Source organism: Undibacterium sp. Dicai25W (assembly GCF_049340505.1).
Classification (GTDB): Bacteria; Pseudomonadota; Gammaproteobacteria; order Burkholderiales; family Burkholderiaceae_D; genus Undibacterium; species Undibacterium jejuense.
Genome location: NZ_JBMPOQ010000011.1, coordinates 1 through 57671 on the forward strand (window position 1 = coordinate 1; position 57671 = coordinate 57671).

Genomic DNA, 57671 nt, shown 5'->3' on the forward strand with positions numbered 1-57671 from the left:
GCGGTTTAAATGGGAACGGGGTTTCGACTGGAAACTCTATCGGTGTGCAATGGAGCGTCCCAATTTTCTCCGGTTTTGCGGTCAATAGCAGGGTTTTTAAAAAGCAGCAGATAAACAGATCTGGTTTGTAAATTGGAAATGTGTTGTTGAAACGGAATTTTGTTGTATCTATAGTGGAACAGGGGACGGTATTCAGAGGCAATAATTTTTTGTTATGGCAATACATATTTATCCACGGCACTATAATGGAGTGAGTGGTTTTATCCTTAAATAAAAATATCGAAAATATCGAAATTGTTCAAGAAAGTGATAAAGAAAATTGTGGATAGCAATCTTCTCAGGTCACAGTGACAGATACATTTTTGAGTGCCAAAATTTTTAAGTGATTTGAGAAAACGAGATGAGATAGCTTGAGAAAATAATAGCTTTGGCTATGCAATTTAGTATTACGTTTTGCCACAGTTTTTAATCAACATCCATTGCAAGAAAATTTCGCTCACCAGAAATGTTGGATTAAATAATGCATTTTTTGAGTTTTACTCATGGCTTGAAATTTCGGCTCATCGCCGTTGGCTTGCTATTCATTTTTTTTGGGAGTGTTATCCGCTACAACATCGCTGCGCATATGATTCGTAACAATATGTTGGAAGTGGTTTCTGCTCAACAAAGTTCGTTAGCAACTTATGTGGCGTTGGATATCAACGAAAAAGTTCTTCAGCGTCAGCAATTGTTGGAGAAAACAGCGAATGAATTTCCTTTGCCATTGTTGACTCAGACGGCTAAATTGGAAGCATGGCTGCAACAACGACAAGAATATTCTCCGCTGTTTTCACAAGGGATGGTGGTGGTCCCTAAAGATGGGAAAGGCGTTATCGTTGATTATCCGCATATTAATGGCAGACATCAACTCGACTTCAATGAAAGAGACTGGTTTATCGCAGCGCGCGATGGTGCTGATTTTTACATAGGTAAACCTGGAATCAGCCGAGCAACGCATCAGGGAGTGGTTAATATGAGCGTGCCGATCAAAGACGACGGTGGTCATATTCTCGCTGTTTTGATGGGGAGTACTGAGCTAAGTATGCCGAGCTTTCTTGACTTGTTGGAAAAAATTCATCTCGGAAAAACCGGTGATTTCATTTTGTTTTCTCCGCGAGATCAGCTCTTTATATCCGCTTCAAGACCCGCCTTACGTTTGCAGCGTGCGCCGGAAATTGGCCGTGATTCTTTTCATGACAAGGTTATGCTGGGTTGGCGCGGGTCCGGTGTTAATACTGATTCTGCTGGCGTAGAAATGTTAGTCGTAGCAACCGATATCCCAGCCGCGCAGTGGATACTCTTGGCAGAGATACCAACCGATGAAGCCCTGAGCCCGGTTAGTTTGATCTGGGGTACGTTTGTTCGAAATAGCGTAGTTTCGGCATCGATTCTGATTTTAATTTTGGTCATGTTTCTGGAGTATGCATTCAGACCTTTGCGATCTTCAGCTAAGCTTATGCGCGAAATGGCACAAGGCGATAAAACGTTGAGTCGAATCGTCGTAAAGAGAAAAGATGAAGTTGGCTTGATGCTGGAGAGTTTCAACTTATTAGTTGATAAGCTTATCGCAACTGAAGTGCAAATGAATTATCTTGCCCATCATGACGCTTTGACAGGCCTGCCGAATCGTCGTTCCTTTATGATTAGCATGCGCCAAAGCATGGCTTTAGCAGGACGTCAGGCAAATAAATTAGCTTTGTTTTTTGTTGATTTGGATGGCTTTAAACTAGTGAACGACAGGTACGGTCACGCAGTCGGTGATCAATTGCTCAAACAGGTCGCTGATCGTCTCAGGGATGGCGTCCGGCAATCAGATCTGGTTGGTCGGCTAGGGGGAGATGAATTTGTTGTGCTCGTAACTGAGTGCAATGATAGATCCACTGCTGCATTAATCGCCAGCAAATTGGTCGCTAATTTATCAGAAGTATTTTATATCGGTGATTTGGTGTTAACTGTTGGAGCGAGCATTGGTATCGCCATGTTTCCGGATCACTCTCAAGAATTAGAAACTCTCATGACCTTGGCAGACAAGGCAATGTACAGAGCCAAAAAAGACGGAAGAAATTGTTATAAGTTTGCGCTTGAAATTGCAGAAAGCACACATGTTCCCTAAAACGCTGAGTGAAACAAACTCAGTTAGCCTCATTGTCAGTTGAGTTGAACTTTTTGTAATATTGCGACATAAACGCTATGTGTATGTCTATTAAATGTCGTTCCCTGCTATGTACTTTAAGTTTTTGCCTATCTGGGAAAGAGAGGGATCTCTTTTTGGCTTAATGTTATCGCATGTTTTTTTTTGTTACAGATGTTGACATGGTGAAGGGTATTGCTAAGATGAAGGAGTATTGCATTTGGTAAATATATTCGCATATTTTTTAAGCAGTGAAGTCACCTTTGCTAAAATAGTTCGCTACCCATATTTTTTGTTTTAATTGTTTTTTTATAAAAACGGCTAATTTGCAAATAAAAATATTTTTAATATGAATGACCTGTTGTAAGAGTTTGTTTGTAATTTAAAACTCCTTGAGTTAGGGTGTTGAAATGCGGCACTTTATTAAGCCAATCTAAGAGAAAACAACAAAACCAAAGATAGGTCACTCAAAAAGAGACTAAATTGATTGGAATTTGTTAATAAAGTTTAAACCAGCTTGAAAAGCGTCCAGCGATGTGGACAAAATGCGTCACGCCTGAAGAGGCGTGTACGCGCGTCCGGTATTCTTCTTCCTTTTTATATTCTGTCTTTAGTGGAAAATGTAAATGCAAACTGATTTTTTTAAGCCCCTCAAACGCGGTTCTCTAGTGCAACGTGGCTTTACTCTTATTGAAGTAATGATCGTTGTGGCGATCATAGGAATCTTATCAGCGATTGCTTTGCCGGCCTACAACGACTATGTGCTGCGAGGGCAGATTACTGAGGCGACAACTACTTTGGCGTCTATCAGAGCTAGTATGGAGCAGTTCTACCAAGATAACCGAACCTATGACGATACAGGAACAACCCTTGTCTCGCCTTGCAATACGAAGTCGTTAGCGGCGATTCCTATGAAATATTTTACGCTGACATGCACAGGTGTTACCCAAAATACATACACTATTACCGCGACAGGTAATAGTAAGGGGCAACCGGATAGCAAATTTACCTACAGTATTACTAGCGCAAATGTACAAAGCTCCACCGTTGGCGTGCGATGGGGTAGTGCCACTGGTGCTACCTGCTGGATAACGAAAAAAGGTTCTACATGTTAAGGTTGTCTGCAAATCGTGGATTTAGCCTTATTGAGCTCATTACTACTTTAACGATACTATCGATTTTGATTTACCTTGCGCAAACAGGGTTTTCTGGATGGATCGCTAATAATAAAGCACGTAGTGTTGCGGAAGCCCTACAAAACGGCGTACGTGTTGCTCAAGCTGAGGCTGTTAAGAGAAACCGGCAGGTCGCATTCGTGTTGACTAACACAGAGCCTGCTGCGGGTGTTAAAGCAGCCAGTCCAGCATCTTACTGGTATATACAGGCACTACCAATTGTTTCCACAGAAACTGTTGATACACCATATGTCCAAGGTGGATCTTTCGGTGACGTTGCACGTGGAGTTGCAATCACGGGTACTTCAGTCATTTGCTTTAACTCAATGGGACGATTGGTTGCAAACTCGACAACTAATGCCACTTTTGGCGCAAATTGTACTGCTGCATCGTCTAACTTTACCGTTACAGCGCCAAATGCAGACCGAAAATATCAAGTTCTAGTTTCTATGGGAGGTCAAGTCCGAATGTGTGATCAGAACAAAACCCTCTCGAAAACAACTCCCGATGGTTGCTAAAATGAACTTTAAATTACAACAACCTCGCAATCAGTCTGGTGTTTTATTAATCGAAGTGCTGGTGTCTCTTTTGATATTTTCGGTTGGGATTCTTGGTTTGATTGCTATGCAAGCGAAAGCTACCAACTCTTCGTATTACTCAGAAGACAGAGGGCGGGCGTCGATCTTAGCTAGTGAGATTGTTGCAAGCATGTGGAATCAAAAAACCTTGTCTTTACCGCAAGCCACGATAGATGCGTGGAATGCGAGGGTGAAAAATAGCACTGTTTCAGGATTGCCATCAGCTAATGGAACGGTCGCCCCTGATGCCAATGGCGTGGTAACAGTAACAATTACCTGGCAAGAGCCTTCGTTACCGACGCAAAGCCAGTACATAACTCAAATCGCCATGCCATGAATATTAAATTGGATTATCGTAAGTCGGAATGTGGATTATCTTTGATCGAGCTGATGGTCACCATTGTTGTAGTATTGTTAATGTCACTTGCAATTTCTGGTGTGCTATCTACCAGCGAAGGAAAAAAGCGAACACTGACATCAGTAAATGATATCAATCAGGCCGGCAATTATGCGATGTATCAGCTGGAAAAAACGATACGTGCAGCAGGTTCAGGATTATCTGCGAATTTTTCGCCAACCTATGGTTGTAAATTGTTTTCTTCTTCGAACGGTAACCAGATACTGCCATTTACTGGCGCCAGTATGGCCGCTCCGTTCACCACATTGAACACAAATTTAAAAGGAATTTACACGCTTGCTCCTTTGATCATTGCTAAGGACTTGACCACGCCGAATTTCAGCGGCAATACTTCGGATGTGCTGATAACGATGTCCGGTTCAGCTGGTTTTGGAGAGGTTCCTACGCCATTTTCTAACGTTGCCAAGGCAAATCAGCTCAATTTGATTAATTCTCTTGCTTTCTATAAAAATGATTTGACGTTGATTGTTGAACCAAATCAACCTTGTATGATTCAACAAGTTGCCAGTGGATATGCGAACGGTCCGGGTATTGCTACTGTCGATTTAGGTGGTACCTATTCTGCTAATCCGATAGGCACGGCCAATTTGACCACTTATACGAATGCTGCCTTCGCGATAAATATCGGTAATTCGCCAGCGAACATGCCAAGTTTTCAATTGATTGGCGTTGGTGATAATAATGTTTTGTTTCAATATGACTTGCTTCAAGGCGGTACATTTAACACTGCAATACCGATTGCCGATGGTATTTTTGAAATGCATGCACTGTATTTTGTGGATACTAACGGCGACGGAATACCAGATACATTCATAAAACCAGATGCGGCGAATTATGATTACATTACGCTTCAAAATGGTAGCGCCGCGTCCATAGCTATTTTAAAGAACATTAAGGCAATACGTCTTGGATTGATTACCAGAACTGCTTTAAGTGAAAAAGTAACAGTACCAACGGTAACCCCAGGACCCTTAACTTTATTTTCTGATCTTGGCGCCACGTTAACTTACACCCGAAAGCTTTTGCCGGCAGAGCAAAATTTTCGATATCGTACGATCGAATTGACAATTCCGTTGCGCAACTCTTTATTGTTGAATTAGATTATGGCCTCAGTTCATACTTCTCCCATCCAGCGAAGAACTTTCGGCGTAGGTTTTAGACCGAAACGTCAACGTGGGATAATTTTATTTGTCACATTAGTTGCTCTGGTCATATTGTTGATTTCAGCAGTCGCTATGGTGCGTTCGTTTGATACTTCGTTGCTTCTTTCAGGTAATTTAGCATTTAAACGTGATTTGATTAATCAAGGTGAGCGCGGCGTTGCTGCGGCAATAACGAATTTGAAAGCACAAGCATATGACAGCTTGTACGTTGATCTGCCAGCGATTAATTATTCCGCGACGTTGCTGAGCTCTGATCCGACCGGGGTGCCATCCATGCTCACGAATGACGCTTTATGGAAGACGGCTGGAATGGCATTCGCGGACGTCCAAGATACCACTTCTTCGGTTTCTATTCGTTTTGTGATAGATAGAATGTGCATCCAGAATGGCTTTCCGACTCCGACAAACTGTATTGACGGAGCGGCAAAAAAGGGCGGCACAGCGAATGTAAGTAAAGGTACTCCGACGATGAGTGTTGTGTACAGGATCAGCGTCCGAATTACAGGTCCTAGAAATACGCAAAGTTATATGCAATCGACAGTCACGATGTGATTTGTCGTCGAAGTTAAGATGAAGAATTAAAGGAAATGAAAATGTTGACGCCCGCCACTTGGAAGCAATTTCAAAGTATTTCTGCCAGCATCATAGTTGCTGGAGCTATCATTTTTTCTATGGATGCGCCAGCTCAAACTGCGCTTGCAGATCAGCCCTTGTTGACCGGTGTTGCGGTTCCTGGCAATTTGCTACTTTCTTTGTCGGTGGAATATCCGACGGCGTTAAGCTGGGCCTATCCACCTAGTGGCACTCTAGGCAGCCCTTACACCTCGGCAGGGACGTTTATCGGCTATTTTGATCCGGCAAAATGTTATATTTATGTCGCAACTCCGGTCGATGATACGACTGGCATGGGGTATTTTCAGCCATACAGTATGGCAGTTAATCATTCTTGCTCTAGCAGTGCTAGTTCTCCATTGTGGAGCGGTAACTGGCTGAATTGGGTGTCGATGCAAACCATTGATACTTTCCGTTGGGCATTGACAGGGGGTTACCGTTCTTACGACAGTCCAAGCATCACTATTTTAGAACGGGCATGGGCATCAGGTCAGGGGGGGAGCGGTGAAGCGGTAAATAAAAGTATCATTAATGCAAGTGATATTGCTGCGGCTACTCCTTTTTCAGGTTGGACAAACGTATCTTCACGCTCGTGGGGGGCGGGCAACCAAATTTTGGTTTCCGGCACTACTAACCCAGACTCAGTGACAGCCGTTAATGCAAATGGTGGTAATCAAACTCCATTACGCTTATCTGGAACGACACCATACACCGGACAAAATTCATATAATAAGAGTGCAGTTTCAACGGCGGTCTATGCGTTGGATTTGCGTGTCAAGGTTTGCGATAAGACAGTTTCATTGGAATCGAATTGCGTACAATATGCGTCCGGATTTAAGCCCGAAGGTTTATTGCAGAAGTACTCTCAAAAGATACGCTTTGGTGTGTTCGGTTATTTGAATGATCCAAGTATTAATCGTGACGGTGGTGTGTTGCGCGCGAATATGAAATTTATCGCTCCCACGGTTCCTCCATTGCCTGGTGCGACTGATAAAACTGGTAAATTGTTTGCGGCACAAGTCGCTCAGACCAATACTAATGCAGAGTGGGATAGTAAGACCGGAGTGATGATTAATAATCCGAATCCTGCTGATGCGACTAACTCAGGTGTATCTAATAGTGGTGTTATCAACTATCTCAATAAGTTCGGACAGTCTGCACAATATTACAAAACATATGACCCTGTGAGTGAGCTTTATTATGCCGGGATTCGCTATTATAAAAATTTAGGTAATTGGTCGACATATACTGATAATGCAAACACAGCAATGATTGACGGGTTTCCGGTTATCACTGCCTGGCAGGATCCTATTCTTTATTCATGTCAAAAGAATTTTATCTTGGGTATTGGTGATAACAATACCCATGCGGATGCCAATTTGCCAGGAAGTAAAATAGGTAATGTGAACTATGAAAAGGCATCAAGACCGACTGATACTACAGTCGACGTGAAGGTGGCGACTGACATGGTAGGTACTTTGGAAGGCATTAGCAATTTGGGATCAACTTTAACCGGCAACTACACCAGCTATTTTATGGCGGGACTTGCTTACGACTCCCACACAAAAGATATGCGACCCAATGATTGGTTAAATACGGATGGAACTACGCCTAAATATTACCCGCAAACCATTTCTACATACTGGGTCGACGTTTGGGAGAATCAAGTTTATGCTAATAATAATAAATATTATCTGGCGACCAAATACGGTGGTTTTTCGGTTCCTAAAGATTTTCAACCATACGCATCAACCAATACAACAAATACTTTGACGATAGGTAGTAAAACCACCGCAATGACAAATGCGATGTGGCATACCAATTCGGACAAGTTCGGAACGAATCCGCGCCCAGATAATTTGTTTAGTGGCGCTCAGGCAGATGTGATGGTAGCGGGACTCAATAGTGCGTTTGCTAGTATTATTAGTAATATTACTGGCTCGGGTACCACTTTCTCTACTACCTCAGGTCGAGTTGGCTCGTCCAACAATCTCAGTTACGCCACGCAATATAATTCTGGTAACTGGACTGGTGACGTCCTTGCAAGTACGATAACCTACGATAGTGCTGGCACGCCAACATTTACTCAGATTTGGAGCGCGCAATCCATATTGGCAACGCAAGCAAACAGAAATATTGTTACCTGCTGTACAAGTAAAGGCGCTGCTTTTCCGTTTCAAAAGGCGAGTTTTAATACTAATAATCCAACTAATTACGCAACTTTTGCAAATGTGAGCGGTGTTGATCCTGCATCGCAGTCTGCCGACAAATATTTGGCTTATTTACGCGGTGTACGTACAGGAGAAATTGGGCAGGTCGATTCGTCACAAGTGGCAGGGGTGTATAGGACACGTGCTGCGGTGTTAGGCGATATTGTGAATGCTAAACTGTTACCAGTTGGCCCCCCTGGTGAACAGTATGCTGAAAGTTATAACGCGGGATATAGTGCATTTAAGGCCTTATACGCAAACCGCAAAACAATCGTTTACGCGGGTTCAAACGACGGCATGATGCATGCCTTTGATGGTACTGCGACAACTGCACCAAAAGATACCGGTGGTCAGGAACTATTTGCTTATGTACCAAGTTTCGTCTACGGTACAGCTAGCACTGCGCCTGTCAGTGGTCTGGCATCATTAGGTAACCCTACTTTCACTCATCATTATTTTGTTGATGGGCCACAGCAGGTATTTGATATAGACCTTACCAATACTTATCAAAGTACAGGGACGAAGCCAAACTGGAAGTCAGTGCTGATAGGTGGTCTCGGTAAAGGTGGAAAAGGTTATTATGCGATTGATGTCACCGATCCAAGTACTTGGACTAGCGAGTCTACTGTGGCGGGCAAAGTTTTATGGGAGTTTACGGACTCACGTATGGGATACTCTTATGGCCCACCCGCTGTTGTTAAAACGGCAAAATATGGCTGGGTTATTGTGTTCACGTCCGGGTATAACAACAGTGACGGCAAAGGTTATTTTTTCTTTGTGAATCCGGCTACCGGAGCATTGCTTGAGGCGGTAGCGACCGGAGTAGGTTCAGTCACCCAACCTGCTGGTCTTGCTTACGTATCTGCCTATGTTGGAAGTTTTCTTGATTACACGGCCGATGCCATTTATGCTGGCGATTTGTTGGGTAACATTTGGCGCATTGATGTAACATCAAATTCAAGTGCAAATTACCCCGCGCCGCTTAAGTTTGCTACGCTGACTGACTCGAACACTCTGGCACAACCGGTTACAACGCGACCACTGATCGAAATTGATCCTAATACAAATAAGCGTTATGTTCTTATCGGTACCGGCGCGCTTTTAGGCACTCAGGATCTTTCAAGCACCCAAAAGCAGACGTTTTATGCTATTCCAGATGGTACTGATACAACTTTCTCTACATCAGCGTCGCTACCTACTGGCATCAGTTTCCCTATTACTAGAAGTAATATGGCGCAAAATACGAATCTGATTTCCGGCATAGGGTCTAATCCAAGTAATCCAATGGGATGGTATTTTGATTTGACGACTAATACACTAGGTGTGGCTGCACGCATTGTCGTTACTCCGAGTAGTTCGGCGGGATTGGTTGCTTTCGCAACTGTTACGCCCAATGGTGACCCTTGTAATCCATCGTCGAGCGGGCTAACGTATGCTGTGGCTATGGGAACTGGTAAAACAGCATTGAAGGACGCGACTGGCGCAACAATAACATCCATATCAACTGGGGCTGTATCAGATCTACAGTTCCTGAATATTGGTAACCATTTACGATTGCTTATCGGCGGAACGACTGGCGTCACCCCTGTGCCAACAGATTTTAGTAATTCGACATCAATAAAACGCGTGAACTGGCGCGAGCTACCTACAGCCGATTAACGCAATAATTGATGGTTTGTAAATACCTTTTGGTCCATTGGGGCAATGCTACGGAGTTAGCATTGCCTCAACGGAAAAACTACTTTCGATTCCTTTGTTTTTGTATTTCTTTGGGGCTACACTGGGTTGTGTTGTATTTTTCAGATGTTAGCGTCCCGTCTCGGGCAAGCTTGCAAACCAAAAGTCAAGCGTCGCCTGTGGTTATGTATATTAATTTTGATCGGCCATTAAGTACATCCACCGACAAGATCCATATTCCGACATCCGAGGCAAAACAACCTGCGGAAGTTGCGAAATTAACCGTAGATCAGAGTATTTCTCTCGCAGCACGACAACGTCCTGAAAAAAAAATGCCTGAGGTCAGTGATCAACGACCGTCTACCTATTTGCCGTCGATCGATATGGATATTGCTGCGATACCTGTGTCTGCCCCAGATTTCGACGCTGTGCCGCAAATTCAACAACTGTTGATACCAATACGATTGAGAATTTACGTTGATTCAAAAGGCACTGTAAAAGATATTCGCGTGTTACAGGTTGGTAGCGCGAATTCTGAGGTCCTGGATCAATTGCAAGCGGCATTTTATAAAACTAAATTTATTCCGGGTCGTCGCAAGGGCGTGGATATGCCTTCGTATATGGATTTGGAAATTAATTTCTCCGAGTTAGATTTAGTCGTGCCTCTACCAAAAAACGAATAAAATGAATAAACGCATTTTCTTTCGTAAAAAGGGCGTAAGCATATAGATGCTGTCGCCCTTTTTTTGAGTCAATCAGGTCAGCCTAAGCAAAAAGCTCGCCTACTGTTTGGTTTTTTGTGAGATATCTGGTGTTGAATACATCTGAATAACTTTCTCTACTCCGGCGCTACAGACATCACAAAACTTATCGCTTCGATCAAACATGATGCATTGCATTGCTGGACGGTAGTAGCCATTTGATTCGTAATTCGCACCTTCAAACGCGCCAGTGACGTGTTCAAATTTAGCCTCTGAAAACAACTTTTTACTAAAGGCGAGATCCTCTTTGAATAAGGTACTCATTTCTGATTCTGGGCGATTTTTCGCGCGCAGTTCAGCACGAATCTTTTGATACGTTTTGGCATGCTCATCGTAAGCTTGCTTAGGCCATGTTGTAGGTATTGGCGTATCTGTTGCGACTTTATCTTTCCACTTTAGGTTAGCTGGATCGAGCAATGCTGTCGCATTTGGTTCCCAAGGTTCGATTTTGGTGGCACTTGGTTTATAGGCAACAGGCGAGGTATAGTACTCGTCTGCGAGGCCTGCAAAATGATGTCCGAATTCATGCACAAATAAATAATTAGACCAATCATTCTTGGCTGCCGCGGTGCTGAATTGACCAAAAATACCGCCGCCGCCATAGGTTTCGTTATTGACTAAAATTTCAATGAATTCGTAGGGCGCGTATTGCGCTATATCACGTAAGGCACGATTATCAGTGGTAAGCACATAGCGTTCACTGCCAAAGATGTCATAGCGGGTACCCAAAGCTGATGCATGGTGAATACCGGTTGATGGGCGTGATACGCCAGATTCCTGCGTAGGAACAGCCATGGCCCAGACGTTGAAATCTTTCGCATGCTCTTTGAAAGGCGACACCTCAAACAAATGCTTACTCAATCTGGTCGCATCAGCTTTGAATTTTGACATTTGTGCTGAGGTATAACCATCACCCAAAATCAATAAATCGACCTTATCTACCGATGCACCTGAAACATGAATTGGAATAGGTTTTGCTGGAGCAGGGCCTTGTTTGCGAATCACATCTTGCGCGTCCGTATCTACGTCAACGCTCCAGGAAGGTACAAAGGCGTTGTTTGCGTCGCGTTTAAAAAGACTGACTTTGACCGGATGTTCTGGTTTGGGAAAACGCACAGACTCTTGAAAGCCGCGGCTGATTTTACTGGCTTCATCAGTGCTGCGCCACTCACCAAATACCGTAGAAAAACCACGTGAATATAGTAATTTCCCTGTGGTCAGATCGGTAACTTCAACTTTATTGTTGCCGAGATTGGAATTATCGATGGCCTGGTTCATATTTCCCGGCCACGGCAATGGTTCTACCAAGACTCGTTCCAGCGCATATTGCTCTGCGGCGGCATTGCCACTATGCATATAGTCAACACGTATTGTTGCTGGCTGGGCTGCGTAGGCGAGTTGTGATAAACCCAGTAGTGCAGCGCCAAAAAAGGCGTAAGGTGAGTAGGTCATTAGGGCTCCGGATGATAGATATTGTTTTACCAAAATACAATTGTAAACCCGGAACCTTGCTTGGTGCACTACCAAAACGAATAACTCATCTTAAGAAATGATTTAGAGATGAAAAATGATCTTACGTGTACATTGCTAACTCGCCCGAGTAACAACGCTGGCCCGGGTGAGGCTTGAGTGTGCCTCGGCCACTGCTTGCAGTCGATCACGTAGATAGTCGCTCAATTGTGGTTGCTGACTAAAAGCGACGTTGAAACGAATATGTCTGTCAGGCGTGTCATTGGCCGAGAACGCCGCGCCGCGCATGAGCAAAATTTTGTTGCGATAGGCATCTTGCACCAGTAGGTCGATATCGAGTCCCTCTGGCATCGTTCCCCACAGGAAAATACCTGCTTCGCCCGGCTGTTCGAATAGCACACCCGCCTCGCTCAATTGCCGCGTGCTAGTGTTACGAGCTGCCATGATCTTTCGTTGCAAACGGTCCAGATGTTTACGTAAATTTCCGGCCTTGAGTACTTCTAGCAGAACATATTCATTGAGGGCTGGCATGGTCATGACAGAATGAATTTTGGTTCTCATGAGCACTTTTAATAAATTTGGAGTGGCTGCGAGGTATCCCATGCGTAAGGCCGGGCTGAGTGCTTTGCAAAAGCTAGAATAATAAATCACACCATTTAAACCGGACAATGAAGCCAGACGCGTGGCATGTCCTTGTTGAAAATGGCCGTGAACATCGTCTTCTGCGATCAAAAATCCATACTGCTGTGCCAACATGAGCACCTTGTGTAAATTGGATGCGCTGCTGCTCCACCCGGTGGGATTATGCAAAGCCGTTTGTACAAACAGCAGGCGTGGCCGATGTTCGTGGCAGGCCGCCTCCAATTCATCCAGATCAAGACCATCGACCTTACGTTTGATGGGGATGACACGTACGCCATCCTGACGCAATCGCCCAAACATCAGGAAATAACCAGGGTCTTCCACCAACACGGTGTCGCCAGCCTGTAAGAAGCTACGGCAAATCAGGTCGATCGCATGGGTGCCGCCGAAAGTGGTGAGTATGTGGCTTGCATCAGCAGAAATGCCAATGCCGCGCAATAGCTGGGCGATATGTTCGCGCAGTTCTGGCAACCCTTGGGGTGGGCAACGCGAGGCCATTCCGGCCGCGCTATGAGTTAAGGCTCTTTGCACTGCGGTGCCCGGTACCGCATCTTGTAGCCAGGTTGGTGGCAGGGTACCGCTGCTGGCTAGGAGAATTCCCGCGCGTTGATCATTGGCTTGTTGCGCTAGCCATACCGGTTCTTGTTGTTCGCCTGCTTCCAGCGCAATTTCATCGGGACTAACTCTGTTTGCATCGCTGGTTGAACAGACAAAAAAACCAGCAGTGCCGTGAGAGTTAATCACACCGCCAGCCACCAGCCTGTCATAAGCGACCACGACGGTATTGGTGCTGACCGCCAGATGCGTGGCAAGTTGTCGTATCGACATCAGCTTGGCACCGCCAGGCAGCGCCCGACTCTCGACCAAACGGCGCAAATTTTCCTCGATCTGGTTCGATAGGGGGATGCTTGATAGACGGTCGATAGAGAACATGACGGAAGTCTAACGCAAAAATAGAATGGCGAGCATAAGTAGTATCGCTCCCATGGTTAAATTGAAAGCACGCTGTTTACGTGGATCTTTGAGCAGGTTACGAATTGATACGCCAAACAAAGCCCACATAATGTTGCAGGGCGTACCAATAAACGTTCCAATGATCGCCAGCATTAACGCCCCATTGATAGCATTGGCTCCGGCAGGCATAAATACCGATGCCAAAGTAACGGCTTTGACCCAACTCTTGGGATTAAGTGCCTGAAAAATAGCGGCTTGCGTGAAGGATACCTGTTGCGGTGCGTGTGCCTCGCTTATTGATGCGCCGCTGAGCTTATAGGCTAGATACATCAAATACAAGGAACCCGCGATACGGAGTACTTGTTGTGTGATGGGATAGGCAACGAAAACACTACCGAGTCCGAGACAGGTGACGACCGTTTGTACGAACACGCCGAATTGGATGCCAAAAATCGCGGGTTGCGCACCACGATATCCAAAATTGGCACCAGAGGTAGCGAGCATGACATTGTTCGGTCCCGGAGTACCTGACATCACAAGGCAATAGCTCATTAAAGGGAGTAATTCTGTCATTGAATACGATCGGTAAATTGGAGGTGTAACGAGTCTAAAACCGCGGTAAAAAAGCGGCAAGATACAAGGTATAGAATACAAACATACTCTGTATCAATCCAGTTACCCCTACAGTTACCTGACTTTTCTAGTTCTTCAAATTTTTTAACTGGAATGATGTGAATGGCATTTGAAATTCAGCGGTCACTTAAGCCTGATTTTTGATGCCACCGCTTGGACGGATTTTTCCGGTGACAGATGTCCCAATTGGCTGCCCTGTTTTTCTTATGAATCCATTTTGCTATACCCGTTGATCTTCAATTCGAGAGTATATCGACGATTTTTGTAAAAACATTTTTGCGCCAAAAGTTGGCATTGCAGTCGATTTCATTGATCTCAGACTTTGTCTTGTGTTTGTTTGTCGGGTGTAGCACTTATCTCAAGAATATTTAACAAATTAAATTTAATATTTCTTATAAATCTTACTCTTATCTCTCGTGAGATATGAATCACCCTTCTGATCCTGATGTGGTAAGATTTTTCTGTTCTTTTAGAATATATCGTTTAATATTTTTATTACGCGATACCTATTACCACGAACGAGGATAGCCATGACGCAAATCTCTCGCCGACAGTTTCTCAAGATAACCGGCTCTACGGTTGCAGGCTCCAGCCTGGCTCTGCTCGGATTCATGCCGACAGCAGCGCTTGCAGAAGTGCGGCAATACAAGCTCTCCCGCACCACCGAAACGCGCAATACATGTCCGTATTGCTCAGTTGGTTGCGGCATTCTGATGTACGGGCTCGGCGATGGCGCAAAAAACGCGACCGCCAGCATTATTCATATCGAGGGTGATGCCGATCATCCTGTCAATCGCGGCACCTTGTGTCCTAAGGGTGCTAGTCTGATCGATTTCATTCATAGTCCAAATCGCTTGCTGGTACCGGAATACCGTGCCCCGGGCACGAATGCATGGCAAAAGATGTCATGGGACGATGCCTTGGATCGTATCGCCAAACTGATGAAGCAGGATCGCGATGCCAACTTTATTGAAAAAACGGCCGATGGAAAAACCGTCAATCGCTGGTTGACGACTGGCATGTTGGCCGCATCAGCATCCAGCAATGAAACTGGTTATCTGACGCATAAAACCATGCGCAGTTTGGGGATGCTGGCATTCGATAATCAGGCGCGTGTATGACATGGTCCGACGGTGGCAGGTCTTGCCCCGACGTTTGGCCGTGGAGCGATGACGAATCATTGGGTAGACATCAAAAATGCTGATGTAATCCTTGTCATGGGTGGCAATGCCGCCGAAGCGCATCCTTGTGGCTTTAAATGGGTCACAGAAGCAAAAGCGCATAATAAAGCGAAGCTGGTGGTGGTCGATCCGCGTTTTACGCGTACCGCATCGGTTGCCGATTATTATGTGGCAACGCGCACAGGAACGGATATCGTTTTTCTGGGTGCGATTATTAACTACCTGCTTACTAACGACAAGATTCAGCACGAGTATGTCAAGAACTACACTGACATGCCGTTCATCGTGCGCGAAGACTTTGCGTTAAATGACGGCCTGTATTCTGGCTACGATGAAAAAGCGGGTAAGTACACTGATAAATCGTCCTGGAGCTACGAAATTGGCCCGGATGGTTACGCATTGGTGGATCCGACGCTGAACCATCCGCGTTGCGTGTACCAGTTGATGAAAAAGCACTATTCCCGCTATACGCCCGAATTGGTGACTCGCGTCTGTGGCGTACCAGCAGAAAAATTCACCCACGTTGCTGAAACGCTGGCATCGACCGCTGTACCTGGTCGTGCGGCGACAATCCTGTATGCGCTTGGCTGGACGCATCATAGTACCGGTGCGCAAACGATCCGTACTGGTGCGATGGTGCAACTGTTGCTCGGAAATATTGGTATTGCCGGCGGCGGTATGAATGCCTTGCGTGGGCATTCGAATATTCAGGGTTTGACCGATCTGGGGCTGATGTCTAATTTGCTGCCGGGCTATATGACTTTACCGTCCGAGAGTGAACAGGATTTTGAAGCGTATATCGGCGTTCGTGCGAAAAAGCCGTTACGTCCAAATCAGCTCAGTTACTGGAAAAACTATCGCGCATTCCACGTTAGTCTCATGAAGACCTGGTGGGGCGACGCTGCCAAAGCGGAGAACAACTGGGGCTATGATTATTTGCCTAAGTTGGATAAGCCTTACGACATGATGCAAGCCATAGAATTGATGCATCAAGGTAAGATGAACGGCTACATCACGCAAGGCTTTAATATTTTGGCGTCTGCGCCGAATAAGAAAAAAGTCTCCGAAGGTTTATCTAAACTGAAGTTCTTAGTGGTGATGGATCCATTGGCGGTCGAAACTGCAGAGTTCTGGAAACCTTACGGTGAATTTAATGATGTTGATCCATCAAAAATCCAGACCGAGGTTTTCCGCTTGCCGACGACTTGTTTTGCTGAAGAAAACGGCTCTCTGGTGAGTTCTTCGCGCGTATTGCAATGGCATTGGCAAGGTGCAGAACCACCGGGCGAGGCACGCAGCGATATCGATATCATGTCTGGTCTCTTTTTGCGTTTGCGTTCGATGTATAAAAAAGACGGTGGTAAATTCCCTGATCCGATTGTCAACCTGTCCTGGCCTTACGCAAAACCGTATGCACCACGTCCGGAAGAATTGGCGAAAGAGTTTAACGGTCGTGCTTTGGCGGACGTGACCGATCCTAAAGACCCAACCAAGGTCTTGGTAAAAAAAGGTGAGCAATTGCCTTCGTTTGCCATGCTGCGTGATGATGGTACGACAACCAGTGGTTGCTGGATTTTTGCTGGTTCGTGGACGCAAGCTGGTAATAACATGGCGCGTCGAGATAACAGTGATCCAACTGGCATCGGTCAGACTCTCAACTGGGCGTGGGCGTGGCCAGCCAACCGTCGTGTGTTGTACAACCGTGCATCTTGTGACGTGAGCGGTAAGCCATTCGATCCAACGCGCAAATTAATTGCATGGAATGGCACGACCTGGTCTGGTGCTGACGTACCGGATTTTAAAGCCGATGAGCCGCCAGAAAACGGTATGGGACCATTCATTATGGCACCCGAAGGCGTGGCGTGTTTCTTTGCCTCCAAAGCAATGAATGAAGGGCCCTTCCCCGAGCATTACGAACCGTTTGAAAACCCGCTGGGCTACAACCCCTTGCATCCTAAAAATGCACGCGCTACCAGCAATCCAGCTGCACGGATTTTTGCGGGTGATCGTGAGCAGTTAGGTACCCATGACGAATATCCGCATGTGGCGACCAGCTACCGTTTGACCGAGCACTTCCACTATTGGACCAAACACGCACGTTTGAATTCGATCATTCAACCGGAACAGTTTGTTGAAATAGGCGAAGAATTAGCCAAACAAGTCGGTGTCAAAGCAGGCGAAAAAATCAAAGTGAGCTCCAAGCGCGGCCACATTATTGCCAAAGCGGTTGTCACGAAGCGTATCAAGCCATTGATGATTGAAGGTAAAGCGGTGCAGACCGTTGGACTACCTATCCATTGGGGATTTACAGGTGTAGCCAAACCAGGCTATTTGGTCAACACACTGACACCAGAAGTAGGTGACGCGAATTCCCAGACGCCGGAATTCAAATCATTCCTGGTGAAAGTTGAAAAAGCCTAGGAGGATATATGCCACTTCAATCTCTCGATATCAAACGCATGTCAGCCACGACCGTACAGCCCCCGTCTGTACGGGAGCCAATCACCGGTACTGTGGCTAAGCTGATTGATACCACAAAATGTATAGGCTGCAAGGCATGTCAGACCGCCTGTATGGAGTGGAATGACTTACGTGACGAAGTGGGTGAAACCCACGGCACGTATGACAATCCACGCGACATGTCCGAGCACTCCTGGACAGTGATGCGCTTCTCTGAATATGAAAATCCGAACGGCAACCTCGAATGGCTGATCCGCAAAGATGGCTGTATGCATTGTGAAGATCCAGGTTGTCTGAAGGCTTGCCCGGCTCCTGGAGCTATTGTTCAATACACGAATGGTATTGTCGATTTTCAGGAAGAAAACTGTATCGGTTGTGGTTACTGCGTCAGCGGCTGTCCGTTCGACGTGCCTCGCATCTCTAAGCAAGATAACCGTGCTTACAAATGTACGTTGTGTTCAGACCGTGTGGCTGTTGGTCAGGAGCCAGCATGTGTCAAATCATGCCCTACCGGCGCGATTGTATTCGGTACCAAAGAAGACATGAAGCACCACGCGGAAGAACGGATTACCGATCTGAAATCACGCGGCTTTGATCAGGCTGGTTTGTATGATCCGGCAGGTGTTGGTGGAACACACGTCATGTATGTTTTGCATCATGCTGATAATCCATCGCTGTACCATGGCCTACCAAACAAACCGCGCATCTCGCCGATGATCAGTGTCTGGAAGGGTTTATCCAAACCACTAGCGGTTGCCAGTATGGCGGCGGCTGCTCTGGTTGGCTTCTTCCATTACACGCGCATCGGTCCAAACGAGGTAAGTGAGAAGGACGAGCAGGAAGCCAAAGAAGCAAAAGAAGCGGCAGAGGAGGTGCATCATGAGTGAGCATAAAGATAACTCACAGATTGAACGATATACCGCCGATGATCGTAGCTTCCATTGGGCGACCGCTATCAGTTTTATTTTGTTGGCGATTTCTGGTTTAGCGTTGTTTCATCCATCTTTGTTCTGGCTTAGTAATGTGCTGGGCGGTGGGCAATGGACGCGCATTTTGCATCCATTTATCGGCTTATTGATGTTTGGTTTGTTTGCGGTGTTGGTGTATCGCTTCTGGCATCACAATGTGCTTGAGCCAGTCGATAAGCAATGGATGAAGCAAATCGATGACGTCCTCAATAATCGCGAAGAGAAATTACCACACATAGGTCGATATAACGCTGGGCAGAAAATCTTGTTCTTCGTTTTGATCGGCTGCATGGCAGGCTTATTGCTCTCAGGACTGGTGATCTGGCGAGCGTATTTTTCGTGGGTATTTCCGATTGAACTGATCCGCTTTTCTGCATTGCTGCATGCGTTTTGCGCCTTTGTTCTTATCGTCAGCATTATTGTGCATATCTATGCGGCGATTTGGGTCAAGGGATCGATTGGTGCAATGGTGCGTGGCACCGTGAGTTTAGGCTGGGCGCGCAAACATCATCGACTGTGGTTTGACGAAGTAATGAAGGCATCGAAAGATAAGAAGTAATTATTATTAATTAATCAATTAATTGATTAATTAATTGATTAATTTTGTTCTGCTTTGCATCTGTCAGACGGTAGGGTAAAAGAAATCAGGATGATATGCATCAAACCAGAAGCCGACGCATAGCAACAGCGTCGGCTTTATTTTTTAAACTAGTCTAAAATAGGTCTGATCCCTGTAGCGGCTTCCCATCGAATTTTGCTCTGTTATTGGAAAAATCTTGGTACAAAGAATCATAGAACGTGGCGAGATCGAATCGCTAGATCACACAGCGCTACCGCGTTTGTTGTTACCTGAGAGCGCTGCGACCGTTTTTACAACGCGCGCAGCCCGTTTGCGTGATTTGGCAGAGGGTAAAGTCGCTGGCATTGCTTTTAACCCAGCCATGAGTGGCTACCTCGAATTCATTCGCGAAGTGGCATTAGCGCAAGCGGAGATCGCCACATCATTAAGCGAAATTGATCTTGCTATGCCCGATCAACAATCGCTCAATCTGGCGCTGGATCACATGATGCCGCCGTTGGCTGCACAGTTAAAACGACCAGAAATCTGGCGCACTATTCTTAATCAGCTCATTGATCAATTAGCTGATAAAAGTAAGCCCGAACGGGCAGAACTTAATGTCGTTCTCACTGGCTTGCGTGAATTGAATGACACCGATCTGGAAGATCAGGCGAATGCCGTCTTAGCGCAACGCCATGAAGATGTGAACCCAGCGCAAGCGCCATTTATTGCGGCTGCTTTGCAAGTACTTTGGACAGCACGCGCTTCTCGACTCAAGCAACAACAAGTCCCGATGCTGGAAACGTTTACCTTGTGTCCCGTGTGCGGTTCACATCCGGTGGCCAGCCTGATTCGCATCGGTGGACAATCACAGGGTTATCGATATCTCCAATGCGGTATGTGCGCTAGTCAATGGCATATGGTCAGGGTCAAATGCGCAAGCTGCGAACAAAATGGGAAAATTTCATACCAAGGCTTAGACCGCATTGATGCACCTGAGCCTGCAGCGGCACCAGTCAACAAGGCCAACGACCCACGCAAATATGTACGTGCCGAAACGTGCGGAGATTGCCATTGCTACACCAAGATTTTTAATCAGGAACATGATTACAACGCGGAACCGTTTGCCGATGATCTGGCTAGCCTGACTTTGGATATTTTGGTGAGCGAAGCAGGCTATACCCGTGGCAATATCAATCCACTGCTGTGGTTTGGAGAAACAGAATGACCTCCGCACTTCCGGATACGCCTGCAAACACGTTTCATCGCAGAGCTGTGCGTTTTCCTTCGGTGGATAAGGTTTTGCAAGAAGCTGGCCCATTGATAGAACGCCATGGTCGTAGCCGGATTTTGCGTGCGGTGCAATCCTTGTTGAGTGAATTGCGCACTGCCGCTTTGACTCACAATGAAGCAAAAGACGAAGATACTCTCAGTATCAATGACATACTGAAGCAAGTAGAAGCACGTCTGGCGCGGCAAGATAGCTCTAAATTGAAGAAGATGTTCAATCTGACTGGCACTGTATTGCATACAAATCTGGGTCGCGCTTTATTGCCCGATGTGGCGGTACAAGCGGTAGTCAATGCCATGACCTCAGCCAGCAATCTGGAATTTGATTTAGAAACTGGTAAGCGCGGTGATCGTGATGACCTGGTGGAAGAACTCCTGTGCGAATTGACTGGTGCCGAGGCCGCCACCATCGTCAACAATAATGCGGCAGCGGTTTTGCTGTTGTTAAACACGATGGCGATGGGCAAAGAGGTCATCGTATCGCGCGGTGAATTGGTCGAAATCGGTGGTGCGTTTCGTATCCCTGACATTATGCAACGTGCTGGCGCTACATTGCGTGAAACTGGCTCGACCAATCGCACCCATCTAGCCGATTACCGTAACGCGATTCAAGCAGATACTGCGCTGTTGATGAAAGTTCATTGCAGCAATTATGTGATTACCGGTTTTACCAAAAGTGTCGAGTTAGATGAAATCACCGCGTTAGGACGCGAACGCAATATTCCGACGGCGGTCGATCTCGGCAGCGGAACGCTGATTGATCTGGAGCAGTTTGGGATGGTGCGTGAACCAACGGTGCGTGAAGCGATAGAAGCGGGGGCGGATTTGGTCACGTTTAGCGGTGACAAACTTCTGGGCGGCCCGCAGGCTGGGATCATCGTTGGTCGTGCTGATTTGATTGCCCAGATCAAACGCAATCCATTAAAGCGCGCTTTGCGCGTCGGCAAAATTACGCTCGCTGCACTGGAACCCGTACTTGCGCTGTACCGTTCACCGGAGTTGCTGACACAACGTCTGACAACCATGCGGTTGTTGACACGACCAAGAACAGAAATGCAACAGCAAGCGGAAACGCTCATCCCTTTAGTCCAACAGGCACTTGGTGACGCGTATCAGGTGCAAGGTGCGGAAATGTCGAGTCAGGTTGGTAGTGGTGCCTTACCCGTTGATCAACTACCTAGCTTTGGCATCAAAATCAACGCCAATCCAGCCCATAAGCTGAGCAACCCATTAGGGCGGCTGGAAAAAGCATTCAGGCAATTACCACGCCCTGTCGTTGGCAGAATAGCGAATGAAGCCTTCTGTCTTGATTTGCGTTGCCTGGATGGCGATCAGCAAGAATTCATTGACCAACTGGCGTTTTTAAAACCATGATCGTTGGTACCGCCGGACATATTGATCATGGTAAGACCACGCTGAGCCGCGCCTTGACGGGCGTTGATACCGATCGCCTGAAGGAAGAAAAAGCGCGTGGTATTTCGATAGAGTTAGGCTATGCCTACACGCCATTGCCAAACGGCGATGTGCTTGGTCTCGTCGATGTACCCGGGCATGAAAAACTGATTCACACCATGGCGGCAGGGGCGAGCGGCATTGATTACGCGTTGTTAGTGATTGCTGCTGACGATGGCGTGATGCCGCAAACGCGCGAGCATTTGACGATACTGGAGTTGCTTGGCATCCAGCGCGGCGTCGTTGCTTTGACCAAGATTGATCGCGTTGATGCGGACCGCATTTCTGCCGTCAAAAAAGAAATTCAACATTTACTGGCAACAACGACCTTTGCTGATGCGACCATTTTTTGTACCCAGGCGCATAGTGAAAATGATCCCGGCGTGGCAGAACTCAAAGCGCATCTGATGACGGTGGCACAAGCCTCAACGCAAAAAGAACATCAGCGTTTATTCCGCTTGGCAATTGATCGCGTTTTTAATCTGAGCGGTAAAGGTTTGTTTATTGCTGGTACAGCCTCGGCGGGCGCGGTGGCAATTGGTGACACGATTACCTTAGCGCCATCTGGAAAAACTGTAAGGGTGCGAAGTATTCATGCGCAAAACCGGCCGGTTGATACTGCTTATGCGGGACAACGCCTGGCGATGAATATTGTTGGCGTTGAAAAAGAGGGCATTGAGCGCGGTCATTGGGCGACTGCTACCGCGATGGCAGAGTGTTCAGAACGCATCGACGTTGATTTGCAATTACTCGACAATGCTGGGTTAAGTTTAAAACCTTGGTCGCAAGTCCATGTGCATCTGGGTGCTTCGCATCGTATTGCACGTGTCTTAATGCTTGATGGTGACAGCATCGAACCAGGGTGCCAGGCACGGGCACAATTAGTGTTCGAGGTGCCGGTACATTCTGTGCCAGGTGACCGCTTTGTTATACGCAATGCACAGGCGCAACGCACAATAGGTGGCGGCCGTGTTTTGGATCCGTTTGGACCGGCTCGCAAACGCCGCAGTCTGGAACGAAAACAATGGTTGGATGCACTGAGTAATTATCTCGATACCAATGATCACAATGCCTTGGTTGACGGCAGCGCGATGGGCATACGGCGCTCTTTGCTGACCCGATTGACGCAGTTGCCCGTTGAACAATTGCAATATCACGATGACGTTATTCAAATTGCCTTGCGTGGTGACGATGCGATCATTTTGTCGCACGCCGTATTGATAGCTTTGCGAGAGAAAATAGTCGTTGCTTTGCGTGCGTTTCATACAAATTTTCCGGATGAAACCGGACCGCAAAATCCACGTTTAAAACGTATCGTTGCGCCAGAAATAGATGAGATGGTATGGCGTACGGTGATTGATAAACTCGTTCAGACAGAAGTATTGATTGCACAAGGACCATGGCTGCGACTGCCAGAACACAGCATTGAATTGGAACCCGAACAGCAGCGCTTGGCAGACGTGTTGCTCAATGCCTTGCTCGCATCCCAATTTGATCCACCGTGGGTGCGTGATCTGGCGAAAGCGCATCAGTTGAACGAAGAAACTGTTCGCAGCTTATTGCGTAAGCTGGCCTTGCGCGGTCAGGTGTACCAGATCGTGCGTGATTTGTACTGTCATCCACAACGCATCGCCGAGTTGGCAAAGCTAGCAGAAACCGTTGCCAGCGCGTTGGAATTAAATAGTCCTTATCGTCAGATCAGTGCCGCCGCTTTTCGGGATGCCAGTGGGATGGGGCGAAAGCGAGCGATTCAGTTTCTGGAATTCTTCGACCGCGTAGGCTATACTCGCCGCCTGCGTGATGTGCATGTATTGCGAACCGATAGTCTTTGGCAGGCCGCGAACATGCAGTGATATGATAGATGCAGTAACCATGGAAGGCACACGTATCCGGTGGTGCGGGCGGGCTTCAAACCCGTCAGGGGATGTCAATCATTCTCTCGTAAGTTCGACTCTTACTGTCTTCCGCCAATTCTCAACAATAAATATCCGGGCAGTGATTTACCTAAACTAGCCTGGCTGGTTGCTGCTTTGTTGAGATATGCAAAATACCTCGCCTCTTTGCAAGAAGAGTGCATCACGCAATCTTTGCTCCATTGAAATATAAAGGAAGTTTCAAATGAAGGTTTTTGGCATTACTGGTCATTCCGGAATGGGTAAAACGACCTTGTTGGAACGCCTGATCCCCGAATTGCAACAGCGCGGATTACGGGTTTCACTGATCAAACACAGTCATAAAAATATCGATATTGATCACCCGGGAAAAGATTCATATCGCTTGCGCGAAGCAGGCTGCCAGGAAGTTTTGTTGATGGGAAACCGTCGCTGGGCCTTGATGCATGAGCTGACCGAACAAGCTGAGCCATCTTTAGCGTATCTGCTAACCCGCTTGCACGACTGCGACCTGGTGCTGATCGAGGGTTTTAAATCAGAGCAATTTCCAAAGTTGGAAGTGTGGCGTCCATCGATTGGCCGGTCACAATTAGGTGCAGACTGGCCGGGGATTAAAGCGATAGCTTCAGATGCAGAAGTCACGAATGCCATTTTCCCTGTACTTGATCTGAGCGATATATCAACAATCGCAGATTTTGTAGTACAGCATGCAAGTGAATTTGCAGAGTAAAAAAGTTTTAACAATAAAGAAGCAACGTCGCAACAATGCTGTAGCTAAGAAATTAAAGTCGCGGCGTTGAAAAATTCGTATATTCAACAAAACCATTCTGACGACAAAAACTCACGAGCTTTAAACCCGCTTTGTTGGCAATATCAATTGCCAGACAAGTCGGCGCTGAAATCGTAGCGAGCATAGGAATCCCTAAACGCGCTGTCTTACGCACCAGTTCATAGCTGGCGCGACTGGACATGAATACAAATCCAGCACGTAAATCCTGCTGTTTCATGACAAGATGGCCGATCAACTTGTCTAATCCATTGTGCCGACCCACGTCTTCAAAAACCTTGAGCACAGTACCATCAAAATCACACCAGGCGGCAGCATGCACACCACCAGTTTCTGACATCAGAAATTGATTCTGGCTCAATTCGTTCACAGCACGCGCAATCACTGGCGACAATAATTCTGGCAACGCCGTTATCTGCATAGGCTCAGGTTCCAGATCCAGTAACGCCAGACTCTCAATGCCACAGACACCGCATCCAGTTCTGCCAGAAAGTGAACGACGTCGCTCTTTGAGTTTGATAAATGCGCTTTGTGCAATCGTCAGCTCTACTTCTGCTGAAGCAGGAAACGGATGTACGGCAATATCGTAAATTTCTGATTTGGACTGGACGATACCCTCAGTCAGCGCAAAACCTATTGCCAACTCTTCCAGGTCTAGCGGTGTCGCCATCATGACTGCGTGAGAGATGCCATTAAACACCAGTGCCACCGGTGTTTCTTCCGCTACCTTATCGGTGGTCATTTGACGCTCAGTTCCCCGTTGTCTCAGAATGGGGCGCTGTTGATAACCAACAGGGAGGTCAAATTTTTCGGAATCCATGTGCATCTCACTTTGCTTAAATCAGTTGGAACGGATCATAGGTTTTCTTTAATAGTGCGCTGATATCGCCGCTATAGCATGGATTATAAACGCCATCCTCCAAGCTTGGATCTGGAGCGATCATTTCTAGCTTCCAGCTGGTATGTTTTTTGAATTTATGTTCGGCAATCATTTCTTGAAGCGGCAACCAGACAAAGCCAGGCGTTCGCGTGTTGGCAAAATAGTAGGTAGCGCTGTTGTGGTCCGCAATGGTTTGCCATACGGTATGTGAGCCAAGGCTACCATCAGCCTTCATATTACCAGCAGGGACGGCGCAAATTGAAGCGATGCCTTTTAATTAGTTGCTGCGAATATAGTCAGAACCCATGACGCGGTTTCGTCCTGAGTTTTTTGCCGTATAAAGCCGTTGGTCAGCGACTTTGTACAATTGCGATAGGCCAGCACCATCCATAGGCCAATTCGCGACGCCAATGCTCGCAGTGACCCGCAACTGATGCTCACCTACGTTGACCAAAGTCGCCGCAATACTTTCACGTAGCCGTTCTGCAATTTGGATTGCCATTTCTGACGATACCCCTGGAATGAGTAAGCAAAATTCTTCTCCTCCGAAACGAAATGCCCAATCGCCTCCCCGGCATATGTCTGTCATGAGTGTTGATACGGTCATGAGCACTTGATCGCCTGCATCATGACCATAGCTGTCATTAATAGTTTTAAATTTATCAAGGTCGAGCAACAACATGCCAATCAATGTTGGCTGACCGCGCTGCCCTTTGGTTAATTGCTGAAAGATAGAGTCCAGATGCAGGCGATTGTGCAATCCTGTCAGCGAGTCCGTCTCCGCCAATTTTTGCAGTCTGCCGACCATGGATGCTCGTTTTGCTTCAAACACATGCGACATCGCCCAAATACTGGCGGCACAAGAGCCAAGATTGATCAGCGCATTCCGTGTTACGTCGGGAGCTGGCAGATATAGACGCCAAATTAACAGCCCCATTCCAGCCACTAAATAAACGAAACTAAAAATAAATCCCGTACGTAGGCCCATGAGCAAATAGGACAGCACCGGAATGAAACATAGCCAATTAAATAAAAAGCTGCGGGTGGTTTGAATAACAATGCCTATCAGAATCGTATTGAAGCAAAAGAACAGCAGCACGGCAGACCACCTTGTCAGGTGGGGTGTTTTTTGATGAATGAAAAGTAGACCAATTGCCATGCAGACCAACGCCACTTCTAAGATGCCGTAGTAAAGGTTGCCGGTTTTGAAATGACTGTTAGATGCTAAAGTGCAAAAGAGAATAATAACGATCAATAGCACCCGCAATATAGTACGCCGATACTGTAATTCTTCTTCCCACAGTTTAGGTTTATTCATCGTGATATGAGCTCCATATAGGGCGCCAGTATTGAATAAGAACGAATGCAATGGCATTCCCTCGCCCTACGCTTACTAAGCTAAGCGCACCAGAGTTCAACAGCTATTTTTCTTTTCTATAAGTTGGAATGTAACCGTAATGCTGCTTAAGAACAAACCACAAATGAAGAGAATGAAAATTTACCGCGCAAGCATTATGAGTCTTGCAATTAGTTTGCGTCAAGCAAGGAACTAGATATATATTTGCAATGCACTTTTATTATGCAACTCATCAGGTGGTAATAGTATTTTTAGGGATAAAAATACTTATTTCATGTGCCAACCACACCTGCCAATTCTTGTAATCACACACATTTACCAATCAAAAGCAGAACATTCCTCGTTGTCTTGATTTGCGGAGTATTTGCAAGTTTCTATGACTCGATTTGCGAACGAAGCTTAAGTTAATATAGAAACAAGCAATGACAGCTTGAAAAATTAAGCTATTTTCTTGGCAATCATTGCCAGTTCAAGCTTGGATACTCAAGAGTAACAAATGAATGATTTTAGTTTCGTTGCACCTGTGCAACGAAAATTTGTTACTGAACTTAAGCTGTATCCACATTTTTTTATATTCAAAATCATCGTTTCAGGATTCAAGAAGTCGACGAAAATTGAACTTTCGTTGTACTGAACTGAGTCATTCATAGCATAAATTTTGCATCCGGAAAATTCTCAAAAACGATGGACTGAATAGGTGTTAAGGGATTTTTTTTCAATAAAAAATCTGCAAATAGCATTAATCGACTCCGAAGGATTTTCATTTTTCAGCGCGAAAATTGCAATTTCAGGAAATAAAACGCAACATTGTAAAAAGTGAAAGATGTATTTAACTGGTATTGCTGAGTGCAGTCATATCTGTGAGGTTACGCAAGTACTTTACGCCTCGCCAGTTTGTTTGAATTGATGATAATTGAAACGTCGAACATCATTCGATATGTTGATTTCTGGATTTTCGAACATATGATTTCAATACAAGCTTTTATATCGATGCCAAAAACTGTTGCTGACAGGTGGTGGTATTGACTTAAAAAAATAATCATCACCAGCTTAACGAAAATGGTGGTCGTATTTGATCTCATTTTGACTGAAAAATATTCATAGGAGAGTTTTTTAAAATCTCACTATTTGAAGATAAATCGACAATCATAAATGCATTTAATTTTCTCACTTTTCTATTTCATAAAAGTCTCTCAATAATCTTTTTCTTGAATTAAAAGTCCGATTTTTTTGAAAAGTTCGAAATCAATATTTCTATACTTTTTTGAATATTTATTTTAAGTGAAGTAAAAAGTAGCGATGGCTTTTGCTTACAACTATTCGAATTTTGATACAAACGGCGCTGAATGCCTTTTCAAAATTCGACTATCTTCCACTTCAATAAACTTTTTGATGATTCTAAAAAATTGCCCCAAATTTTTTGATAAATATCTCCCGATAGCCATGTAGTCGACGCATTAAAAAACGAACTTGCAACTGACATTTTAGTTGCTTGGGGGGGCGTTGCATCCGCAAAAAAATAGAGAGATTTTTAGCGTCGAATATTGGAATGCTTGATTGATGAATTTAATTTTTTTTCAAAAAAACAGCGCGTAGCTTCTTCATCGCATTTCGGTTTTTATGTACGAAGATTTTCAGCGTTTTTCCAGATAAATTTTTTAGTACAAGTTCAAATTAGAAATTTTTTTTTGAGAAGTCAATCAATCAAAGACGTGTTTAACAACGCTTAAGTTAAGGGGAGTCAAATCAGAAGAAATTTGAAAATAAGGATAAGACATTCGAGCGGTATTTCAAATGTTATAAAAATTAAAAATGCTATTTTGTGAGGACCTACTAATGAAGTTGATTACTAAAGCTGTATTTGTATTAGGAAGTTGTGCTTTGGCTGGATGCGGAGGTGCCGGATCTGGCGTTACTTCTACCGGTCAAAGTACACCTACATCGTCAGTTCCTGCTGCACCCATTTCTTCTACCCAACCTGACAAAATCAGTGCTGGGGGGATTTTACTGTCGACTATAAAAGTAAATACAACAGGCTGCAGCCCAGCTTGGGTTGATGGCAGTAGCTATTCTGCAGGTACGCAAGTGAGTTTTAACGGAGCAAACTACACAGCTCTCGTTACACAAACTGACTATCTAGGTGCTGGTTGGAATCCGAGTGTAGGGAGCCTCTGGTCTTTAGTCGGCGTGTGCTCAAGTGGCGAACTTCCGCCAACAACGACGCCACCGATAACGACGCCGCCTGTGACGCCGCCTGTGACGCCGCCCACGACAATACCGCCGGTTGGTGGAAGTTGCAATACAAGTTGGAGCGCATCAACGGCCTATAATGGCGGCGCAAAAGTAAGTTATTCCGGGATAAATTACCAGGCAAATTGGTGGACCCAAGGGGATAATCCTACGACCAGAAGTGGCGTAGCTGGTAGTGGTTTGCCATGGGCAGTATTGGGAAGCTGCAATGGTGGAACTCCACCAACAACGCCGCCAACAACGCCACCGACAACTCCACCGACAACTCCACCGACAACTCCACCAACGACGCCACCGGGCTTCGTTTTTAGTCCATATAAAGACGTCACCATCAACCTTAATTGGAACTCAAACGTATTAACAACAGCAGTGACGGGCAAAGCACAGCCATTGTTAAACGTCATTCCAAATAAATTGAGCGCATTGACGTTAGCCTTTGCGACGGGTGAATGCGGTGCAGAATCTTGGGGTGGGCTCAGTGGAGATGCATTGGCGCAAGCTAATATTCCTGCACTGGTTGCCGCTGGAAAAAAATATATAATTTCAACCGGTGGCGCAGCTGGAGCATTTACATGTGCGACAGATAGTGGATTTACCCAATTTATCAATCGATACAACAGTGCCAATCTCGTTGGTATCGACTTTGATATTGAAGCAGGACAATCTAACGATGTCATTAATAACTTAATCAGCCGAGTCAAGGCTGCCCAGGTTAAATTCCCATCACTACGCTTCTCATTCACCATTGCTACACTGGGTTCAAATAGTGGGCAAGACCTGGGCAGCGCCGGTATCACCGTGATGAATGCCATTAAAGCCGCTGGTCTTAGTAACTATTACATCAACCTGATGGTGATGGATTATGGTTCGTCGTTGGCGTCTAATTGCGTATTAGGATCCAATGGAAAATGTGACATGGGGCAGTCAGCAATTGCTGCGGCAATCAATTTGCATAACAATTGGGGCGTGCCGTTCAGTCAGATTGAACTCACTCCCATGATCGGTGGTAACGATACTACTGATGAGATTTTTAGCATTGCCAATGTCACGGCAGTATCGCAGTTCGCATTGCAGAACAAGTTAGCAGGCGTGCATTTTTGGTCTATAGACCGGGATGTCGATTGCGCACCTGGCTATGCTTCTCCAGTATGTAATAGCTATGGACAAGCTGGCACGTTAGGATTTACTAACGCATTTATAAGTAATTTAGGACTATGAAGTTAATGTAGGACTGTGAAGTAATGAGACAGAGCCAAAAATGCTCTGTCTCATTTTACATAGGGTCAGTAAAACCAAGCATCACCGTGATTTTGAGCGAGCACATTTTGTCGTTCAGTTTTCCGAAATTTTTTATTTTTTTTCATAGACGATTCGGTGGTTTCAAGCGTATTGTATTGAATGAACTCATGCCTCCTCAAAGCCAGGCAACTCTGCAAGGTGCTCTTGCACAACGATTTGCAATCCGGCTAATTTGATTCTTAGTCTCAGATCAGGAAATTGGATAAAATTGCGCCACATCCCAGCGGATGTTTTTGTTTTTTTTTTCGCTTGTAGGTTGACTCCGCAATTCTTTAAACAAGTGCTTGGCTTTACCTATTCCTTTTCTTAAACTAAACAATGCAATCAGATATCCTATGAAAGCCTCAAAGTTTTTTTCGATCACGAGGTATTCCATCAATACCACGACAAAATCGCACCGGAACTGACCGGCGACGATGCGCCAATATGGGCTCAATTGTGGGATGAAGGTATAGCCACCTACATTAACCAACGAATGAATCATGACAGCACCGAAGCTCAGGTATTTATGTCGGCGACCATGGCAGAAGCTACAAAATCGATTCTAAAAAAGATTGCACAAAAATTGTTAGATAATGCTGGCTCCAAAGGCAACAAATAAATATGCTGCCTTTTTGAATAAGTTTGGATTAACCAGTTTCACTCAAGCAAATTGAATTCATCAGTAGTAGCACTACACTCGAATTTTATGATTGATCAATTATAACGAACAACCGTAGGTTATTTTTTTAAAATTGGAACCTGCTAATCTAAGATTGAAAACAAAGTATCTATTTGGGTAAATCGCGCATGGATAGAGCTTCCTTTTCGTAACCGTAGCGAAGGTAAATATCCCTTATCGTACCGTCCACGTACATTTTTTTAAGGCTTTCATTCAACGTTGCGACTTCGCTTTGCGGCATATCGATTTGACATCCAATGTAGAGATCGACCCTAAGAAAGACGAAAATTGGCTCTACATCAGTAATTTTGTTTTCACGCAATTGCGTCATGCCAGTCAAATATCCAGTAGACCAAAGGTCAATGTGTTTTGCTTTTAGTTTTTTTATGTTGAGTTCGTCTGAGGGCGCAGAATCTAACGTAAATTGATTTTTCTCCTTTAAATATTCAGTAGAAAGATCATTCCTTACCATGCCAATTCTATATGGTCGTGCGTCCTGAATGTCGCTAAACGAAAGATGATCTTCCGTTCTCGCAAAAAAAGCCCACGTACTCTGACCTATTGGACCTATCCATCGGTAGGAGGTTTCTCGTTCCGGCGTACGAGCGATAGGTACTATGCAAGAGTTAGCTTGCTTTTTGCTAACGTTAAGTGCGCGTGCCCAAGGAACAACAGATATTGATGTAGCTTTATTGCCATTGCGCAGCAGCAATTCTTTCGCAATATCGATGGAGATGCCACCGGCACTCTTTTGCGTATTTTCAAAACTGTAGGGCGGCCAAATGAGAGTGAAAAGTGCAACTGGGGAAGCCGCACTGGACTGAAGAGCCAATAATCCAAGTAGACTAATGAGTGAATATTTAAAGACGCTCAAAGGTTTCATGAAATCAATCAAGAATGTGGGGGAAAGAAAACTCTTCTTAGGAGCTTATTGCTTTGCTATTTCGCATTAGCCTCTAATTTTTTGAAATATGCCTCCTGCATTTTAGGGATATCTAATTTTTTTAGTTGCATATCAAATGCTTCCTGCAACGATTTTCCGGCCGGAGTACGTTGAAAACAAACGTGGACAGTTCTTTCAAGAAATGGTTTTTCATAAAACATGATCTTGCCGCGAATAGGTGATTGTAGAGTCATAAAAAATAAAACCTGTTTATCAATGACAATAGCGGGAACTGCCTTGCTAACAAGTTTTTTAATATTGTTAGTGTCGGTGCTGGAAATAATAACGTGTTGGCTGCCTTGCTTAACGGCAGCATCAAATGCTTCCCCATTCGTATACCCATCCACGACACCAAACGTTATCGCGGTCAAGTCGGATGGCTTTGTCCAAGTAACTGGGTCATCTTTCAGATAACCTATGCCAGTAGTAGTTGTGCCAATAGGACCAGAAAAGTAGCATTTTTTCTCGCGCTCTGGCGATTTCCATACGGGGAAATAGCCAGAAAATGAAGGGTCAGTTTCTCCATTTGAAACGGCTTCTTTCCAGGGGAAATAGCTAATTTTTATGGTACTGCCGAATGCCTTCGTCACTTCATTGATTACTTCGCCAGATAAGCCGTCGTTCGGTAGTATGCTTCCAGAATATGGTAACCATTCCAGACTGGCTAGATGCAGAGTTTTCGGAACATCTGCGGCAAATGCTGAGGAAACAATTGAAGTAATAAACACAATGCTTAAATGCCGAAATGGGATCATGGAAGTCTCTTTGAGTGTGAGGATCGGTGTACCCAAGTGTAGGTTTAGAAATTGCTTATTACAAATAAATTTATTTGAGACTTATGAAAATTTTTTGTGTATAAAAAATAGATCATTGAGGTGTATCGTTAAAGTTACTGATTTGTAGCGTGTTTAATGACTACACCATCTGTCTCTAATGGGCACACTGTCGATTGAAGTTATTTTTTAGGCAAAAAATTTATTCTTGACAGAATTAAATCCAAAGAACTCAACAAATCTTATTAGCCTGTCTTAAACACTATGCTGCATTGTTTTTCAAGGGCATAATCAATGCAGGCGCTAGATAACTGTCTATCAGATTGGTTAATAAATAACTTATTTAAGTAACTTATTTAATCTTGAAATACGGTGCGAACGAGTAATTGGGTAAATTTGCAAAGATAACTGCGTTTCTTTTCCCGCTATATTCGTAAAATAGACGCGGGTGTTTCCAAATGGAGTCACCGTGAATAGATTACTTCGCAAGATTCGCTTTTCCGTATCGGTTTCTGCATCGGCTCTGATTGCCCTCGTTGTAGGTTTGGCGCTGACGGCAATCATATTCACTTCCGAACGCGAGGTCGAGTCAGGAAGACAAAAGGTTCAATTTCAGCAGAGTGCCAAACTACGTATTCTGGCGATCAAGACGGGCTTGCAAGATTCGGCCGAGCAGCTGGTTGTTCTGAATCAGCTATTTAGCAGTTTCGGCGTGATTAGCCGACAGCAATTCCATACTTTCACCGCACCAATCTTACAGCGCTATCCACAAATTCAGGCACTGAGCTTTCAGCGCCTTGTCACTCAAGCGGATCGCCACAATTTCGAAGTTGAGGTTGGCAAGCGATATCCAAATTTTACGATCACTGAGGTCGTCGACGGCAAGCAACAGCCTGCTGCTATTCGTGACCGCTACAACGTGGTTGAGTATATCGAACCAGCTATTGGTAACGAAGCCGCCATGGGGGTGGATACCTCCTATAACGACGATCAGGCTCCGGCCAGAAAGATATCCCGCGAAACGGGGCGGCCGACCTCAACAGGATTACTCTCGCTGGCTCAGGATAAAGGTTGGCACACGGGATTTCTGATTTTGGCACCCGTATATTGGCAAGGTGCTCCGCTTGACAACGCTGCGATGCGCGTGCGTGCCGCCATCGGAGAGACCGCTGCAGTTTTTCGAACCGATCACTTCATTGGCTCTATGCTTCATGCCCATGGATTCAACGATGAACCTGGCATGGACATTAGTCTGTATGCTAGTTCGAACAATGAGATAAAAAATCTGGCCAGTCGGCATACATTTCCATTGGAGGCTGGTTCGGATATGAAGCTTGCATCGGGTTGGCTTTTTTATGACAACATGGAGCCGTTACACGAGACTTTTACATTGGCCGGCAGTTCATGGCATTTGGAAGCAACCCAGGCACCGGTCTTATTTACCGTTCACAATAGAGGCGCGTTATACGTCTTGATTGGAGGACTGTTGTCGAGCTTACTGGTTTCAGCCTATGTTTTCTCATTGGTATCAAGAATAGCAAAAATAGAGCGCGAGACCAAGGAACGCACTGCATCCTTGCAATTTGCCAATTTAAGACTGTCGGAAGACGTTGCGTCACGTGTGCGGACTGAAAAATCGCTACGTTTGCGTGAGCGCGTGATTGAGGTCTCGGCCAACGCCGTTATCATATGCAGCGCGCAAGCACCGGATTATCCTATCGAATATGTTAATCCAGCATTCGAGCGCATCACTGGATTTCGGGCCGATGAGGTGGTTGGCCATAGTCTTGAGTCCCTACAGGGAAGTAGTCAGGATCAACAAAACATGAGGGAAATTCGTGAGGCATTGCGTGAGAAACGTGAAGGTCGCGCCCTGCTGCGAAATTATCGCAAGGATGGCACTGATTACTGGAATGAATTGTTTATAGCACCGGTTTTGGATGAACAAGCCCAACTTAGCCATTTCGTCGTTGCGCAGTACGACATCTCTGCAGTAATGGGGTATGAAGCTGAAATGGAGTTTCAGGCCAATCACGACGTTCTTACGGGTCTGGCCAATCGCAACCTGTTACGTGAACGACTGGGCGAAGCGATACTGAGCGCAGACCGCAGCGGTAACTCGCTGTGGGTCGTATTTCTGGATCTGGATCGGTTTAAATTTGTGAACGATACTTTAGGACATGAGGCAGGAGACGTGTTGCTCAAAGTGCTTGCCGGACGCTTGCAATCGGCAACCCATGAAGCTGATACGGTCGCCCGGCTCGGTGGTGACGAATTTGTGCTGATATTGCCTGATCAAGTTGATGATGGCTCCGGTCAACAGGTTCTGCAGCGAATTATGGATTCTGTCGCGCAACCATTGACGCTACAGAACCACGAATTTTATCTGACCTGTAGTATGGGTGTGGCTAGATATCCGCACGATGGCAATACCGCTGAGAGCTTGATCAAACTCGCCGACATCGCCATGTACCGCGCCAAAGAAATGGGACGCAGCACCTCGCAGTTCTATACTTCCGACATGATTGAGCGCACTCTTGATCGGCTCAGTATTGAGGCCGACTTACGTCAGGCGCTTGATAGAAATGAATTTCAGATTCATTATCAACCTCAAATCTGCACCACACATGGGCACATCGTTGGCATGGAAGTTCTATTACGCTGGCAGCATCCAGTGCATGGCATGATCCAGCCTGGCCGTTTTATTGGCCTGGCTGAAGAGATGGGATTAATTATTCCGATTGGTGCATGGGTAATCCGCGAAGCTTGTATGCAAACGAAAGCGTGGCAATTAGCAGGTTTTACCAATTTACGTGTTGCAGTTAACCTCTCACCGCGGCAGTTTACCCAAAAAGCCCTGGCGCAATCTATTGCCGACATCTTACAGGAGACGGAATTGGAGCCACGCTTCCTGGAACTTGAGCTGACCGAAAGCATGGTCATGAAAGACGTCGATAGTGCAATTTCGATACTTGGCAAGTTAAAGGAACTTGGTATTCATATAGCAATTGATGACTTCGGCACTGGTTACTCCAGCTTGTCTTATCTGCGGCGCTTTCCGATTGATGTGCTCAAGATTGATCAGTCTTTTGTCAATGAATTGACCGTGAATGCAGACGCCGCAAACATTGTCGTCGCCATCATTTCACTTGCACATAGTCTTCGACTTCGGGTGATTGCGGAAGGAGTGGAAACGCTAGAGCAGCTTACCTACTTACGCGATCGGGGATGTGATGAGGTGCAGGGTTACTATTTTAGCCGCCCGGTTCCAGCAAACGCCTTTGAATCGCTTTTGCGGCAGGAAGCTTTATTAAAAAATGACGCTCCGCACTAATGGACAGGGCTTCTTAAAAGCGGTTATACAATTTATGGCTGTTTGAAAGTCAATTTACGGCAGAGCTTGTGTCAACACGTATGCCTCGCAACAGTTTCGAGGCGGAAGTTATCTGTATGTTGGCATCTGTGAACTGACGACACAAATCTGCCATTTGCGATTAATCCGAATGTATTAATAAATGATTTAGGCGAGAATAAATGAGCTGTATTCTCCGAATTTCTGGTAATAGCCTAGAAATTAACGCGATGGTCTTACGGTATCAACTTATCGCAAATCGAATACGGAGAAAAGGTGAACCTCGGTCATTGAAAGGAAATACTCATACTGAAATTTCCAATAATGTTTATTTTTATAATATTAAGTAACCATTGAGTACTTTTTTGAAAAACTCACTCATGAGAGACGCTATCTTCGTGTTGTTAATGAATGTATTTAGACTCTCTCATTTGGACGGCAGCGTCCCTTTGTCCTAACTTTAACGCCATGTCTACGGATATTTTTTTTGCCAAAACGGATGATGCCAGCCGCCCCATGTTATTTCCAATTGAGGCAAATTCAGGAATTTCGACAAATTGGATTCCAATATAAGGGCGTGGTGTCAGCGTTGCATTATTGATATCGTCCTCACTAATTGCTCTGAAAACTGCATCCGCAAAGGGTGCAACTGCACGATAATGCATTTCTTCATAAGTGGAGGAACGGGTACCTGGAGGAATATTGATCCAACCATATTTTTTTGCGACAAGTTGTATATATTCCCTTGAAGTAGCCCATTCGATAAATTTCATTGCTTCAGCCGATGTTTTCGACGACTTCGGAATAGCAAGAGCCCAAGTCCATAACCATTTTGACCCTGTCGCTAGATGGAATACTGGCGCGCGTACAAAACCAATTTTCTCAGCAACTTTTGATTGTCTAGGATCTAGGAGTGCGCTTGCGAAGACGGTTGCATCAATCCAAATGCCACAGTGCCCCCCTTGGAAAAGGGTGAGGTTTTTCGCATAGTCTTGTTCTTCGGGTTTAGGTGGGCCGTACAACGTTAGCAACTCTATGTACGTCTGAAGTGCCAATCTCCATTCTGAGGTATCAATCGTTGGATTCCATCTTTCATCAAACCAACGCCCACCCGCGGAATTTACCATCGTCGTTAGTAAAGCCATATTGGCACCCCATCCAGGATCGCCACGTAGGCAAATGCCATAAATCTGTTTTTCAGGAGCGTGGATAGCGGCTGCAATCCTTTTTATGTCATTGTATGTTGGTGCTTCAGGCATGCTGAGCCCAGCATTCGCTACAAGGTCCTTCCGATAATAAGTCATAGAACTTTCTGCATAAAATGGCAGAGCGTATAAGTTATTATCGAGCGATAGCAGATGCCGAACTGGCTTGATTACATCTTCAATACCATATTGAGGTGACAGATTTTTAAGCGGTAATATCCAGTTGTTTTTAGCCCAAATTGGTGTTTCGTACGCACCGATGGTCAGAATATCGTACTGCCCATCCGATCTAGCCAAGTCCGACAATAGACGCAAGCGCAGTGTTTTTTCATCTAATACTCTCCAATCAAAGCTGATATCTGGATGCTTTTTTTGGTACTCCACTGATAGTTTTTGTAGTGTAAGCATTGATGCTATGTTTAATGTGCCTATGGTAAGAGTGGTGTTACCTCTCGCAGGCAAGATAGCTGCACTTAAGCCATGGTTGTAAATAATTTTGTAAAGAGTGCCATCCTTTTTTAATATTTGCAGACCATGATTAAATTCCTCTTTTAATTGACCTGTCTTTGAAGATGATTTGGGAAAACCAATGTAAAAATTATTGGTCGACAAAGAGGCAAATATCTCCAATTGATTAATATATTGTGGACGTTGTTCCGCTATTAAATCTCCCGCTGTCAATTTGTCTAGTAGCATCAAATCGAGCTGGTTAGTCATTAGCATATCCAGTCCTTCGAGGTCAGAGTTTACGATAATTTTTTTCGTTTGGTCCGCGTAAACTAGCTCAGGAGGTATGGCTGCTTTATTGGTAAAACCAACTCGGTATTCGGAAATATTTTTTAATAATCCAGATTTATCTGTTTTGTTGGCTCTTGTATCTACAAACTTAGAAGCAGTTTTTTTCATTAGCACGAAACGACCTGCGGGGAAAGAATTTGAAAGAAGAAAATCAGCTTCACTGACATTGCCAGAGTATATGGCTAAATATCCATCCGATTCGCCCTGCATTGCCATTTGATTTGCACGAGCAAGTGGAAAGAAGTTGATCTTTACCTTGTAGCCTACGCGACTGTAAGCCTCGGTCACAACCTGTGCAGCGTATCCGATATGAGGTAAATCTTTTCCTAGATATGGTGGCTGTTCAGCAGCGGACAGAATAATTTCTTTTTTGTTTATGTTGATGTCCCCGGCAACAACTTGTTTATTTAAGTGGGTGGTAAGAAACGTCAATAATATTATCGTAAGAAAAGTTCTCATAGGTACTTCTCCGTTTCCACAACATCTTTCATCTTAGCATTGAATTTTTTATTGTCTAAGTAAATTGGGTAAGCATGATGTTTATAGTAAAGACCACCAACCTTGGAGAAGCATTTCTTTATTGAAAAATTCACTATGTTCATCATGTTGTAGATGGTGAGCCAGATCCCAAGCGGGCATTCTTCCATAGCCCTGTATTACCACTTCTGAGTGGCTGAGGCGATTAACCTAAAGCAACAACGAACGTCGGACGAGTTTAAGTGGCAACGTCAATCAAAGAGACGTTGACGCATTTGCCATTAGGATAGGGGAAGAGAGATTAAGTTTTTAGAATGCAAGACAAAAAATTGACTTAAATTCATGCATGTGTTGGTATGGCGTTAATTTTGTATAACCTAGCACCTCAAGGGGGCCTGGAGACGTGTATTCTCTAAGTGGACATGCAAATGCAATATTACGTTATTATTTGAAAAGCAAGTCTCTCAAAATAGGTTGTGTCAAAGTGTATGCTTGTTTCCGCTTTCATGAGCGGAAGCAATATTTTTAAAAACAGGTCGGTTTCTTCCAACGCGCGACAAGCTACTGTCATACGGATTATTTCAACAGTCAGTTGCTCCTGAAGATTTCCCGCGATCCATGCACGTCGATCTTCAAAATTCCCGTATTGGGCTGTCTGTGTGGTTAGGGTAACGCTAATGCGATTACCCTCCCAAACGCTTTACCAACATCACCATTTGGCGTGCGCTGTCTATCAGGATATTATGGCCGAAATCCTCTTCAATCAACGCTAACGTAAAGTCAATACCTACGGTCACACCTGCCGAGATCCTGACATTACTATCAAGAATGAATATCTTGTCAGCATCCATGTCGATATCCGAATGGAGCCGCTTTAACCTCTCCACCCAATCTCAATATGGCTGCACATTTCCCACGTAACTGACCGGCCGCGGCAAGCAAAAATGCACAAGTGCAGACAGAGCAAAGTCGGCGTGCCGATGATGTCCGCTTGGCAATCCATACGATCAATTCTGGTGACACATAATCTCCTTCGCCTGCACATCTACATGGAGCGAAAAGCGTATCTATACTTATGCTCTTCAACGAAGAGACTAGAACTGTCATAAATTGCAGACCCGCGCTTATTCTTATCAATCCACCTTCAATCGAGGTAACGATAGTTTCACCGCTTTCAGTTTTTTCCTTTGTTATCTTTCGCACTCAATTTGTGATTACAAAAAAATTTGTACTAGCAATATTTGTTTGTTATCGAACATACGTTTCATAATCGGCGCGCTAAATTGTCAGCATGCGACGTGGCGGGGCGAACTTGAATTTACGAAACTTAATCTGGTTGTGCGTTTTATAGTCACGCGTGCACTCGGGAGTTGCGATGGCAGTTTTGAACCGCGCAGAAAAATTCGTTCTTACTATTTTGGGTTATACAACGTTCCTATAACGTGTTCTTGACGTCGTAAACACACGTGAAAAAACTCTCTATATAAAAGAAACGGCCGAGAAAGTCATCGTAAGGCATACAAGAAAATTTACCTTCAATTTATAGACTTGTGTCTATTTCTATACTTAGCAAGCTCAGGGTATCCATAGCAGTACCCATAAAGCTAATGTCGCAGATCAGATTTATCAGTTCGAAAAGAGAGCGTCCTTGCTTGCAACGATGTGGCGATGCTAAGAAAACCTTAAGGTTGATATCGCATGATGACAAAAAAGGAGAGCACATGAAACTGTTACCTCGATTTAATATTCCTGACTTATTAGTTGTAGCTGTCATTTTGACTGCGTCAACTACTACCTTACCATCTTTGGCCGCGACGCCAGCTGAACTGCTTGCTGGTTATGTGGCACAGGCAGGAAGTCCGGCAGTGCCAGCGCGCGGACAGCAATTCTTTACTCAGACACATGGTCACGAGTGGCGCTGCGCGACATGTCATACAGAGAGCCCTAATCAAGCTGGCAAGCATGTGATGACTGAAAAAGTGATTACGCCGCTTGCCCCTGCTGCCGAACGTGAACGATTTACCAATCCGACCAAAGTCGAGAAATGGTTTCGCCGCAATTGCAACGACGTTGCCGGTCGCGTGTGTACTGCGCAGGAAAAGGCGGATGTCCTGGCGTGGCTGCTGTCGTTCAAATCCTGATGTCACCGAGTGCCGTTCACACTGGAAAGATCATGCAAACCTTAACTCTATCGCGTCTTCAATACGCTTCCTTTGGTTTTTTCCTGTTACTAGGGATGTGTCAAACTGGCTACGCAGACGATGACCGTCGAACTGCCAGCCTGCCACTTTTACCAAGCTATCGCCAAGAGTGTGCCACGTGTCATATTGCCTACCCACCGGGGATGCTTCCTTCAACATCGTGGCAAGGGATATTGAAAAACTTACCGCATCATTACGGGGTTGATGCTTCACTTGATCCGGCCACTGTTAAATCTCTCTCGACCTGGTTGACGGCAAACGCCGCGACCAAACAGGAAAGACCAGCTGAAGACCGCATTACCCGCACTGGATGGTTTATCCGCGAACACGATGAAGTATCACCGGCCATCTGGAAGCTTCCATAGGTCAAAAGTGCATCCAATTGTATCGCATGCCACACACAATCCGACAAAGGAGATTTCAATGAGCGCTCAATCCACATCCCCCGATAAATCACCTAAGACCGATTCTGAGGCAGGCAAAATTCTTGTATGGGATGTTCCTGTTCGGGTTTTTCACTGGTTACTAGTGTTCTGCTTCGCTGGTGCCTACCTTACATCCGAGAGTGAGCGCTGGCGCGTGGTACATGTCACCTTGGGGTACACGATGGTGGGCTTAATTTTTTTTCGTTTTGTGTGGGGTTTTATAGGAACTCGTTACGCCCGCTTTTCATCATTCATTCGTGGTCCGAAGGCGGTCATGCACCACCTAAGTGACCAATTTCATGGCCGCCCAGACCATCATGTCGGTCACAATCCAGCGGGTGCTTTGGCGATTGTCGCATTGTTGAGCCTTGCAGCCTGCGTTAGCTTGACCGGATGGGCAACCTATTCCGACATCGGCGGCGACTGGTTGAGTGAAGTACATGAAGCGACTGCCAACATCATGCTTGCGATCATTGGCATACATGTTATTGGCGTTTTTGTTAGCAGTTGGTTGCAACGGGAAAACCTCATCGGGGCGATGATCTTCGGGGCGAAGTCGGGGCAGCCACGCGATGGAATTACGAAAATCTGGCGTAGTGTTGCCGCACTGATCATCGTCGTGGTATTGGGATATTGGGTGGTCACTTGGCAAGCAAATCCAACAGCGGCGACACAGACAAGCGACCGGGCATCGGTCGGCAAAGTAGGAGACAAGAATGACAATGACGATTAACTCGTGCGACAATCGATATCATGCATATTCTACTTGTCGAAGACGATCCGTTATTGGGTGATGGCCTTAGAGCGGGCTTACGTCAGCTTGGTTTTCAGGTCGATTGGGTGCGTGATGGCATCGCTGCCGAACGCGAACTGCGCGCCCAGGAATTCGTCGCCGCAGTTCTCGATCTCGGATTGCCGCAAAAGGACGGATTGGAGGTTCTTGCAACGGTTCGCAAAGCGGGCATCTTCCTTCCAGTTCTTATTCTCACTGCACGCGACGCAATTCCGGATCGAATTCGTGGACTCGATGTCGGGGCAGATGATTATGTCATCAAACCCGTCGATATCCATGAACTCGCTGCGCGTTTGCGTGCTCTCGTGCGACGCGCTCATGGTCAGGCGCAGGAGCATTTGAGTGCGCAGGACATTCTGCTTGAACCAGCTTCAAGGACGGTGCAGAAAGCCGGGAAATCTGTTGTGTTATCGTCGCGCGAATTCGATTTGCTTCAGGCGTTTATGCTTAATGTCGATCATGTATTGTCGCGTGAGCAGCTTGAGCAATATCTGTATAGCTGGGGGCAGGAAGTCGATAGTAATGCAGTGGAGGTGCACATTCACAATCTGAGACGAAAATTGGGAACATCGTTGATTCAGACAGTACGCGGTGTTGGTTATATTTTGGTTCGGCAGGCGGCGAACTCATGATTACCAGATCATATTCATTGCAGAAAAGATTGCTTTTTCTTGTATTTGCTCTGGTATCAGTCGTCTGGATCGTGACAGCGGTAATGACGTGGGTGGATGTTCGCGACGAACTCGATGATTTACTTGACGGTCATTTGGCGCAAGCGGCATCTTTGCTTGTTGTGCAGCAATCCCGAGAAATCGAAGGTAATGAAGAAAACATCGATACACCCATTTTGCACCGGTACGCACCCAAAGTAGCGTTTCAGGTATTTCATGAGAGCCACCTTGCGATGCGATCATCGAATGCGCCTGCAACGCCTATGGCTGGAACTTTGCAGCATTTTACAAATGGATTTACCTCTGCCACCATCGACGGCGTTGCTTGGCGCGTATTTGCGACACGCGGTGCCGAAAATGATGTTCAGGTTTATGTTGGTGAGCAATTTGCTGCGCGTTCGGCCATATTGTGGGCTGTGCTGCGAAGCACACTCTGGCCAATGATTTTTGCGCTACCTTTTTTAGGATTCGCGATCTGGTGGGCGGTGCGACGAGGATTCGCTCCTGTACGGCAACTTGGGCAGGCATTGGCTGTGCGTGAACCACAAGCACTTCATCCGATAAAAATCGATGATATGTCGTCCGAATTGCTACCGATGGTTGATTCACTGAATCACCTGTTTGAGCGTATTGGCAACTTACTGGAATCAGAGCGGCGTTTTACAGCAGATGCAGCGCATGAACTTCGCACTCCGATCGCCGCGATACGTGCTCAAGCACAAGTTGCATTGGCAGAAGCGAATGACGACCTGCGTCGACACGCCCTCCAGAATACCTTGGAAGGATGCGACCGCGCGACGCACCTAGTAGAGCAGTTGTTGACACTCTCCAGGTTGGAAGCTCTTTCTCCATCGTCACAGGATAAAGTCGATTTGAATTCTCTGACCAAAGAAGTTATTGCGGCGTTAGCGTCGGCGGCGATTCGAAAAAACCAGGTATTGGAATTTATTAGCGCCGAGAATTGTCTCGTCCACGGTAATGGGACTCTGCTTGCAGCATTGATTCGCAATCTCCTTGATAACGCTATTCGCTACAGCGCATCCTCTGCAAATATTCAAATAAGTGTTCGCCTTGACGAAGGAACGGTTATTCTGATCATCGAGGATAGCGGCCAAGGTCTCAGCGATACAAACATCGCCCGGCTTGGCGAAAGATTTTTCAGGGTTGTCGGCAATGGCGAGAGCGGCAGTGGGCTGGGCTGGTCAATTGCCCGTCGCATAGCGCAAGTACATCAACTTGAACTTCATGTTGAGCGTTCTAAGCAATTAGGTGGGCTGGCGGTACATATCATTTGGACGGATTTTCAAAGGTACTGATGCAACTGAGAGTAGGCGTACTCCTAATCTCATTTTCGATTTTTGTCTGGGTTGCGTTCCATCTCGCATAATCACGTTATATATATTACGCTTTTCTATTCAAGCCGGATTAATATTTGCTATCCAACGTCAGTAGGAATTTAACTATTGTAATATCAAGGATGTTGGAAGCACACGTTTTACCTGAAGCGATGAATCATTGATAGCACATTTGAATGTTGTTTAAGATTGGTTTGTCACATTACGGGGCGAAGAGATGAATCAGATTAATAAACAAGCGGCCAGAAGAATTGCCTTAGTAAGTTTGCTATTAGCAATAGTTTCAGCACCATTGGCCTGGTTCGTTAGCACAGAAGGGGCGGAAAATAGTGTAGTTTCATTGGCAATAGAAGAATCTAGCAGGTTGCTTCGCCATTTTAATTTGCCTGAGCTCACAAACGAAAGCGCAAAAGAGACTGCAAAATCAGCCGTTGAAACGCTATCGGGCGGACTATTCGATATCGCAGAACTATATAACGCTGAAGGCGTAAAACTAGCTGAGTCAGTTACTGATCATGGAAGCGCAATTGAGGATAAGTTACCGCGGCATAAAAACCCTCATTACAAAGTACCATTCTATGAGAGCTTCTCAATTCAAGATCAATGGGTACTTAGAGTTTTTGTTCCATTGAAAATGTCCGGATCAGAAAAAATAATCGGCTATTTTGAGGGCGTCCGTTTAGTTCCCGATTGGCAACGAAAAGAAATCAATTCCTCTGCCTACAAAATCGCGTTGATCGCTTGTCTAGCATCAGTTTTATGCGGAATTACTATTTATCCTATTGTCGTAAATTTATCCTTAGAAAATTCGCGACGTACGATTGATGTCCTTAATTCACATATTTACATGATGGAGGCATTGGGGCGTGCAACTGCGAAGCGCGACTCTGATACAGGCGCTCATAACTATCGGGTTGCATGGATTTCCGCTCGGATTGGTGAGCAAATGCAGTTTAATAAACGTCAAATGCAAGCGCTCATTGCAGGAAGTCTTTTGCATGATGTAGGGAAAATTGGAATTCCTGATGCGATTCTCCTTAAGCCTGGCCGTCTCGACGAAGCTGAGATGTCGATTATGCGAACTCACGTAACTCAGGGAGAGGATATTGTTAAAGGGATGGGGTGGTTAGATGGTGCAAGTGAGGTTGTTGCGGGGCATCATGAAAAATGGAATGGAAGTGGATATCCACGGCGGTTAAAAGGCGAGGCGATTCCTCTTTCCGCACGTATTTTTGCTGTTGCGGACGTATTCGATGCACTTTCATCAAAACGTCCCTATAAGGAGGCAATGCCATTTGACTTAGTAATGGAAGCCTTGCGTAGGGAAACTGGAATTCATTTTGATCCCCAAATAATGCGGATATTTGAACAAATCGCTGACGAAATACGTGATGCACTGCAAGACAATACCGAAGTAAATGCTCGCCGATTATTGGAAATACAAATTAGAAATTATTTCAAAATTTAGAGCAAATTTATGAGCGCATATAATCGGTAGTTGTCAACAAAGATGTCGCGTCAAGTCATGCTGCTAGCATTAGTTCCTCTGCCTGATTTCGTTTCGGATTCAGCCAGACCTCGTCCTTCAATTTCCAATCCCGCGTCGCACCAGACCAGCGCTCTGGATGCCGTTGTTTCGCTACTTCAAAGACCTGTACACGTTGTCGCAAGATTGCTGCATCGCGGCCATCATGACGCTGTGCTGGCGTCACAAATTTCAGAGCGCTGTGCTTATGCTGGTGGTTGTACCACTGTACAAATTTCATTGTCCAATCCCGCGCATCTTCTATCGTGGCGAACGGCTTGCTCGGATAGTTCGGCCGGTATTTGCAAGTCCGAAACAGTGACTCCGCATAGGCATTGTCGTTGCTCACCCGTGGCCTGCTGAACGATGGAATGATCCCCAGCCTTTCCAGCGTTGCCAGCATCGTCGCACCCTTCATCGCACTACCGTTATCCGAATGCAGTACCACTTCACGGCCAGCCAGTCCCTCAGCCAGACTTGCACGCCGCAGCAGCAGTGATGCCAGTTCAGCCGACTCTGCGACATGAATTTCATGCCCGACAATCTTTCGACTGTAAACATCGAGCACCATGTACCAGTAAAAATACAGCCCCTTCACATCTGCCGGCAGCCAGGTAATATCCCAAGCCCACAGACGATTCGGTTCAGTAGCACAGTGGCTTGTAACAACTCTGGTACTCGGTTTGCTTGCGCGTCCCCGGTGATGCTGCTGCTCCTCGGCTTTCAATATCCGGTAAATGGTCGACTCCGACGCCAAATACTCACCGCGATCCGCCAGAGTCGGCACCATCTGGCTTGGCGGGCTGCTGGCAAATTCAGTGCTATTGGCCACCACAAGAATCTGCTGCCGCTCCTCGTCGCTCAGTTTGTTAGCCGGTGCCGCACGTTGACAACCTTTGCGCCCATCTACAATTCCATGGCCACCTTCACGTGTCCAGCGCTGGTAGCTGCGCAGGCTGATGTCAAGCATGGCACAGGCTGCCGCGCGTCTACTACCACTGCTAACGGCGTCTTCAATTAATACTATGATGTTCTGGCGATCCAGAGTCCCGATTAATCTTCCTCGGGATCCCCCCAGATCGCCTGGGCTTTTTTTCTGAGAATAATCAGCGCAGCTGCTTCGGCCAGCGCTTTCTCCTTGCGCTGTAATTCCTTCTTCAATTGCTTGATCTCTTTGCGGTCGCTTTTACTCTGGTCGCGCTGCTCACGGTTGCGATCGACTGATGATGCATTTGCTTCCTGACAGGCTCTGCGCCATTCCACAATCTGTTCGACGAACAATCCCTTGCTGCGGCAATATTGTGCCAGCTGCGCCTCGTTCAGGTGGGCTGTTTCCAGCACAACGCTAAACTTGTCGTTCGAGGACCATTCCTCGGCATTTTTTCCATTTCCTGGCACCGGCACTCCCTGCGATTTTAAATTTCGTCGCCAAGTATAGAGTGTTTGCTCCGTTATGCCGTTCTCACGGGCCAATACTGAAACTGATTTATTCATTGGCGGCATCATCTGCTTAAGGATGGCCTCCTTGCGTTCTGCTGGATAACGATTCACTGCATGTCTTTACTCCGCCCCAATACGGTTGATGTGAATTAATTGACGCGACATCTATCCTGACATAGGGGGAAAAGCAAATTTGGTTGATTCAGAAAAATCAATCTACATAGGTATTCGGTTTGTTACTGTATTGGACAACACGAATTCTTCTGTATCATCGCCCCTCATCGCGACTCCCAAGTAATCACCAAGCAAGTCCCACGCCTCTTTAGTTTCTCGGGCGTAATCATGGTGCAAATAATGCCTGTTCACCTTCTCACCCGGAACAACGTGATTTTGGCATCGGTTGATAGTAACTAAGGGGATATTCAATCTTTGCATGATGGTGGAGCCTGTCCGGCGAAGGTCATGAGGTGTCCATTTGCCGTTTTCACCACGGCCCAGCACCAGTGAGTTATCGTTCTTACGATTTTTCTTTGGGCACGCTGGATTGCCGTCTGCATCAAGTTTAAACATCACCTGACGGTCGCTGATTTGATCTGCGATGACCTTTCGACCAATGCAATTCTCACCTGTCGAGTCTGGAAAGCACCAATCGCTGTAACCTGTAATTTCGTAGAGTTTTTTGAAGTAATACAAAGCATAGTCAGACAGATAGATCACGATTGCAGATACTTTATTTTTAACGTTCTTTTTGGGAATTAGCCAAGTTTTCGATTCAAAATCGACATGCTTCCAACGGGACATACTTAATTCCCCTACCCTACAAATTGTCGACAGCATGATCCAGAATGCTAGCTGCGTCGTCTTTACCACAGGTCGTTCTGCACTACGGCGGTTAGACGCATTCTCATATTTCATTTCTTGGATTTGGAGGAGCATATTCAGCTCAAATATTTCATGATCTGACAAAATCCTTGATCGAATATTATCCATGTCGTAATCAGGGCTGACGATATTATCGATCTCTACGAGATCGGCTGGATTACCCTCGATCATTAGCTTGCGCCAAGGCTGACGCTTCTCTGCCCACGAGAACATTTGCTTGAAGCTGTTATTCATCAGTACGGCAGAGCGATTTACGCCCCGCTCTACCATCCTTCGCAATACGCTAATCAAGTCTGCTTCAGTGAGCTTACTGACCTTGATTGTGCCAATGTAAGGGAGCGCGTCGACGCTAAAAGTGCGCTTAAGGACTGCGTTACCGTCTTCGCGACGAACACCATTGTCAATCCATGCATTGAACAAGTCGGTAACGGTAAGATCTTCGCGTCGCTGCTTCTCATGCTCAGCGATCTTGGCCAGCATCGCTTCTTGGATCTCAATCTTTTTTACTTTCTTTTGTTCGCCAGGATCAATCCCGTTGGCTACCTTATTTTTCGCATCATCGCGTTTTTTACGAATGATTGGCATGGAGTCAGTAGGCCACGTACCGCAAGATAGATCCCTTGTTTTGGATTGCCAGCGATAGCGATAATAGAAAGAAATCGATATACCATTGCTGTTTGCACGAATCCGCCCAAACAAGCCACCATCTTCACGGATGGTTTCACCATGCTTATCGGGTGTAATTGCCTCCAATGTTTTTTGTGTAAATTTTGTCATTCTTATTAATGCAATGGGTCGGAAGTCGGGAATTTTACCCCAACATTTACCCCTACAGATTAATTAGATTTTAAAAAACGAAAAAAAACATTCTTGGACACTAAATCTTATAAGTAATTGATTTTAAATGAATATATTTAAAAATATTAAATCTCAAAAAACGCTAAAAAACATCGCAAGACGTGCATGGGGTGCACGGGGTCGCAAGTTCGAATCTTGCCGTCCCGACCAATAAAATCAAAGACTTACAAATTTCATATTTGTAGGTCTTTTTTGTTTTCAGGGATCTGGTAAGAGGTTTAGTAAGAAAAAATCTTTGATTTCAAATTTCTATCCATAACCTATGTCGAATATTCTGAAACCAACTATTATGGGAAACTGGATTTAGTCAGATAGAGGTAGTACTTTGAAACCTCGTCATCCGTACTAAATTTCCTTGAATTCATACGGATCGCCTGTTCATCATTTACCTTTCCAAAGTTACGTTTGTTTTACGTCACTTTTGGGGAGTTAAATTTCGGGTAAGCTCACATTGGCAAAAAAGTTAAATGTGAACCAATAGAACCAAAGAGGCTATATCGCCAGGTGCGGCACCATTTTTATGTGCTATTCAAGCATTGCATGCTGTGACTGCAGAAAGGTGTTTGATATATCATACGCCCGCCCCTTGGTTTGGTAATCTTTTATAATCTTCTCACCTAATGCATTTGCAGTCGCTTCAAGAACCATGCAATCCTGCATTTTCGGAAGGTCTGAAATTTTTCTTTCTATTTCCAGGGCAGCACTTTTTCCAAATTCATAATGAGCCAGTTGATGTAATCGTAGGGCATCGAAAAATATGTTGAATTTCTCCTGCTGAGCTGACGTCGCATTGACCAGTCTTGGCAATACGATTCTGGAATTCAAAGTCGTGTAGACGCTGCTAATCCAACACCCATTTCCATGCTTTTCTTGCGACCACTGAAAATGCCAATTGACATACCAATTTGTCAGGCCGTAGGCAGTGCCGCCGTTTGGATGAATGTTTGACGCGGCTTGCAATACCATCTCCAAGGACTGCTCCGGCTTAGCCGTCGCGATGTACCAGGAATACTCCGGCGGATCAAATTTTGTGCTCCAGTTTTTTACGGTGAAGAACAAACTAACGGTACCCAATACGGCATACAGAGCTATGTAATTCCAAAATGAAGTAGGATCGTCAGCACGATAGACTGGTGTAGCAAAGCGACGTGTAACTCTGCCCTGAAATAAGCTGACCACGACTACGATAAAAAAAACGGCGCTAAAGAGCAGTAGCGGGTGAAACCTAATCAAATTTAACGGATTAGACACGTCAGCTCACATTTCTCTATTGTTTAATTTCGTTTTACTTAAATTCGACCGCTATGTGCAGGTAGTTCTCAATCATATGCAGCTTCAATCAGGTTGAGAAAGTTGGAAGACGTTTCCCTCAGGGTCTTCGCCATCGCACATCAATTGAGAAAATCCATCATAACGCTTGATACCACCCATGACTACGCCGGCACTTAATAACGATGCACGTAGCTCAGGCAGTCCTGATTTAACAATAAAAACCATTTTGACGTTTGAACTTGAACGACTTAATGGTAGGTCACGCCAGGGCATACCTACTCGGTGAAAGGCAAGCTCTATTCGGCCAGTGTTAAGTACAACCCACTCATCCGAAATCTCCTCGACAAGGTCAAAGGAAAAGTGTTTTTGGTAAAAGCGTTTCAACAACGAAACATCACGTACATAGAGTATGAGTCGATTCATTGAGAGCGGCATAATTAATCCAATAAATTTAGGTGATTTTATGTGGAAATTTATTCTGCCAATTCTAAACAACAATTGGACTAAAGCTTCACAGGTAGTTACGTGCCAACACTTTTATTTCGAAGAATAACTTTATTCATCAGTTGTGTTTTCAATACGGCCCTGAGCGTTACTCATTAGCTCCTGTTTAACATTCGTATTCAACAAAGTGGTCGCTAAAGGATGCGTCTGTGCGCTTGAATCATTGAATTTCAAAGTGTTGAAACTAGTTTATGGAACTTACAAGATGTTCCGCAAACCAGGTAGGCGGCGACCGATGTCAGTCACAGCGTAGCTGGCAGCAAGTCCCGTCAACGTAAGAAGGGTAACGTGAGCATAAATATTCAGCGGCAAAGTCCGAAAGAGCATTGCCAAGGCAATAATGACCGGGGCATGCAAAACGTAGACGCCGAAGGAACGGTCAGAGAGCCAACGCAGTTTTTTGTTTTCGGCGTTGCATTTGCGTGAGAAAAACATGAGCAAGCCGAGCGAGAGACCGACGCCAACGAGTTGCTCCCAAACAGCGTAGCAGAAAGACTGCCAGTGCCACCCTCCAAAGAATGCTTCTGGTGCCGCTGTTTTCGCACCAATGATAATAATCGTAAGCAACAGGGGCGGACCACCGAATAGGGCTAACTTGCCGCCGATACGAGCGTACGAGGACGAAGCCATTGGTAGTAACCAACCGTTACGTGCTGTACACAAGCCTGCGAGAAAGAACGCAATGTATTGCACAAAGAAACACAGCTGCATATTTAATACACTAGTCCCGATGGGCTGCACGATGCGCATAGTGAAGGAACCTAAACCAAGAGCGAGCGAGAACAACAAGATGAACGTGCCAGTTGGTACGGTAACTGGCCGCGGATCATTGGACCGGGGGCGTGCCAAACGCCAAGCCGCAAACGCCAGACTGAAAAGTAGCAACGCAACGGCGAACCAAAGCGGTCCCGTGGAGCCGATGAATTTTCCCGTACGAAGATAATTAACATAAAACTCTACCGGAGGGCCGAAATTAAAGTCCCACGGATTCAATCCCAGCAGAATGAACGGATGAATCAGCAACATGTAAAGCAATGCCGGAAGTCCGAGACGAAGTAGTCGCTCGCGGACGAAGGCACGTACTCCGTGACGGGCGATTGAGCTGTACGCAAAATAAGCAGAAATAAAGAATAACAGGCCCATGAAAAATGACTGGAGATGAGCCTGCCAAATGATGAACGGAACCTTCTCGGCCAGTGTAGGTTCTTGTGCACTCATAAAGTACCAATCGCCAACATGGCTATAAGTCACGCAGACATGGAGGTTGACGACCAAGATAATCAGCAAAGTACGAAGATTGTCGATCCATGGTAGACGGACAGTAGTGGATGAAATCATACGAGCACCTTACGAAATGAGGTAGCGCAGCCCAGCCTATGAAGGTAAAGTGGGTCACGCATCATGGCACAACACAGTTGGTAAATCAATATTGAATGGATCTAAAGTTTGAGGGGCGGCAAGGTGGCTTTTAATGATCTATATTTTATATATTCACTCTTGATATTGAGTAATCCATTTTGATAATGTAGTGCATGATAAATCTGCTCATACTGAGCAATCGCGGTGATCAGAGCTGACTACTTATCTGTGCCTCGTTCGACACGAACCGTGCTTTTCCTAAAAATCAAAACTGGTCTGCGTATTGACCCTGGCGGATTTCCGGCCCTCTGTTCTAATGCGAGAGTTAGCGCGGGAGCCGTGGCGTTCGAGAATCTCATTTTTTGCAGCTCGAACCTCGGGCTGAACGCGGCGAGCGTGCAGGCGATTTTTTGCGATACGGGTAGCTTCTTCGAGATCAACTGGTGGGATAGGCCAGAATTGTTCTCCAGAACCTGGATCTCCCACTGTAACACCACAATATCGTTGAACTTCAGGCGGCATTTTCCAGGGCTCAAATAACCAACTGTCGGGTACCTTGCGCAATAGTGGCAACCACCGGCGGACGAACCTCCCATCCGGATCGTGATCTCGAGCTTGTTTGATCGGATTGTAAACGCGAGTGGTGTTAATGCCTGTGGTGCCAGACTGCATTTGCATCTGGCTCCAGTGGATACCTGGTTCGTAATCAACAAACTGCGTTGCCAGCCAATCCCCTACCCGCTTCCAGTGCAGCCACAGCGGATAGGCCGCCACCGAAACTAGCATGGCGCGCATCCGAAAATTTAGCCAACCAGTTTCTCTGAGCATGACAACGCAGGCATCTACCAGAGGCCAGCCGGTGCGATTCTGAGTCAATGCTAAAAAATGGTCCTGGTTCCACTCGGCCTCGCGCAAACCATCATAGCCACGATGCATATTGCACCATTCTATTTCAGGTTCGGTCTCAAGCTTTTGAATAAAATGACAATGCCAATGAAGACGACTCATAAATCCTGCCACCCCCTTAGCTGCACGCGAATCAGGGGGCAATTGCTCCAGCTTCTCGGCTGATGCCTGCACCACTTCGCGCATGCTCAAGCAGCCCCAGCTCAAATAGGGTGACAGTCTGGAGCAGGCACTCGGTGCACTTAGGGGCGAAGATATGCCACCTCTATAGGTCGCACTCCGCTCATTCAGGAAGGACTCAAGCAATGCCAGCCCGTGGGCTCTGCCACCCATTTGCATCTGGGCAGGCTGGTCTTCAGCGCGTTGCCAGTTTTCCCACGCAGGCCAGGATTCAGTAGTCCAAGGCAAGTCAACAGTATCTATGGAGAGCAAAGCTTCCTGAGGACTGTTCATCAAGGTCGCCCATTGGCTATTCCATTGATCACGTTTTGACAGGCGCCGGATTACACCATGTTGCCGAAATTCATGCCAGGCAATTCTATTAGCGTGACACCATTTTTCCACCTTCAAATCGCGGGCATAGGTCAACGCATTCCCGGTCTCCTGATGCGAGTAAATTTCTGCCAGGGGCAGCGATTGGTGCAGCCGATTCAGCACATCGACGACCTCGCCCGTGACCACATGCAATCGTGCGCCCAGCAATTGCAATTGCCTGTAAAGGTCGCGCAGGCATTCGCGTAAAAACACAAATTGACGCTGAGAACTGTCGGGACTAAGCCATACAGACGGTTCAATAATATACACGCACAATATTGAACCCAACTGCGCGGCTTTCGCCAGCGCCTCGTGGTCATGCGCTCGGAGGTCACGCTTGAACCAGACCAGTCGTGTGTTCATAGGAGAAGGTGCCGTCAACGTTGTTAATAATTGGGGCGCATTAGCGCCTCTGAGTTGATTGATAGGATACCCTATTTAGAATTTTAAGGCCTGGCCTAAAAAGTCAGGCCATTAAAGGGAGTACGCTACAAACATGACTTTCGAAGTCTAATTTGCCTTTAAGGTTGTAGATAAAGTAAATGCCCGCATGATGATTTTGCAATTGTCTATTTGAATTACCCATGCAAAGAAGTTGCTATTGATGGATTTTCAAATTACAGTTTTCCAGTATCGATGGCGGCAATATGCCGATCGCTGACACTCATCAATTTTCCAGCAATGCTGAAAAATTGCAGAACTGTCGCTTACATAAATATTTTTCTGGATAACCATGAATACAAAACATTTTTCGAATCGTCGGGCAATGATATTACTCGGGACATTAGTACCGTTTTTTACCACCCTTCCCATCCATGCGCAGATGAGAACTGAGGAGAAAGACAAATACCCCATTGAAGCCGCATTATCTGAACTGGCTAAGCTCGAAAATGACCTTGGCGGTGTTTTGGGTGTATTTGCGCTTAACACTGCCAATTCGGCTCAGTTAGCTTATCGGGCGGATGTGCGCTTTCCGGTTTGTAGCACGTTTAAGGTGCTACTTGTGTCCGCTATTTTGGCACATAGTTCGCAGGTAACTGGGCTTTTACAGGAGAGGATTTTTTATAAGCAAAGTGATCTCGTCAATTATTCGCCTGTTTCTGAAAAACACGTTAGCGATGGGATGACGGTGGCCGAGCTCTGTGCGGCGGCGATTCAATATAGTGATAACAGTTCCGCTAATTTGTTGATGAAAATGCTGGGTGGTCCTGGTGTTGTGACTGCTTTTGCGCGATCGATCGGTGATAAAGAGTTTCGCTTAGATCGCTGGGAGACAGAGTTAAATACCGCTTTACCTGGCGATTTACGCGATACTTCAACACCACAAGCTATGGGGCGAAGTCTGAACCGACTCTTGCTGGGAGATGTGCTCAGTGTCGAACAACGCAAACAATTAAAGGTCTGGTTAATGGGTAATACAACCGGTGCGACCAGAATCCGGGCAGGTGTTCCGGCCGATTGGCAGGTTGGAGACAAGACTGGGACTGGTGATTTCGGCACTGCGCACGACCTTGGTGTTATCTGGCCGCCAGGACGTGAACCAGTCGTGGTGGCGATTTACACGCGCTTAACGGAGAAAGATGCGAAGGCTCGCAGTGATGTAATTGCATCAGCGGCAGAAATTATTTCGAGGTGGCTTTGATGTTGGATCGCGTCTACTGCAATAGCAGACCAGCATCCATCGCAACCAGCAAATTAGTATATACCGTTCTTTATTGACGATCAGGCAAATTGCACCGATACGTATTCAAAATCATACGTTTTCCGCATTGCGTGCATTACTTTTTGATTGCTTGCTTAAAATTTCTCAGCAGGAGTGTTTGCAATGTAAATAAGTCGACATTCGAGCCTGTTCAACAAGAATATTCGGCGCAATCTATGTGATAATAAAAAAATATTTTATTCGCTTTAGTAAAATGAGCGCAAAATTTTTATTAAATCCACTTACCAATACCAATGGGATTTAAAGCTATTTTTAACTTTTACAAGAAAAAATGTTGCTCTGTTTCAGGGAATGAATCAATTTTTCTGGATTTAAAAGAATAAAAAGAATATTTTTCGTTCATTTTTGCTGCATTAGTAGTAAGGCAGTGAACGAATTCACTAACAATATTACAAATTCCCTTATCGCTTTTATGTCTTTGTTAAGTAGCACTCAGTTGAACACTCAGATTTTGTATGGCGAATCCAATGCGAGCCTGATCCGCCAAGAGACTCTCGCAGATCTGTTGGAAAATACCGCACGTCGAATTCCAGAAAAAATCGCGCTGGAATTTCAGCAGCAGCAAATAACTTATGCCGAGCTCAATTCACGTGCGGACGTCGTTGCGTCTGCGCTGATCCGGGAAGGTGTGCGCCCTGGACATATCGTAGGTTTGTGGTTGCCGCGTGGCATAGACTTACTGGTGATGCAGGCAGGTATTGCCAAAACTGGCGCTGCGTGGCTGCCTTTCGACGCGGATACGCCTATCGATCGCATCGCTATTTGTCTTGCCGATGCACAAGCAATTGGTCTGTTGAGTTGCAACGACTTTGCTGATGTATGCAATGGCTTATGTTGCAAACTTTGGACCGCCGAAGCACTAGTCTCTCTACCACAAAGCAATCTGCTACGGCGCGAAGCGGCTTCACCTGATTTTCCTGCTTATGTCATCTATACATCTGGATCAACTGGAAAACCGAAAGGCATATTGGTCAATCACGCCAGTATTTGTCATTTTTTGCGTAGTGAAAACGCGGTTTTAGGTATTGAAGAATCAGATAAGGTATATCAAGGTTTTTCAGTGGCATTCGACATGTCATTTGAAGAAATCTGGATTAGCTATTTGGTGGGCGCGAGTTTGTGGATTGCGCCGAAAGAAATTACCGCTGACCCTGATGCCTTGCCGCAGGCTTTGGAAGTAAATCAGATTACGGTGTTACACGCTGTACCTACTCTGTTGGCCTTGTTTTCACAGGATGTCGATAGCCTGCGCCTGATCAATCTGGGCGGTGAAATGTGTCCTGAATCATTGGTCAAGCGTTTCAGCCGCCAAGGCCGCCAGATGTTCAATACGTATGGCCCTACTGAGGCAACGGTATCTGCAAGTTTGGCTGTATTGCATGCGGATCAACCAGTGACGATTGGCACGCCTTTACCCAATTATTCTATGATGGTCATTGCTACTGACATAGAAAATGGTTTGCGCTTATTGCCTCTTGGCGAAACTGGTGAGTTGTGTATATCCGGACCCGGTGTCGCAATTGGTTATCTTGGTCGTCCTGAACTTACTGCTGAAAAATTTTTGAATAACCCATGGGCGACGGTCGAAAGCGAACGGCGTTTATATCGTACGGGTGACCTCGCTTGCATTCAAGCTGACGGTAGTATTCAATGTCTTGGCCGTGCTGATGATCAGATCAAAATTCGCGGTTTCCGAGTTGAGCTCGGTGAAATTGAAGCCCTCCTTGCACAACAACACGGCGTGGGTACGGTCGCTGTTATCCTAAGGCAAGACCAAGGCATTGACCAGATCATGGCCTTTATGGTTCGTGATGACTTGCCTTGCAATCGTGGCGAGAATGAGCTTTCTGAAGCTGAACTCAAAACGATCTTACGAGCCCACTTAAGCCAGCTTTTGCCACCCTACATGGTACCGTCCAGGTTTGAATTTTTATCGGAAATGCCACGTCTGACATCTGGTAAGATCGACAGAAATACGCTAAAAAAAATGGAGCTGGCGGTGGCTCTCAGCTCGGGCGAATCCGATACACCTGATAATAAAACTGAAGAGATTTTATTTGCGACCTTAAACACCCTTTTCCCTGGACAGGCTATTCGTCGTACTGCTGATTTTTTTGTTGATCTCGGTGGGCACTCATTGATGGCAGCGCGTCTTGTTTCGTTGCTGCGCAAACAT

General features: G+C 45.7%; 42 protein-coding genes, 1 tRNA gene and 1 pseudogene (1 of these 44 running past the window's edge). 27 read left to right on the forward strand and 17 right to left on the reverse strand.

The annotated features are described in order from the left end of the window. Nucleotides 1-520: 520 nt before the first annotated feature. The 8 genes from ACO0KY_RS13075 to ACO0KY_RS13110 all read left to right on the forward strand — a co-directional run bounded on the left by ACO0KY_RS13075 (nucleotide 521) and on the right by ACO0KY_RS13110 (nucleotide 10686). Nucleotides 521-2152: a diguanylate cyclase domain-containing protein gene (locus tag ACO0KY_RS13075; RefSeq protein ID WP_423046693.1), complete on the forward strand. Its 1632-nt coding sequence runs from the start codon at nucleotides 521-523 to the stop codon at nucleotides 2150-2152. Nucleotides 2153-2796: 644 nt separating this feature from the next. Next, nucleotides 2797-3285 carry a type IV pilin protein gene (locus tag ACO0KY_RS13080; protein WP_423046695.1) on the forward strand — a complete coding sequence of 163 codons (489 nt, stop codon included), beginning with the start codon at nucleotides 2797-2799 and terminating at the stop codon, nucleotides 3283-3285. Beyond that, nucleotides 3279-3863, forward strand: coding sequence for a GspH/FimT family pseudopilin (locus ACO0KY_RS13085; RefSeq protein WP_423046697.1), 585 nt, complete (start codon nucleotides 3279-3281; stop codon nucleotides 3861-3863). Before ACO0KY_RS13080 ends, ACO0KY_RS13085 begins: the two co-directional genes overlap by 7 nt. Nucleotide 3864: 1 nt before the next feature. After that, nucleotides 3865-4260 (forward strand): type IV pilus modification protein PilV, encoded by a 396-nt coding sequence (gene pilV / locus ACO0KY_RS13090; RefSeq protein ID WP_423046699.1) that lies wholly within the window; start codon nucleotides 3865-3867, stop codon nucleotides 4258-4260. Beyond that, complete coding sequence (locus ACO0KY_RS13095; protein ID WP_423046701.1) at nucleotides 4257-5441, forward strand: PilW family protein; 1185 nt, start codon at nucleotides 4257-4259, stop codon at nucleotides 5439-5441. The genes pilV and ACO0KY_RS13095 overlap by 4 nt, the downstream gene beginning before the upstream one ends. A 3-nt stretch (nucleotides 5442-5444) precedes the next feature. After that, nucleotides 5445-6056, forward strand: coding sequence for a pilus assembly PilX family protein (locus tag ACO0KY_RS13100; protein ID WP_423046703.1), 612 nt, complete (start codon nucleotides 5445-5447; stop codon nucleotides 6054-6056). Between the two features lie 41 nt (nucleotides 6057-6097). Beyond that, nucleotides 6098-9985 carry a pilus assembly protein gene (locus tag ACO0KY_RS13105; RefSeq protein WP_423046704.1) on the forward strand — a complete coding sequence of 1296 codons (3888 nt, stop codon included), beginning with the start codon at nucleotides 6098-6100 and terminating at the stop codon, nucleotides 9983-9985. A gap of 170 nt (nucleotides 9986-10155) precedes the next feature. Further along, nucleotides 10156-10686, forward strand: a complete 531-nt coding sequence (locus tag ACO0KY_RS13110) for a hypothetical protein (RefSeq protein ID WP_423046706.1) — start codon at nucleotides 10156-10158, stop codon at nucleotides 10684-10686. Between the two features lie 99 nt (nucleotides 10687-10785). Here the strand turns inward: ACO0KY_RS13110 and ACO0KY_RS13115 are convergent, their stop codons facing one another. The 3 genes from ACO0KY_RS13115 to ACO0KY_RS13125 all read right to left on the reverse strand — a co-directional run bounded on the left by ACO0KY_RS13115 (nucleotide 10786) and on the right by ACO0KY_RS13125 (nucleotide 14403). After that, nucleotides 10786-12216: a M64 family metallopeptidase gene (locus ACO0KY_RS13115; protein ID WP_423046708.1), complete on the reverse strand. Its 1431-nt coding sequence runs from the start codon at nucleotides 12214-12216 to the stop codon at nucleotides 10786-10788. A 135-nt stretch (nucleotides 12217-12351) separates the two neighbouring features. Then, nucleotides 12352-13809, reverse strand: a complete 1458-nt coding sequence (locus ACO0KY_RS13120; protein WP_423046710.1) for a PLP-dependent aminotransferase family protein — start codon at nucleotides 13807-13809, stop codon at nucleotides 12352-12354. A 9-nt stretch (nucleotides 13810-13818) separates the two neighbouring features. Continuing rightward, nucleotides 13819-14403: a LysE family translocator gene (locus tag ACO0KY_RS13125; protein WP_423046712.1), complete on the reverse strand. Its 585-nt coding sequence runs from the start codon at nucleotides 14401-14403 to the stop codon at nucleotides 13819-13821. 590 nt (nucleotides 14404-14993) lie between these two features. Between ACO0KY_RS13125 and fdnG the strand changes: the two genes are divergently transcribed. The 8 genes from fdnG to mobB all read left to right on the forward strand — a co-directional run bounded on the left by fdnG (nucleotide 14994) and on the right by mobB (nucleotide 24995). After that, nucleotides 14994-18065, forward strand: a complete 3072-nt coding sequence (fdnG, locus tag ACO0KY_RS13130; RefSeq protein ID WP_423046714.1) for a formate dehydrogenase-N subunit alpha — start codon at nucleotides 14994-14996, stop codon at nucleotides 18063-18065. Nucleotides 18066-18073: 8 nt separating this feature from the next. After that, the gene (gene fdxH, locus ACO0KY_RS13135; RefSeq protein WP_186914225.1) at nucleotides 18074-18991 is read left to right on the forward strand and encodes a formate dehydrogenase subunit beta; all 918 of its coding nucleotides are present in this window, start codon (nucleotides 18074-18076) and stop codon (nucleotides 18989-18991) included. Next, the gene (locus ACO0KY_RS13140; RefSeq protein ID WP_186914224.1) at nucleotides 18984-19631 is read left to right on the forward strand and encodes a formate dehydrogenase subunit gamma; all 648 of its coding nucleotides are present in this window, start codon (nucleotides 18984-18986) and stop codon (nucleotides 19629-19631) included. Before fdxH ends, ACO0KY_RS13140 begins: the two co-directional genes overlap by 8 nt. A gap of 217 nt (nucleotides 19632-19848) precedes the next feature. Further along, on the forward strand, nucleotides 19849-20859 hold the full coding sequence (fdhE, locus tag ACO0KY_RS13145) for a formate dehydrogenase accessory protein FdhE (protein ID WP_423046717.1): 1011 nt from the start codon (nucleotides 19849-19851) through the stop codon (nucleotides 20857-20859). Further along, the gene (selA, locus tag ACO0KY_RS13150) at nucleotides 20856-22295 is read left to right on the forward strand and encodes an L-seryl-tRNA(Sec) selenium transferase (RefSeq protein ID WP_423046719.1); all 1440 of its coding nucleotides are present in this window, start codon (nucleotides 20856-20858) and stop codon (nucleotides 22293-22295) included. Before fdhE ends, selA begins: the two co-directional genes overlap by 4 nt. Beyond that, nucleotides 22292-24226 carry a selenocysteine-specific translation elongation factor gene (gene selB, locus ACO0KY_RS13155; RefSeq protein ID WP_423046721.1) on the forward strand — a complete coding sequence of 645 codons (1935 nt, stop codon included), beginning with the start codon at nucleotides 22292-22294 and terminating at the stop codon, nucleotides 24224-24226. Before selA ends, selB begins: the two co-directional genes overlap by 4 nt. Before the next feature lie 21 nt (nucleotides 24227-24247). Then, nucleotides 24248-24343: transfer RNA gene (locus tag ACO0KY_RS13160), tRNA-Sec, on the forward strand. Between the two features lie 148 nt (nucleotides 24344-24491). Continuing rightward, nucleotides 24492-24995: a molybdopterin-guanine dinucleotide biosynthesis protein B gene (gene mobB / locus ACO0KY_RS13165; protein WP_186914220.1), complete on the forward strand. Its 504-nt coding sequence runs from the start codon at nucleotides 24492-24494 to the stop codon at nucleotides 24993-24995. Between the two features lie 52 nt (nucleotides 24996-25047). Here the strand turns inward: mobB and fdhD are convergent, their stop codons facing one another. The 3 genes from fdhD to ACO0KY_RS13180 are packed head-to-tail and all read right to left on the reverse strand — an operon-like array spanning nucleotide 25048 to nucleotide 27250. Beyond that, on the reverse strand, nucleotides 25048-25872 hold the full coding sequence (fdhD, locus tag ACO0KY_RS13170; protein WP_423046723.1) for a formate dehydrogenase accessory sulfurtransferase FdhD: 825 nt from the start codon (nucleotides 25870-25872) through the stop codon (nucleotides 25048-25050). 16 nt (nucleotides 25873-25888) lie between these two features. Next, nucleotides 25889-26167 (reverse strand): hypothetical protein, encoded by a 279-nt coding sequence (locus ACO0KY_RS13175; protein ID WP_423046725.1) that lies wholly within the window; start codon nucleotides 26165-26167, stop codon nucleotides 25889-25891. A 42-nt stretch (nucleotides 26168-26209) separates the two neighbouring features. After that, a complete protein-coding gene (locus tag ACO0KY_RS13180) occupies nucleotides 26210-27250 on the reverse strand; it encodes a GGDEF domain-containing protein (RefSeq protein ID WP_422989403.1) in 1041 nt (346 codons plus the stop codon). Nucleotides 27251-29125: 1875 nt separating this feature from the next. On the opposite strand from ACO0KY_RS13180, the gene ACO0KY_RS13185 reads away from it, so the two are divergent. After that, on the forward strand, nucleotides 29126-30757 hold the full coding sequence (locus ACO0KY_RS13185; RefSeq protein ID WP_423046727.1) for a carbohydrate-binding protein: 1632 nt from the start codon (nucleotides 29126-29128) through the stop codon (nucleotides 30755-30757). A gap of 271 nt (nucleotides 30758-31028) precedes the next feature. On the opposite strand, the gene ACO0KY_RS13190 is transcribed toward ACO0KY_RS13185, so the two are convergent. Further along, nucleotides 31029-31322 (reverse strand): hypothetical protein, encoded by a 294-nt coding sequence (locus tag ACO0KY_RS13190; RefSeq protein WP_423046729.1) that lies wholly within the window; start codon nucleotides 31320-31322, stop codon nucleotides 31029-31031. Between ACO0KY_RS13190 and ACO0KY_RS13195 the strand changes: the two genes are divergently transcribed. Further along, on the forward strand, nucleotides 31314-31439 hold the full coding sequence (locus ACO0KY_RS13195) for a hypothetical protein (RefSeq protein ID WP_423046731.1): 126 nt from the start codon (nucleotides 31314-31316) through the stop codon (nucleotides 31437-31439). The two genes, ACO0KY_RS13190 and ACO0KY_RS13195, sit on opposite strands and share 9 nt — an antisense overlap. Before the next feature lie 169 nt (nucleotides 31440-31608). Here the strand turns inward: ACO0KY_RS13195 and ACO0KY_RS13200 are convergent, their stop codons facing one another. Beyond that, nucleotides 31609-32382, reverse strand: coding sequence for a substrate-binding periplasmic protein (locus ACO0KY_RS13200; RefSeq protein WP_423046733.1), 774 nt, complete (start codon nucleotides 32380-32382; stop codon nucleotides 31609-31611). A gap of 56 nt (nucleotides 32383-32438) precedes the next feature. Beyond that, complete coding sequence (locus tag ACO0KY_RS13205) at nucleotides 32439-33197, reverse strand: substrate-binding periplasmic protein (protein WP_423046735.1); 759 nt, start codon at nucleotides 33195-33197, stop codon at nucleotides 32439-32441. A 487-nt stretch (nucleotides 33198-33684) separates the two neighbouring features. Between ACO0KY_RS13205 and ACO0KY_RS13210 the strand changes: the two genes are divergently transcribed. Next, a complete protein-coding gene (locus ACO0KY_RS13210; RefSeq protein WP_423046737.1) occupies nucleotides 33685-36549 on the forward strand; it encodes a bifunctional diguanylate cyclase/phosphodiesterase in 2865 nt (954 codons plus the stop codon). Nucleotides 36550-36971: 422 nt separating this feature from the next. Here ACO0KY_RS13210 and ACO0KY_RS13215 read toward each other — a convergent pair whose 3' ends face one another. Together ACO0KY_RS13215 and ACO0KY_RS13220 are read right to left on the reverse strand one after the other, a co-directional pair. Beyond that, nucleotides 36972-39029: an extracellular solute-binding protein gene (locus tag ACO0KY_RS13215; RefSeq protein ID WP_423046739.1), complete on the reverse strand. Its 2058-nt coding sequence runs from the start codon at nucleotides 39027-39029 to the stop codon at nucleotides 36972-36974. Between the two features lie 701 nt (nucleotides 39030-39730). Then, nucleotides 39731-39898, reverse strand: coding sequence for a hypothetical protein (locus ACO0KY_RS13220; RefSeq protein WP_423046741.1), 168 nt, complete (start codon nucleotides 39896-39898; stop codon nucleotides 39731-39733). Nucleotides 39899-40768: 870 nt separating this feature from the next. Between ACO0KY_RS13220 and ACO0KY_RS13225 the strand changes: the two genes are divergently transcribed. From ACO0KY_RS13225 to ACO0KY_RS13250, 6 genes and pseudogenes are all read left to right on the forward strand, one after another. Continuing rightward, nucleotides 40769-41188, forward strand: a complete 420-nt coding sequence (locus ACO0KY_RS13225) for a DUF1924 domain-containing protein (protein WP_423046743.1) — start codon at nucleotides 40769-40771, stop codon at nucleotides 41186-41188. Between the two features lie 95 nt (nucleotides 41189-41283). Beyond that, nucleotides 41284-41700, forward strand: a pseudogene (locus tag ACO0KY_RS13230) (diheme cytochrome c). Beyond that, a complete protein-coding gene (locus tag ACO0KY_RS13235) occupies nucleotides 41672-42406 on the forward strand; it encodes a cytochrome b/b6 domain-containing protein (protein ID WP_423046745.1) in 735 nt (244 codons plus the stop codon). Before ACO0KY_RS13230 ends, ACO0KY_RS13235 begins: the two are co-directional and overlap by 29 nt. Nucleotides 42407-42426: 20 nt before the next feature. Continuing rightward, nucleotides 42427-43098 carry a response regulator gene (locus ACO0KY_RS13240; protein WP_423046747.1) on the forward strand — a complete coding sequence of 224 codons (672 nt, stop codon included), beginning with the start codon at nucleotides 42427-42429 and terminating at the stop codon, nucleotides 43096-43098. Further along, nucleotides 43095-44453: an ATP-binding protein gene (locus tag ACO0KY_RS13245; protein WP_423046749.1), complete on the forward strand. Its 1359-nt coding sequence runs from the start codon at nucleotides 43095-43097 to the stop codon at nucleotides 44451-44453. The genes ACO0KY_RS13240 and ACO0KY_RS13245 overlap by 4 nt, the downstream gene beginning before the upstream one ends. A 256-nt stretch (nucleotides 44454-44709) precedes the next feature. Then, nucleotides 44710-45960, forward strand: a complete 1251-nt coding sequence (locus ACO0KY_RS13250; RefSeq protein ID WP_423046751.1) for an HD-GYP domain-containing protein — start codon at nucleotides 44710-44712, stop codon at nucleotides 45958-45960. 55 nt (nucleotides 45961-46015) lie between these two features. Here the strand turns inward: ACO0KY_RS13250 and ACO0KY_RS13255 are convergent. The 6 genes from ACO0KY_RS13255 to ACO0KY_RS13280 all read right to left on the reverse strand — a co-directional run bounded on the left by ACO0KY_RS13255 (nucleotide 46016) and on the right by ACO0KY_RS13280 (nucleotide 54135). Further along, a protein-coding gene (locus ACO0KY_RS13255) for an IS3 family transposase (RefSeq protein WP_423046753.1) occupies nucleotides 46016-47568 on the reverse strand; the annotation gives its coding sequence in 2 pieces (ribosomal slippage) (nucleotides 46016-47106 and nucleotides 47106-47568; 1554 coding nt in all). A gap of 105 nt (nucleotides 47569-47673) precedes the next feature. Beyond that, the gene (locus ACO0KY_RS13260; RefSeq protein ID WP_423046755.1) at nucleotides 47674-49116 is read right to left on the reverse strand and encodes a tyrosine-type recombinase/integrase; all 1443 of its coding nucleotides are present in this window, start codon (nucleotides 49114-49116) and stop codon (nucleotides 47674-47676) included. A gap of 606 nt (nucleotides 49117-49722) precedes the next feature. Further along, nucleotides 49723-50448: a DUF922 domain-containing protein gene (locus ACO0KY_RS13265; protein WP_423046757.1), complete on the reverse strand. Its 726-nt coding sequence runs from the start codon at nucleotides 50446-50448 to the stop codon at nucleotides 49723-49725. 84 nt (nucleotides 50449-50532) lie between these two features. After that, nucleotides 50533-50904: a VOC family protein gene (locus ACO0KY_RS13270; protein ID WP_423046759.1), complete on the reverse strand. Its 372-nt coding sequence runs from the start codon at nucleotides 50902-50904 to the stop codon at nucleotides 50533-50535. Nucleotides 50905-51171: 267 nt separating this feature from the next. Next, complete coding sequence (locus ACO0KY_RS13275; RefSeq protein ID WP_423046761.1) at nucleotides 51172-52311, reverse strand: acyltransferase family protein; 1140 nt, start codon at nucleotides 52309-52311, stop codon at nucleotides 51172-51174. Nucleotides 52312-52590: 279 nt separating this feature from the next. After that, the gene (locus tag ACO0KY_RS13280; RefSeq protein WP_423046763.1) at nucleotides 52591-54135 is read right to left on the reverse strand and encodes a deoxyribodipyrimidine photo-lyase/cryptochrome family protein; all 1545 of its coding nucleotides are present in this window, start codon (nucleotides 54133-54135) and stop codon (nucleotides 52591-52593) included. A 370-nt stretch (nucleotides 54136-54505) separates the two neighbouring features. On the opposite strand from ACO0KY_RS13280, the gene bla reads away from it, so the two are divergent. Together bla and ACO0KY_RS13290 are read left to right on the forward strand one after the other, a co-directional pair. Next, nucleotides 54506-55414 (forward strand): class A beta-lactamase, encoded by a 909-nt coding sequence (bla, locus tag ACO0KY_RS13285; protein ID WP_423046765.1) that lies wholly within the window; start codon nucleotides 54506-54508, stop codon nucleotides 55412-55414. Nucleotides 55415-55907: 493 nt separating this feature from the next. Further along, on the forward strand, nucleotides 55908-57671 hold the start of the coding sequence (locus ACO0KY_RS13290) for a Pls/PosA family non-ribosomal peptide synthetase (RefSeq protein WP_423046767.1). 2280 nt of this gene lie beyond the right edge of the window; 1764 of the gene's 4044 nt are visible here — the first part of the coding sequence; its start codon is at nucleotides 55908-55910; its stop codon lies beyond the right edge, outside the window.

What these genes read in the sequence shown, in the direction of transcription:
- bla (WP_423046765.1), top strand. Translation starts at nt 54,506, where the DNA reads ATGAATACAAAACATTTTTCGAATCGTCGGGCAATGATATTACTCGGG.
- fdxH (WP_186914225.1), top strand. Translation starts at nt 18,074, where the DNA reads ATGCCACTTCAATCTCTCGATATCAAACGCATGTCAGCCACGACCGTA.
- ACO0KY_RS13250 (WP_423046751.1), top strand. Translation starts at nt 44,710, where the DNA reads ATGAATCAGATTAATAAACAAGCGGCCAGAAGAATTGCCTTAGTAAGT.
- ACO0KY_RS13190 (WP_423046729.1), bottom strand. Translation starts at nt 31,322, where the DNA reads ATGATTCATTCGTTGGTTAATGTAGGTGGCTATACCTTCATCCCACAA.
- ACO0KY_RS13080 (WP_423046695.1), top strand. Translation starts at nt 2,797, where the DNA reads ATGCAAACTGATTTTTTTAAGCCCCTCAAACGCGGTTCTCTAGTGCAA.
- ACO0KY_RS13095 (WP_423046701.1), top strand. Translation starts at nt 4,257, where the DNA reads ATGAATATTAAATTGGATTATCGTAAGTCGGAATGTGGATTATCTTTG.
- mobB (WP_186914220.1), top strand. Translation starts at nt 24,492, where the DNA reads ATGAAGGTTTTTGGCATTACTGGTCATTCCGGAATGGGTAAAACGACC.
- ACO0KY_RS13270 (WP_423046759.1), bottom strand. Translation starts at nt 50,904, where the DNA reads ATGCCGCTCTCAATGAATCGACTCATACTCTATGTACGTGATGTTTCG.
- ACO0KY_RS13245 (WP_423046749.1), top strand. Translation starts at nt 43,095, where the DNA reads ATGATTACCAGATCATATTCATTGCAGAAAAGATTGCTTTTTCTTGTA.
- ACO0KY_RS13200 (WP_423046733.1), bottom strand. Translation starts at nt 32,382, where the DNA reads ATGAAACCTTTGAGCGTCTTTAAATATTCACTCATTAGTCTACTTGGA.
- pilV (WP_423046699.1), top strand. Translation starts at nt 3,865, where the DNA reads ATGAACTTTAAATTACAACAACCTCGCAATCAGTCTGGTGTTTTATTA.
- ACO0KY_RS13085 (WP_423046697.1), top strand. Translation starts at nt 3,279, where the DNA reads ATGTTAAGGTTGTCTGCAAATCGTGGATTTAGCCTTATTGAGCTCATT.
- ACO0KY_RS13225 (WP_423046743.1), top strand. Translation starts at nt 40,769, where the DNA reads ATGAAACTGTTACCTCGATTTAATATTCCTGACTTATTAGTTGTAGCT.
- ACO0KY_RS13185 (WP_423046727.1), top strand. Translation starts at nt 29,126, where the DNA reads ATGAAGTTGATTACTAAAGCTGTATTTGTATTAGGAAGTTGTGCTTTG.
- ACO0KY_RS13180 (WP_422989403.1), bottom strand. Translation starts at nt 27,250, where the DNA reads ATGAATAAACCTAAACTGTGGGAAGAAGAATTACAGTATCGGCGTACT.
- ACO0KY_RS13100 (WP_423046703.1), top strand. Translation starts at nt 5,445, where the DNA reads ATGGCCTCAGTTCATACTTCTCCCATCCAGCGAAGAACTTTCGGCGTA.
- ACO0KY_RS13140 (WP_186914224.1), top strand. Translation starts at nt 18,984, where the DNA reads ATGAGTGAGCATAAAGATAACTCACAGATTGAACGATATACCGCCGAT.
- ACO0KY_RS13220 (WP_423046741.1), bottom strand. Translation starts at nt 39,898, where the DNA reads ATGGATGCTGACAAGATATTCATTCTTGATAGTAATGTCAGGATCTCG.
- ACO0KY_RS13235 (WP_423046745.1), top strand. Translation starts at nt 41,672, where the DNA reads ATGAGCGCTCAATCCACATCCCCCGATAAATCACCTAAGACCGATTCT.
- selB (WP_423046721.1), top strand. Translation starts at nt 22,292, where the DNA reads ATGATCGTTGGTACCGCCGGACATATTGATCATGGTAAGACCACGCTG.
- ACO0KY_RS13075 (WP_423046693.1), top strand. Translation starts at nt 521, where the DNA reads ATGCATTTTTTGAGTTTTACTCATGGCTTGAAATTTCGGCTCATCGCC.
- ACO0KY_RS13215 (WP_423046739.1), bottom strand. Translation starts at nt 39,029, where the DNA reads ATGAGAACTTTTCTTACGATAATATTATTGACGTTTCTTACCACCCAC.
- ACO0KY_RS13260 (WP_423046755.1), bottom strand. Translation starts at nt 49,116, where the DNA reads ATGACAAAATTTACACAAAAAACATTGGAGGCAATTACACCCGATAAG.
- ACO0KY_RS13205 (WP_423046735.1), bottom strand. Translation starts at nt 33,197, where the DNA reads ATGATCCCATTTCGGCATTTAAGCATTGTGTTTATTACTTCAATTGTT.
- ACO0KY_RS13105 (WP_423046704.1), top strand. Translation starts at nt 6,098, where the DNA reads ATGTTGACGCCCGCCACTTGGAAGCAATTTCAAAGTATTTCTGCCAGC.
- selA (WP_423046719.1), top strand. Translation starts at nt 20,856, where the DNA reads ATGACCTCCGCACTTCCGGATACGCCTGCAAACACGTTTCATCGCAGA.
- ACO0KY_RS13120 (WP_423046710.1), bottom strand. Translation starts at nt 13,809, where the DNA reads ATGTTCTCTATCGACCGTCTATCAAGCATCCCCCTATCGAACCAGATC.
- ACO0KY_RS13240 (WP_423046747.1), top strand. Translation starts at nt 42,427, where the DNA reads ATGCATATTCTACTTGTCGAAGACGATCCGTTATTGGGTGATGGCCTT.
- fdhD (WP_423046723.1), bottom strand. Translation starts at nt 25,872, where the DNA reads ATGGATTCCGAAAAATTTGACCTCCCTGTTGGTTATCAACAGCGCCCC.
- ACO0KY_RS13275 (WP_423046761.1), bottom strand. Translation starts at nt 52,311, where the DNA reads ATGATTTCATCCACTACTGTCCGTCTACCATGGATCGACAATCTTCGT.
- ACO0KY_RS13175 (WP_423046725.1), bottom strand. Translation starts at nt 26,167, where the DNA reads ATGAAGGCTGATGGTAGCCTTGGCTCACATACCGTATGGCAAACCATT.
- ACO0KY_RS13125 (WP_423046712.1), bottom strand. Translation starts at nt 14,403, where the DNA reads ATGACAGAATTACTCCCTTTAATGAGCTATTGCCTTGTGATGTCAGGT.
- ACO0KY_RS13115 (WP_423046708.1), bottom strand. Translation starts at nt 12,216, where the DNA reads ATGACCTACTCACCTTACGCCTTTTTTGGCGCTGCACTACTGGGTTTA.
- ACO0KY_RS13195 (WP_423046731.1), top strand. Translation starts at nt 31,314, where the DNA reads ATGAATCATGACAGCACCGAAGCTCAGGTATTTATGTCGGCGACCATG.
- ACO0KY_RS13280 (WP_423046763.1), bottom strand. Translation starts at nt 54,135, where the DNA reads ATGAACACACGACTGGTCTGGTTCAAGCGTGACCTCCGAGCGCATGAC.